We start from the raw sequence: 57,671 nt of genomic DNA, 5'->3' as shown, positions 1-57,671 counted from the left end.
CGTAAGCACGTCTTGTAAATGCGCGCTGGTATACTGTAGTATTGATTCATTTCAGTCAGGTTGTTGTTCGCGTCCACATGGACAATGCAACTTCTAAAATAAAAAGGTTTTGCTAAGCTTGGTAATGGATGAGCGCTTTTTAACGAATCCTTTTTAGCTACAGACAATCAGCTCAATGAAAACCAAGACCGGGATAATATTACCCCAGACAAATATGCTGAATACAGTAACATAAGAGGCTGGCTTAAGTTAGTGTGAAAAAACCAAGGTATAAGCATGCAAGATCTTCTCATTACCAATACACACCTATTTCGTCCTTTTCATCCTGCCAATAATAAACTTTTTCAGGTCAGGATAAATGATGGTCGTATCGTTTCCATTGAAGAAAATGGCTACGATAAAGGAAAAGCGGAGGTTTTTAATGCCAAAGGGCGCTTCCTGGCCGCTAGTTTTAAGGACTCTCACATTCATCTGCTTCGTTTTTCGCTCATGCACAAAGAGCGTGACCTGCGACGGGTGCATACCTGGAAGCATCTTCAGGAATTACTAAAGGACGAAAGCAACCGCGTATCTATGCAAAGTAACGAATGGCTGATCGGGCGTGGTCTGACAGATAATCACTTTAAGGACCGGCAAGACCCGCTTACTGCCCAGGACCTGGACTACCTGAATATTGACCGTCCTATCTTCTTGCTGCATCAGGATGGACATGAGTGCGTGCTGAATTCCCCGGCCATGGCTATTGTGCGGAAGAAAAAGACTTTTGAGAAAACCCATAGTGCGTTTATTGAAAAAGATAGTCAGGGGAATTGGACTGGAAGGTTCAAAGATACGGCAGTACACTTTATTAAGATGAACTTTAGGGCCAAAGAAGTGCCGGAAGCCAAGGCGGCTCTGGCAGAATCGTTTTCATTTCTGGCTGAATACGGCATTACCCATGTGGATAGTGATGACCTCAACTATCTGGGGACCTACGACAAAGTTTGGCAGGCTTATACCGAACTGGACCAGGAAGTAGGCCTGACCTTCGGGGCTTATCTCCATCATTATGTGTACTCCATTGAGGATATGAAAGATTACCTCAAAAAACATAACAAACGTACCGGAGACGGAGAAGGCAATGTGCGGGTAGGTGCCTTTAAGATTTTTGTAGATGGTACTTATCGTTTGCATACCGCTGCCCTCAACCTCCCTTATCATGACCAGGGTACCTATGGGACCCTTATCTACGAGCAGGACGAACTTAATGAAATGCTCAAACTGGCAGAAGATAACCATATGCAGGTAGCAATGCACTGCATAGGAGATCGTGCGGTAGAAACTGCCGCCAAGGCAATTCTCCACGCCAATCCTAATCGTAACCCTATGCGCCATAGGATCATCCACATGCAGAATACCCGCTGGGACTTGCTGCGCATGCTGTACAGACAAAATATTCCTGTAGAGACTCAGCCGGCCTTTATCCAAAAAGAATATGCTGAGTATAGTCAGTGGCTGGGAGAAGACCGGGCCAGACTGGCAATGGTAGGAAGGTGCATGGTGGATAATAATATTATTTTTACCTCCAGTTCTGATGCCCCCATCGGGCCTCTCAACCCTCATGAACATATCTTTACTGCCGTAAACCGGACCAACGACAATGGAGAACCTGAAGGTGGCTGGCAGCCCCAGGAAAAAATTACGGTAGACGAGGCTTACGAAAGCTATTGTACCACACCAGCTTATATCAATCACTCCGATCAGAACACCGGAAGGCTTTTACCCGGATATGAGGCCGATCTGATGCTGTTGGAGGAAAACCCCAGTGAGATAGATAAATCCTCGCTTAACAAACTAAAAGTAGATGCTTTGTGGTACAAGGGAAAGATGGTCTTTGACCGTTATGATTGAGTTGTATGAGATACAATTATTTGAAAGGTGAGGAGCGTTACTTATGTACGCCTTGCAAACCCGCGCAAGAATGTTGACTTGTAAGCCATACACCTATTAGAAAAAGGAGTAAAGGTACTGCTTCGGCATCTTTTGTAAACCCGCGCAAGAATGAGTATCAGTTCAATCACCTCACTTCTAAACCAGAAGCATTTATGAGTCAGGGCTAAGATTGAAGCACTATCTCTTCAGTGATTTAGCCTTCCGATGCCCTACATTGCCAGCCTCCCTGCGCTTTCTGAGCCTCCGCACACCCATTTTACTGCTGACCAAGCCTGATCTGAGCCTCGGGTTGCCACTCGTCACCTGCCTCCGAAGCGTTTCTGAGGCTTAAGAGGGCAATTGTATATAGCTTCCAAACACGTTTTGACCCTCCGATTGCCCTCAGTACCTGCTTCCCGGGTAATATTGAGCCTCAGAAAAGACTTTTTACCAGCCTCCCTACCCCAACCCGAGCCTCAGGTTGGCATTGGGAAGGTGGTTCCCAGGCTTATTTGAGCCTCATTTTCATCATTCTACACATTTTCTGTCCATGTTATATTAGCATTATTCCTACAATTTATTTAAATATTAATATTTATACCTTTGATATTACAATAAACTAAAACGCTTATGAAAATCTCATCTTTCAGTCAAAGTGAATTGACCTATTATGTTAACATCGCCGTGCAGGCCGTCACCACTATCCCTGAGCTGGAAGCAGCTATGGCAGAAGCAGGGCTAAGCCTTGAAAAGGTAAAAGTAGGGAATGTATTAAGCAATGATGTGCTCAACTGGCAGACAAAGCAGGAGGATTCTCAAATCAACGCAGAAAAAGCAAAGCGTCGCCTGAACCAGGTACGCAATACCATTGACAGCATCTATAGCAAACACCGTACTGCCGCCCGCTTTGTATACCGGGAAGATGAAGACATGCTCAAGAAGCTACAAGTACAGGGAAACCGGAAGAAACGCTATCCGGATTGGCTGGATCAGGTGCAGCAGTTTTATAAATATCTGGATGGAGAAGTGTTGAAGCCAGTAGGTATTCTTCCTAAAGAAATTACGGAAGTGAAAAAACTGATAGCTCAGCTTACCGAGCTACAGGTGCTGTACTTTGATAGTCGCCGGCAGGCCCAGCAGGTTACGGAGATGAAGCAAAAAGCAGTACTGAAGCTTCGTCAATGGTTTCGCTACTTCATCAGCACTGCCGAACTCGCCTGCAAAGACAATCCTCAACTGCTGGAAGCCATGGGAATCGTGGTACCTTCTAGGTGAAATATGCAGTAAGCGCTACCTTATCTGGCGCGCGTTTGCAACGCGTGCCCATTCTCTATCTATCTATAATCCCACAACACTAAACACCTAACCCCATGTCAGAAAAGTACAAAATACATGACCCTGATGCACTGTATTTTGTGACAATGACTGTTGTGTATTGGATTGATTTGTTCACCCGCAAGGAGTTTCGCCATATTATGGTGAATGCCTTACAGCATTGCCAGCAACACAAAGGCTTGGTCATTCATGCTTGGGTGCTGATGCCCAGCCATGCTCACCTGATTATTTCTTCAAATGGAGAACCGCTCTCTGATATCCTTCGCGATTTGAAGAAGTACCCCAATAAGCAGATAATAAAGAGTTTGCATGAGATGAATGAGAGTAGAAAAGATTGGTTACTAAGAGCATTTAGAAAACGTGCAGAAGAACTGAAAAGAGTAAAAAGCTACAAAATCTGGCAGGATGGTAATCATCCCATCTTATTGGACCGCAATGAAATGATTGACCAACGCCTAAGCTATATCCACAATAATCCCGTAGAAGCTGAATTAGTAGATGAACCTCAATATTATTGGTACAGCTCCGCCAGGAATTACGCAGGAAAGAAAGGGTTAATAGAAATAAGTTTGCTTTAATTAAGCAGATAAGCACGCGTTACAAACGCGCGCTAGATACTGTCGGACTTAACCGGCGCGCGTTTGCAACATCCAGCTTTTAGCGCGTGCGTCCACTTTCTAAGTTAGATATAGTTCGGAATTATCTTTATTTTCGCAGTTCTAGTTTTACTGCCAACCCACACTACACTTATGAGAGTTATTTCCATTGCCTGCCTGCTTGTATTGCTGTGCCTTCCTGCTGCTTTTGCCCAAAGTCATAATGCTTATGAGATTTCTTTTCCTAATGCGGTACATCATGAAGCTGAGATCAAAGCCACCTTTACCCACCTGGAGAACAAAGTATTAGAGGTCCGCATGAGCCGCACCTCTCCCGGGCGCTATGCCCTGCATGAGTTTGCCAAGAATGTGTATGACGTCAAAGCGGTAGATAGTCAGGGCGAAGCATTGGAAGTCAGCCGTCCTAATCCACATCAGTGGAATATCAGCGGGCATGATGGAACGGTGGTGCTGAGTTACACTCTTTTTGCCAACCGGGGCGATGGGACCTATTCGCAGGTAGATGAAACGCATGCGCACCTCAATATTCCGGCTACTTTTATGTATGCCCCTGCCCTGGCACAACGGCCAGTGCAAGTCAAGTTCAATGTGCGGGAAGACCTCAACTGGAAAGTAGCCACCCAGCTTAAAGATTTGGGTGATAACCTGTACTATGCTCCCAACCAGGATTACTTTATGGATAGCCCAACTGAGATTAGCAATTACCAACTCCGTGAGTTTCAGGAAGAGTCTAATGGAAAGCCCTACAACATCCGCCTAGTGCTGCACCATCAGGGTACGGAAGCGGAACTGGATCAGTATTTTGAGAAAGTAAAGAAAGTAGTACAGCAGGAAAAGGCAGTTTACGGTACTCTGCCAGACTTTGATTATGGAGAATACACTTTTCTGGCCTGTTACATGCCTAATGCTTCCGGCGATGGCATGGAGCATCGTAACTCTACGATCCTTACCAGCACCCGAAGCCTGGCCCAAGGAGGTATGGAGGGAAATATTGGTACAGTTTCCCACGAATTTTTTCATGCCTGGAATGTAGAAAGAATTCGCCCTATTACGCTTAAACCTTTTGATTACGAAGAAGCCAATATGTCGGGCGAGCTATGGTTTGCTGAAGGCTTTACCAGCTATTATACTACATTGATCTTGTGTCGGGCAGGCCTGATCAGTCAGGAACAGTATATTAATGGTCTGGCCGGTAGTCTCAATTATGTGTGGAACTCTCCGGCATTACAGTACTTTACACCTATTGAGATGAGTTACCAGGCTCCCTTTGTGGACGCTGCCCGTTCCGTTGATCCAGTAAACCGGGAAAATACTTTTATCTCCTACTATACTTATGGCAGTGTGCTGGGCCTGGCACTGGATCTATCCCTCAGAAAGCTGGAAGGCGACCTTACGCTGGATGGCTATATGCAAGCGGTCTGGGAAAAGTACGGAGTGTTTGAACAGCCCTACACCGTCAGGGATCTGCAATCTACCTTAGCAGAGTATACCAGTGCTGAGTTTGCTCATACATTTTTCAGTCAATATATCTTTGACAGCCAGATGCCCGACTACAATATCCTCCTTGCCAGTGTAGGAGTAGCTTTTGAGCAGGTCAATCCTGAAGTTCCCTATTTTGGGGCTTATGTACAGATGCAGGGTGGAAGAGGGATCATCGCTACTAACCCTACAGAAGGCAGCCCTGCCTATGAAGCAGGATTAAATCAGGGAGATGCTATTATATCCATTGGAGATACTCTACTCACAGAAGTTGAAGATTTCAACAAGCTGGTCAGCACCTTCTCAGTAGGACAAACAGTAGAGCTAAGCTTTGAAAGATATGGAAAAGCCAGAAAGGCAAGCATGGAACTGAAAGCAGATCCGACCTATGCTACTTTACTGATGGAACAAAAAGATGAAAAGCCTTCAAAAGAAGCAGTACAAATGAGGCAATCGTGGCTGGAGGCTAAGTGAATAAGGTCATCCAGCAGTCATTTTCAGGCGTAAGATCAGTGTTTCTAGTATTATATTGTACAAAAGTGTTACAAATTCTACACAGTCGCATTGACTATTTATTTCAAAAACTATGAGTAACTAACTGAAAATCAGTGCATTAATTTATTTTCATGTATTATGGCGTAGTTTTTTCATAGTATTTAAAGTATTATCATCAATAAAATCCTAAAAATATATAGACTATGAAAAAGTTAGCCATAACATTTACGCTTGCTATCGCTACTTTATTAAGTGTACAAGCACAAGATGAGGAACAGAAGAAAGTGGAAGGAGAAGGTATTGAATATATTGATATCAACGAAATTCCTGAGGATGTTGTCAAAAGGTTTGAAACCGGAGATTATCAGGATGCCAATATTAATGAAGCATATATCCTTAGCGGCGACGCGCTAACCACTGTAGTAGGACAGGAAGCTATGGAATACTATATGAATAAGCTTCCGCCTGAAAAGCTTTATGTTTTGAATCTTACAAAAGACGAGAAACCTTCAGCAATCATATATTATACTGAAGACGGACAGATATATGCTACCAAAGATCTGGAGTTGTAAAAAAGTCAAATAAAGATACTTATCTGAAGCTATGCCTCACCAGGCATAGCTTTTTTATTTTCAATTCTGAAAATAGTTTACTTCCCCCTCTCTTTTCCCAGTTTATGTATAATAACTCTACATATGTGTTGACTTATTTACCCGAATTATTTGATAAAAGCAGATAGCTATTTTATATAAAAAACTGACTTTCAGTATTTTAACTCATATTCAATTAGATTGGCTTTATATTTACACTGTATACATCAAATAGATTGGAAATAAATAAAATACTATAATTATGAAAAAGCTATTATTAACACTTGGAATTGCAGTTGCTTCATTTGCCACTTTACAGGCTCAGGACCAACCTCAAACGCAAGACCAGCAGGAAATGATTGAGGGTGAAGGAGTAGAGAAAATAGATACTACTCAAATTCCTCAGGAAGTACATGAGGGATTGAAAAACAGTGATTTTAAAAATGCTAAAGTAGCGGAAGCTTATATCCTGAGTGGAGTAGCATTAGATAAGTACTTAGAAGATCAATCATTAGAGATGTATATTGGTGATCAGTTTCCTGATAAAGTATATCAGTTACAGATAAGCCATGATGATAATAATCCCGCGGTTGTTTATTTTACAGAAGAGGGAGAACTATATGCATCCAAAGAGCTATAATTGTGAGAGTAAGTTAAGTAGTTAGGAAATCAATATAAAAAGGCTGTGCAATTGTGTACACAGCCTTTTTTTGATTTGCAACAATTACTAGATGGACGCTGCCTGTTGGGCATTCAACTGAGCGTTATGATAATAGAAACTCATTTCTTTAATTTTGTCTCCCTCCCAACGGTATACGATAATCTCTTCCATTTTCATAGGAACAGGTGCACCTTTAAAACTTATTTCCATCCAGCTTTCCGCCATACTAACGCCTTCCTCTTCATTAGCAGTAATGGCATTGGTCCCTCCACCGTGAAATTCCTGCACCATTTCTAACCACTCATGTACTGCCTTTTTTTGTGCTTCAATCCCTTGACGGACTTCTCCATTTGGTTTTTCAATGGCCTTCATATCCGAATGAAAATAGATGTCTAAAGCCTCCAGATCTTTTCCCTGATCCAGCATGGCATGCAATTCTTTGGTTTTCTGTAAATAACTCATAATAGGGAAGGTAATAAGGTTAATAAAATATACTTAAAATAAGTATGTTTTAACGACAAATTCAAGAATTCAGGCAAACAAAAAATCCCCAAAAATGAGGGATTTATGGAAAAAACAGTCTTACTGGAAGTTACAATACCAACTTTTACACTTATTCTAAGAATAAATATAACTTACCATGAAAATCATCAGACCTTACTCGATTTGGGGAAGCTCAATAGCATCAAAAGGGCTTGGTTTGGCCATCATTGCTTCTATTTCTTCTGCCTTACGAGGTGCCAGATCAGAAAGCAATTCGTAGCCATCTTCGGTAATGAGAAAATCATCTTCAATGCGTACCGGTATATTCCACCATTTGGGATCACAAGGACTTCCTTCGGGGATATAAATACCTGGTTCAATCGTCACAACCATCCCTGCCTGCAGTGTATCATATTCACCCAGGTCATGTACATCCAGACCAATATGATGGGTGCATCCGTGAGGGTAATAGCGGTTACGACCAGTGGCAGGATTGATGATATCTTCTTTTTCCAGACTTTCGTAAATGCCTAATTCCACCAAGCCCTCATTAATTACTTTGGCAGTGGCAGCATAAATTTCTTTAAACGTAGTACCCTCTTTACAGATCGCCATTGCCGCTTCCTGCGCTTCATATACCAGGTCATAAATGATTTTCTGCTCTTCTGTAAATTTGCCATTTACAGGAATAGTGCGGGTCACATCAGCAGTATAACCATGATACTCTGCCCCCAGGTCCATCAGAATTAGCTCTCCGTCTTCTATTTCGGGTTTATAATTTTCAATGTAGTGCAACACACATCCATTATGCCCTGCCCCTACAATACTGGGATAGCCTTCGTACTCGGCCTGGTACTTTTTGTAAATGAACTCATGCATGCCTTGTACTTCCAGTTCCGACATGCCGGGATGCATAGCTTTCATCACTTCTACCTGACCAAGTGCAGATATTTTAACGGCTTTTCGCAGGAGATCTATTTCTTCCTGGGTTTTAATTCCTCTAAGTTCACTCATCAGGCTATCCAGGGTTTTGGTATCCAGATTATTCTGACTGGGCTCTGGTTCTATGGTAAGTTCTTTTTTATCCGGATAATTAATTTTCTGCTTAAAAGAAGCTATCAGATCATAGAGGTCGCCTTTCTCTTTGGTATCACGTACATCATCATGGAAGTCGTAGAAGAGCACTTTGTCAAACCTAGAAAAGTCAATGTTGTATTCCTGAAAATCCCCTCCTTCAAACGCTACTTCAAATTCCAGTTCTTCTTTTGCTCCTTCTTTTCCTAAGCGACCACCATCGTACAGTTCTTTTAAAGCGTCATGCCCTCTTACAAAGATGATTTCATTAAATGATTGCTCGTGTATGAGCTGTTTTTCCTTAAATATCATCAGCACCGAATGAGGTTCCCTGTGCCCGGTGAGGTAATAAAAGTTAGGGTCCTGATGATACATATAGTTCACATCATTGGCCCGGTTACGCACCGGATTGGCAAAAAATACTGCTACCGAATTAGAGGGCATTTTAGCACGCAAAGCTTCACGGCGCTCAGCATGAAAATCCATAGGTAAGAAATCATCAGGAAGGTTGGGTTTCTGCGCGAAAAGATCATTTTCCAGGCATATTACCCATAAGAACAAGTAAATCCATATATTTTTCATGAGATAAAGTCAGGTTAGGTGCTAGCAAAAATACGAATATAATCTCAGCAAATTATATCACACCTATTGAAATGCGCTTTTTACAAGAATAGTTGCACTATAAAATCAAGTACTGAGTTACGGAGTCACTAAGCGAAGTACTGCGATTACCGGAAGATGATCAGAAGCGTAGGTTTCAGACACTACTTGATGCTGTAGTACTTCAAACGAAGCCTTAGGGCGAAATGCAATAAAGTCAATGGCTTTGGTAGGTTTAAGTACAGGAATGGTAGGAGCACAGTCTTTACAGGTTCTTTGAAAATGCTGGTCTAAAATTTCAATGACTTCCGATTGTGGCGGGGCGTTGAAATCTCCGGCAATGACTATGGGAAGCTCTTCATCAGACACAAGTTCACCGATCTTCCTGATCTGCAACAGACGGTTGGTATTTTCTTTTTGTGCATCCAGATGAGTGGAGCCAAATCTTAAGCTCTTTCCATCAGGCAGTTGCACTTTAACAGTAGCCAGTACTCTAGGCTCACCACCGGTACCCTCTTGAGTAGGTAAAGGATACGTTTGTTTTTTAGAAATCGGAAAGCGAGATAAGATGGCTACCCCATATTCTCCTCCATCATGGTCAATGGCTTTGCCAAAATAGTAATACATTTCTAAATGATCTGCCAGCATCTTGGCCTGATCATTCTTGCCTGATCTGCCCGTCATCACATCTATCTCCTGCAAAGCGACCAGGTCGGGATTCTGCTCACGGATAGTCTCAGCGATGGCTTCCACATCAATTTTATCAGCTTCAGAGGGAGGATTACAATGATGCACATTATAGACCATGACGCGTAGTTCCGTTACAGCCTCTGAAGTTTCATTTTCCGAACTGCTTTCCGAGGTAACAGGTGTACAGGAAAAAGTAAGCGCCCAGAGTGAAGCCACTACAGATAAAAGTTGAATAAATTTAAGCTGCATTTCAACAAGGTTTTTCTAAAGAGGTTAAAGATAAACCTTAATTATTAAAAAGCTCTTCTATCACTTCAATTGAAACACGCGTGAGATGTTGAAACCAAAATGAATATCTCCGGAAAAAAAGTTGCCGGTAGTTTCAGTGATAAAACCTTCTTCTATCATCGCCTGGGCATTGGTAAAATGTAGCTGAAACACGTGCCCACCAGTTTCAATATCAAAGCCGATTGCGATCGGATTGTAATATATGCTTTCTTCTGCCTCCGCATTGATGCGATAGTAGTATTCCACATTCAATGCAAGCCTGTTTGTGAGTTTGTAACGACCTCCAACTCCAAGAGCAAACAGATTATTGTCCATATCTGCAGTAGCCACCAGGTTACGATGTACCAGTGTAGGCATAAGCTGAAGCGAGAGGTTACTGCTGAATTTCCTGGCCATCAACAACTGATAGGTATAGTCAACCCTAGATTTGAACTGTAGTTCACGCTCTGGATTTTCGTTTCTAAGCGTATTGATAGCCATACTGGTAAAAGCAGTGATCGTAAGTGGTACTTCACGCGCACCACTTTGCTGCTGTAAAAGTTGATATTTGACAAAACCATCAATTACTTTCTCAAAAGAGCTACGCCCGATACCAATACTTAAACGGTCAGTAACACCATACTCCAAACCAAGACGAATGTTAGATTCGTCCAGACCAAAAAACTCGTAAGCTCCCCCATTGATCCTGCCGAAGCGGTGGGAGATCAAAAAAGTAAGTTGCCCCTTCCCATCGGTTTCTACACTATGGCCGTTGATGAGCCTGTTTCCTTTAAAAGTAGCCTCTTCTACCGTTTGAATATTCAGGCTATCCTCTTCTTTTTCAAGCTCGTCCATCAGGCCCTGAGCGCTGAGAGTACCATATACCGAAATCAAAAGGGTGATAAAAAATATGGTTTTATGGATCATTGGTTTGGTATTGGAAATTAACACTTACTTCTACTTCTTCTGCAATGTTGTAAAAGACTATTTTGGGGATCTTTATGTCATAATCTGCTACTTTGATAGGAAAGGAAGCCTGCATACTTATACCTGAGCTATTGTTTTTGACTGTTCCAGGAATTTCAATTTCATGTGTTACACCATGTATGGTCATTTGCCCTTTGGCAGTAACCTGCTGTACAGACTTACCAGCCTCATAGCCTTCCAGTTTACCTTCAAATTTTGCGTTGGGGTATTTATCGGACTCCATGTAGTTTTCATTAAAGTGCTCCTGCATGAGAGACTTCTCAAATTCAAAGCCTTTGATAGGTACTACAAAAGCAATATCTCCAGTGGATGCATCAAAAATACTTCTGCTTTCTGTATTATGGGCTTCTATGTCTTCCATGGGTGCCTCCGAAAAGAAGGATACCTCGCTGGAAGAAAGCCTGTACTTTTGGGCATAAGTGTCCGGGATAGCATGGACGCAAAAAACTACGGTAAGGATTAAAAAATATTTCATAAGAAATTAATTGTTTGGTGCTCCACTATCTACCCAGCAGGCGATGGTCTGTATCTGGGCATCAGTCAGGTCTTTACCCGATGAAGCAGGAGGCATAGCCCCACTCTGAGTCACCGACCTGATGCGCGAAGCGTTATTGATAATATTTTGTGTTGTACTTAGGTTAGGTGATTGTGCTCCACTGTGGCAGCCTGATAGAGCACAGTTGGCACTAACTATTGGCTGAATTTCATCTGCCAGCGATACTTCTTCTTCACCGCAAGGCGCTTCTCCGAACATATCTTCTTCATTGTCGCTGGCACAGGCCATCACCATTATGCATAAAATGCATATCATCATGTTTTTCATACGTTTACTAATTTTTGTTTGTGTTGACAATTAATTATCAGGAGCCCCACTATCTACCCAGCAGGCGATAGCTTCTACCTGTTCATCGGTAAGTGACTGCCCTGAACTTGGAGGAGGCATTGCTCCTGAACTGGTTCGTGTCTTTATGGCTCCTGCCCTATTCAGTATTGTTTGTTTATCGGTAAAATCAGGAAGGCCACTGCCTGCTACATGGCAGCCACTCACGGCACAATTGGTACTGATGATGTCACTGATACGGGCACTGAATGATATCTCTGCTTCCACACTGGTGGTAAGCTCAGTCATACAGCCATTTACATCCTGAACGGTCACTGTGTAGTCTCCTGGTTCCAGATCAGTAAATTCGCTGTCAGCCTGGAAGTTTTCTCCATCCAGGCTGTAGGTATAAGGGGTTGCGCCGCCATTGGCTTCTATCATCAGAGCGCCTTCTGCCTGCCCACATTCTGAGTTGGTACTGCTAGCCTGGGCACTGATCGTCGCCTCCACATTTTCTACAGTCACTGTCAGGCTGGTAGTGCAGCCTTCGGCATCTTCAGCAGTAATCTGGTAAGTACCGGAAGCGAGATCGGAAAAAGTATTTTCAGGTTGGCTATTTCCACCATCTAAACGATAGCCTACCGCCCCCTGCGCACCATTTGCCGATACACTTATTGCGCCATTTTCTGCTTCGCAGCTAGCGTCTGTAACATTTGTAGTGCTCAAAGTGAAATTATCGGGGCAGCTTACGCCTTCTTCATCTTCTTCGCATGAAAGCAAAAAGCCACAAAATAGCAGGACGAAAAAATAGTTGATGTACTTCATAGCATCAGAGGTTAGTTTCACACACAATTGGTTGAGCAGCGTTACTGCTTCTATATAATAGGAATAAGTCCAAATATTGACAGGTGAAGATATTCCGGGGCAAGCGCCCCGGATTATCCGTAGCCTAGATCCACTTATATGTGGTATTTTAAATGACTTTAATTAGCGAGTTCCCCAGCGATAATGGACTGATAAAAATGTGCCCAGGGTAGACAGTTTAAGACTCCCTTCTCCTACACCTGCCAGCGGAAGCTTTACAAAAGGTTCTACCTGCATAGCCCATTGCTTACCCAAAGCTCGCTCGTAACCCAGCGAAAAATTGGCTACTTTAAACAAATGATTGTTCTCATGCTGGTATCCATAATTTCTGCTGTAATACTTACCACTTTCTTTGTATACATACTCATAATCCTCAGTCAACATCATATAGGATGAAAGACCTCCGCTGAAAAAGAATCTGCTTTTAGCTCCGCTCAGTGCATACCACTTTAGATTCAGAAGAATGTCCAGAACCTTACACTGACCATTGATGCCAACGAGAGGGTTTTTGTACTGATACTTTAGCTGGTAATCATCAGGGGAAGCCGAATACACCTTGTTGGCGAAAATAGCTCCACTGCTAACACTTAGATTTGGTAAGACAAAAAATTCTAGTTGAATAGCTGCTTTGGTGCTTACGTTATGAATATCTTGAAAACCAACTCCACTAAGATCAGGGGAAACTGCAAAGCTTATGCCCCAACGATTTGCTAATTTCTGTTTTATAACATCTTCTTTTTCTAGTTCTGCTTGAGGCACTTCTATCAGGCTCATAGTTTGCTTTGGCATTTCCCATTTGTCCTGCGCTAATCCATTGGCATTCAGCAAATGAATGGCTTCGGATTTATCAAAATCTTCCAGGGTAAGGCCTGTAAAATCTGCCTTTGCTTTAGTCTCTTTAGATGACGTTGTACTGGTATTGGGTTCAAAAGTTGATTGTTCCCCTCCAGTTTCAGAACTTTCTATTACCGCTCTCCCCTCATGATTTACACGTTCCTGCATCTCTGCTTTACCTTCAGCCGGTACTGGTGCCGGTGGCACTATACGTAACTCCTTCGCTGAGACGACCTGATGTGCCGCGCTTAATTCTATTTTCCTTGTCAGCTCTGCTTCTGCATTCTTCCCTTCACTTATCCACCAGGCTGTGCCCAAAAGCATAAACAATATTGCTAATCCAGATAGCCCCTTCCTGAAGGTTTTCCAATATCCTCCTCCGGCTTTGTTGAGGCGAGCTTGCATACCTTTCCATCCCATGGGGTTGTAGGGTACCTCCAGATTATCGGCAGCTTTTTTAAACAAAGCATCAAATTCGTTGTCGCTCATACCTTGCATGCTACTTTGCTATTTTCTTTCAACATCACACGCAAATTTGCCCTGGCCCTGAATAGGTTGGACTTGGAAGCTCCTACAGAAATTTGCAATGCTTTAGAAATCTCCTCATGAGTATAACCATCAATAACGTATAAGTTAAAGACAGTACGATAAACCGGTGATAAGTCTTGTATCAGTCTAATCATCTCTTCATATGAAAGCTGACTCAGTATGCTGCGCTCATCTGCAACCTGAGCACCTTTTTCAATGGGTTGATGATGTTTATGCTTTTCATTCTTGTGATAGTGATTAATAGAGGTATTAATCAGTATTCTTCTAAACCAGGACTGAAAAGGCTTCTGTTGGTCAAAAGTTTCCAGTTTGGTAAAGACCTTCATAAAACCATCATTTAACACTTCTATGGCTTCTTCTTCAGTATCAGTGTAGCGCAAACAAACACTCATACCGTAGGCATAAAACCTCTGGTATAATTTTTCCTGGCTTTTTCTTTTACCTTTCAGGCAACCAGTGATTAGCGTCTGTAGCGTACCATCACTCACGTCTAGGCTTTTATTTTTGATCTATACAAGCGAATTGAAGGAGGGGTTGCTTAAGGTAAGCAAAAAAATAAAAATAGCTGGCCCGCCACATGCGAACCAGCTATTTGCTTCAGCAATCTAGCTCTACCTACGAAGTTTAATTAACTATGAGAATTTCATATTTTTATAGTTAGTAGTTACAATAGCCAGGATGTAACCCATTATTTTATTTTTTTTCAAATTTTTTTTTCACGCCTTAATAGATAAAGCAGGTTTGCCCAGAAACTAAGCCTTCTGTACACAGCTACACTATAAAAAGTCCAATATTTCAGTGGGCATTGCTTTAGCTAGCGTATTGCGGAGCAACTCTTCTATTGTATAGCCTATAGCTTTGGGCTAAACCACTTGTACGCCATCGGATAAAATTGTCCACGATCGGGCAGTATGCTAATTTCATAATCTTCACAAACGACTGTTTACCAATTGTTTATAATCGTGGTACACTGCTGGCATTTCTTAGTATCACCTCTGGACTCTTGAGCATAGAGAAAGTGAAAATAATAAACACTCATGAAATGCGAACCCTATTATTGACTTACATAATTTTACTTTTAGCAGTACACACAAGTCTGGCCCAAGCCACGATAATTGTCAAGAATGATCATAAACCTGAGGAAATTATGCTTCAGGCAAAGCACTATGCAGATATTTTTGGCTTTGAAGATGATGTACTAATTGTCATCAGCTTTAGTGACAAAGTTTCTAAAATTAACAGTGGCTATACTCTGTATCAAAATGTGCAGCATTTGGGTGGTGGACATCAGGTTCATATCATTATCAGCAAGAGAGAGGACCGTAATTATCAGTTTTATACCCTTGCTCATGAGATGGTGCATGCCCAGCAGTTTATAAAAGGCAAACTCGTCAAGTGTGGAGACACACTTTTTAGTTGGAATGGGGAAGAATGTCTGAATGCCAAATACATTGCTCATCACCACAGGCCCTGGGAGAAGGAAGCGCATAAACTTGGTACCCAGATCTATCAGGCTTATCAGGAAAGCAGCCAGATGCTGGCATCTCATTAAGTAGTATATCGTTCTTTGAGTAAATCCATCATGTAACGGTTTGCTTCCCACTGATTGGTGAGTGGTTCCTTTACCAATGGCAGTTGCGGCATGTATGGAGCCGGACCAAACTCAGGGGTAATCGTCAAGCGCTCTTGGGCTTGCTCGGTTTTGAGTTTTACAATACTATCCCACCACGACAGATGTTTCTCCAAGGCTTCCTGAAATTCAGGAGCTTTAGGCTCAGAAACCTGAGGAGCCTGTTGAAAGCCAATACGGGCGTGGATATGATCCACTCGGGGAAACACATCACTCAGCATAGCTATCTGTTCAGGAGCTTCCAGAAGTGACTCTGAAACTACACACCAGTGCGAAAAGTCCGCACAAAGTCGTAAGTCAGGCAAGGTTTCCAGATAATAAGGCATCATCCCGATGGCGAAAGAGAATTTTCCACGATGAGTTTCATGAACGATTTTCACTCCTGTTTCCTCAGCAATCTGAGCGGCTAATCGTATTATTTGTATGTTATGCTCCTTAGTAAAATAGTCTTTTCCACTCTGGGAATTAATGAAAAGCGGGTTTGCCGCAGCTAGATTTCGCAGATATTTTTCATAATCCGCTTCATAGGTTTCGGTGGGTGACAAAGTGCATTCCCAGTGCTGACCGATGAATAAAAGCTGATACCGATGCATTAGGTCCACAATCTCGTCTCTTTTATCTTCATCCAAAGGCAAAGACATTTCTACCCCATCGTATCCGGCAGCCTTTACATTTTCAAAAAATGCTTCGTATGGCAAATCTTCACTGCCCCAGCGGGGACAAAAAAACTGGATATTCATTTTGGTTTAAAGTTGAAGGTTAAAAGTTGGTGAAGTACATGAACTTATAATTTAGTGATGTACACATAATAACCACCGTAAGAATTGCCTTGCTGATCCTTATACCAGGAGATTAATTCTGTATTTCCAGCGGGCAAATTAAGCTCAAAAGTAACCAGTGATTGATCATCACCTACAGGAATACTCATTTCCTGCTCAGCTATTTGTATTCCCGCTTCGGTGATGGGCAAGATTTTCCCTTCAGAGTATGCTTCTCCTCCGGGTATTTCGTCACCTTTGGGAACAGAGCCACTTAATTTGGCTCCCACTTCTTTTGGCCATCGGCTTATTTCAATACGGTAGTTACCAGCTTCTGCCACTTCCAGCGCCCAGAATCCCTGATTGTTTTTAGCATTACGAATAAGCTCCTGATTCCAGGCAGGATAACCTTCCTCGGTAGGATGAAAGTCGTGGCAGGTCAAAGTAAGAGGGTCAGCATTTTCATCTCCAATAATGATGCGTGGATATTGCCCGGCATCCTTACTCACTTCTTTCCACCAGGCTTCATAATCTTCTCTTAGTTTGGTGGCTATCTCAGGGTATTGATCAATTACATTCTGAGACTGACCGGGATCATTCTCCATATCAAAGAGAAGCGTATCATAGACCAGCCGCCAGCGATTGGTCATCACGGCAGCGTCTTTTCCTTTTTGCAGCATCTCTTCCCGTTGCGTATCGGTCACTAATGTCCGTTCTTCCCAGGTCGGCTCATCTTCCATGATCAGGCTCATCAGACTCTTTCCATGAAAATTATCAGATGTGACACGCGCAGCCTCCATATCCAGACCACATAATTCTATCAGCGTGGGTAAAACATCCGTATAAGCCGTAATTTCTTCAATATTTTTTCCTTCGGGTACATTGCCCTCCGGCCAGCGAATGAACAAAGGAACTCTATGCCCACCATCAAAGGGCGAACCTTTTTTTCCTCGCATCCCCGCATTATAACCTTCAACCGAAAACCCTTGCTGATCAAGATTAACACCGGCTGAAGTTCCATTATCTGTCATGAAAACCAGTACTGTATTTTCTCGTAATCCTAGCTCTTTTAACTTCTCCTCCAGTAAACCGATATTATCATCAATATTGCTGATCATCCCGTAAAAGTTAGGATTGGGTATGTCAGGATTGTTAGCATACATATCTATGTAAGACCGGGGAACATGGAAAGGGCTATGGGGTGCATTGGTGCTGATGTAACAAAAGAAAGGTTGATCTTTATTTGCTTCTACAAATCGCATGGCCTCTCCGAACCAAACATCTGTACAATAGCCTTCATATTTTTGCGGCCTGCCGTTATGGAAATAAGTATCGTCGAAATAATCATTGTTCCAGTAGTCAGGCGTCTGGCCCACTCCCCCTCCCCCATGCACAAGTACTTCTTCAAACCCATTATCCTGTGGTCGGAAGGGATAGTTATCGCCCAGATGCCATTTGCCAAAAATACCAGTACGATATCCGTTGTCCTGAAAAATCTCCGCCATGGTCGGAAAGCCTTCTTTCAGCAGTGACCTTCCGATGATCGTATGCCACACTCCTACTCTGTTGCAGTGTAAGCCTGTCATGATACCAGAACGGGTAGGCGCGCAAGTAGTACCCACATGAAAATTGGTGAAGCGGGTACTTTGTGCATGCAGTGCATCCATGTTTGGTGTTTTGATCCAGGGATTACCATGCGCCCCTACATCGCCATAACCTTGGTCATCGGTGATGATGAAAATGACGTTGGGTTGTGAATTTGAATCTTCAGATTCCTGTACATTTTCCGAAGACTGACAGTTAATTAGAGAAGTGCTGAGCAATGCAAGGAGTAATATTTCAAATATATTGGTTCTCTTTCGCTTATGATCCATTCTTCCATTAGTCATTACTCATTCTTCATTAGTCATTCCTTACATTAGAAAGCTTTTCCAGTCCCAACATCAGTGCCTGGGTACCCAGTTTGCCATGTCCCTGGGCTTTCACCGCTTCGTACATTTGCTTAACAAGTGCCAGACCAGGAAGCGCCAGTCCCATGCGGTTGGCTTCCATGAGTGCAATACCCATATCTTTAATGAAATGCTCTACATAAAAGCCGGGATCAAAATTACGATCCACGATACGAGGGGCAAGATTGTCTAATGTCCAGCAGGCAGCAGCACCCCCGCTGATAGACTTAAGCATGGTGGGTAAATCAAGACCAGCTTTATAACCGTAGAGCAAACACTCACATACTCCTATCATAGTACCGGAGATAGTGATCTGGTTACACATTTTGGTATGCTGCCCGTTCCCGGCTCCCCCCTGATAAACAATATTTTTACCCATAATCTCAAAAAGCGGCATCACAGTATCTACTGCTTCCTTGTCGCCACCAACCATGATAGACAAAGTACCTTTCTTTGCTCCCACATCTCCCCCTGAAACCGGCGCATCAATGGCTGATACACCTTTTTGCTTGCCTACCGCGTAGATTTCCTCTGCCAGACTTGGTTCTGTAGTTGTCATATCCACCACAATACTGCCTTCCTTTGCGGAGTGCAGTACTCCTTCATCTCCCATATAAACTTCCCGCACATCTTCTGGGAAGCCTACGATGGTAAAAATGATCTGTGATTTTTCGGCTACTGCTTTAGGCGAGTCTGCCCATTCGGCACCCGCCTCTATAAGTGACCGGGCTTTCTCCTTAGTCCTATTATATACTACTGACTTATACCCTTGTTGCTGAATGAGTGAAAGCATAGAAACTCCCATTACGCCTGTTCCTATCCATCCGATGGTGGTGTTCTGATCTAGATTTTTCATAAAAGTTCAAAAAAGTTAAGGTTTGGTTGCTCACTAAGATAGTATTTATAATAGCAAACTCCACAAACATGTGTCAAGTCTACTGGTTAAGCTTTTGACTTTTAACTAGAAAAAATAATTGCCCATGAAGTTCATTAATATCAAAGACAGTAGGATGCCCGCTTTGGGTTTTGGAACCTATACGTTAAAAGGGAAAGATTGTGTGGAAGGTGTAAGTGACGCTATCAGTTTGGGCTACCGCCATATTGATACTGCCGAAATGTATGATAATGAAGCTGAGGTGGGTGAAGGAATCAAAGCTTCAGAAGTCAGTCGTGAAGAGCTTTTTATCACTACTAAGGTTTGGTATACGCATCTCCACAAAGAGGCGCTAATCAATGCCGCTCATCAAAGTTTACAAAAGCTAAAACTTGATTATGTGGACCTTTTGCTGATCCACTGGCCCAATGAAGATGTACCGCTAAAAGAATCATTAGAGGCAATGATGAAACTACAGGAAGATGGCAAAGTCAAACATATAGGTGTGAGTAATTTTACCGTAAGGATGATTGATGAGGCCAGAAAAATAGCTCCGGTAGTCTGTGATCAGGTTGAATATCACCCTTATCTGGATCAGTCTAAATTGTTAGAGGTTGTACGTAAGAATGATATGTTTCTTACTGCCTATAGTCCCATTGGAAAAGGCAAAGTGATGGATGATGAGAACCTCAGATCAATTGGTGAAAAATATGACAAAACCGCTGCACAGGTTAGTTTGAGATGGCATATGCAACAGGATAATGTTGCTGCAATACCTCGCTCCAGCAGTCATGAAAGACGTAAACAAAACCTGGAAATATTTGATTTTAAGCTTACCGCAGAAGAAATGCAGCAAATTTCCGAAAAACGAGGGGCCGAACGTATGATTGACCCAGCCTGGGCGCCTAATTGGGATTGACTTTAGTCTTTCTTTAAGCTTTTATAGGCTTGTCAGTTTTTTCGGTGCTCAGCAAGTCGGCATAATAGGTTCAACTATTCTCATTTTAAAGATTGATTTAGACAATGTCTTGAGCTCCTACAGTGAAAAATTTGCTAAATTATACACTTTTTGTACAAAACAATTCTTTAGTCTACATAAGGTTTTAAGTGAAATAAATTGTACTTTTTTAATAATAAACATAACAATAAAGCTGTGTTTATTGAATGAATTGGTAATCTGAAAAAGCAAAAGCACAAGAATTTATTTTTATTGATGTTTATTATATCTCTCGTTTTCACTCCTACCATTTACAACCTATCTATGCGGGTTTTGTGATAAAAAGAGTGATTTCTGCATTAAATAGAAGTTTTTGATAATTTTTTCTATTGCTATTTGGCATAAAATTTATCAGTTCTGTCTCCCTCTTACCGTTTATATAATCAATCAGAAACTGGTCAACATACATTAATATAACTTTGTTAATACAATATGTAACTTTGACAGATAAAACAACAATTAATTTGTATTAAAACACGATAATTTGGCAAAAGTTTATCCGTATCAGGTAATCTGACAAATCAAACATTCAGGTTGAAGCGTATGAAAAACTTTTCCAAAATATTTATTACACTACTTTTTTTTGGTCTTCTTTCCGAAGCTAATGCACAAAATTGCCCTTCAAGCGGTGGTATTGGAGGAGCGTTTCAGGATGAGAGTAAGCTATGTGCTGACCAAACCATAGACTTTGAAGTAACCTATGCCGGGCTTAATGAAAGCAATGAAAATAAGGTCCATATTGATTGGGGAGATGGGGATATAGACATTTATGACATCACAAAAAATGGTTCTAAGTGGGAATTGGTAACACCCCATACCTACCCTAAGGGCTTAGGAGATTGTATATATCCGGCAACCGCATATCTGTATGTGAATGGAATAAAATGTGATGATTCCAAAATACAAAAAGACATACTTGTTTGGGATACAGATGATGTGCTGGGCAACAAACTACAAACCAATAAAGAAGAATATCTGGTCTGTGCAGGTAATTCAGTCACTGTTGATTTTACAGATGTAACGCAGTTCAGCTGTCTGGCTACCGACCATCCTTATAATGTTGGTAGATGGATACAGTGGGAATATGGTACAGACAACGCTAACCCTATCACTGGTGATGTAAAGATCAATGGACTGAACGAAACCTTCCCTTTCAAAGGAGGGATTACGCATTTACCTGCCGTACAGACCTCTTCCAACGTAAAAACTTTAGATATTTCCGTCCCCAACACCAGTCAGGTAGGAGAATATTTTGAGCTTACTTTGCATAACTGGAATAGCTGTAATCCCTATGAAGATGAGTTTGGTAATCCTACAGGAAATTCTTCAGTATCAAAAACTGTTTACATTCGCATAGTAGATGCACCAGACGCTGACTTTAGCATTGATATGAATCCAGCTTGTGCGGGCAATCCTGTTCAGTTTACCAACAACAGTACTCCCAACTATGCTTATAACTGGAATTTTGGAGATGGAAATACTTCAACTGATACGCATCCTACCCATACTTATGCTGCTCCCGGTACCTACAATGTGACGCTGGATGTTACCAATGACGAGATTACCGGAAATACCGGTACTTGTATCACATCAGTTACCAAGACCATTGAAATTCTGCCGCAGCCTGTGGCTGATTTTAACTTAGACCCTGCTGATCCTCAGTGTGATATGGTAGAAGTTGATCTCAATAACACTTCAGCCAATGTACCTGCCGGAACCAGTTGGAAGTGGGAACTCAGAAAAGCGAGTACCACTGGTCAAACGGTAGATTTAAATGGTAATGATATTGCTACTCAGTTCGTATCTACTGCCCAAAATATCACCACCAAACTTCCCTACTTCGGCAGCAATGCTACGGCAACCTATTATGCCAGACTGATTGCCAACACGCCCAACGCCTGCAGCGATACTTCCGACTGGAAAGCTTTGGTAGTGAAAGCCTATGTGGAAACTCCATCATTCTCTTCTCCTTTAACAACTCGCTGCCAGGCTGCTGAGACTACACAATATTCTGCTTATGCCCAATACGCCGACAGCTACATATGGGAGTTATCACCCGCCTCCGCCGGTAGTATTGATAATACAGGTTTGGTGAGTTGGGATGCAGATTTTTATGGAACTGCTACCGTCAAGGTAACAGCCAAAGGTTGCGAAGTTGATAAATCCAAAAGTGTAAATGTTACCGTAACGCCTGCAGTGAGTGATCCTACCGCTATTTCGGGAGATACTGAAATATGTCAGGGTATTACTAGTAGTAACTATTCTACCTCAGCAACCAACGCCAACAGCTATAAATGGACAGTTAGCGGAGCTGGAAATACAATCTCAGGCACTTCTTCTTCTGCTACTGTGAGCTGGGACCCTAATTTTGTAGGTACTGCAACCATTACTGTTGAAGCTGAAGGCTGTAACGGTTATTCGGCGCCTTACAGTATCACAGTAGATGTCAAGCAATCTCCTCAGTTAGACAACTCAGCTTCCGAATACGAAGTAAATATTTGTTCAGGAGAAACTGCCACTTTTACTCCTTCAGTTACATTGGCAGGTTCTTCCTTTGAATGGACTACCACAGTAAGTGGCTCAATATCAGGGGTAAGTAGTAGTGGGAATCAACTTGTAGGCACCAGTATTTCCGATGTACTGGTCAATTCAGGTACTACTACCGATACAGTTACTTATCACATTACGCCTTACAAAGATGGCTGCGAAGGTGAGACTAAAGATTTTACAGTCACTGTAAGTCCTGGCAAGCCGGATGATGCAGGAAGCATTAGCGGTCCCTCTGCAATCTGTGAAAAAGAAACTGGTATTGATTTCAGCGTAGCTGCCATTAAAAATGCTGAAGATTACATCTGGACTTTGCCGGCAGGAGCAAGTATCTCCTCAGGCGACAATACCAATTCTATTACGGTAGATTTCAGTTCTGTTGCTCCTGGTAACCATTTCATTGAGGTATATGGCGAAAACAGTTGTGGTACAGGCATAAATTCTTTATTCAATATTGAAATCAAGCCTAATCCTGATCTCATTGTTAATGTTACTGATGCTGAAATTTGCCATGAGGAAGAAGTGGTAGCCAACCTGAGCAGCAGTCCTGCTTTTACCGGCACATTATATTCCTGGACCATAGAAAGTATAGGGGCTGATATTACCGGAGCTGGTAGTGCAAACAATCAAACAGAGCTACGCCAACAGCTTTTCAATACGGGTACTGCTCCACAGGACATTACCTACCGTATCACCCCAATTCTTAACGGTTGTGAGGGAGATTATCAGGATTTTACTTTTACCATTAATCCATCTCCTGTAGTTACTATCAGTCCAACTGCTACTACTTTGTGTAACGGTGAAGAAACAGACATCAGCCTGAGTGCTAATGTGAGCGGTACCACTACTTATAGCTGGACTGCCGTAGCCGATGAGCCTGACTCTCTATCCGGTTTTAGCGATGGAACCGGAGATGAAATCAAGCATACGCTGGTCAATATTAGTAGTAAGCCTCAAAAAGTAACCTATACTGTTTCGCCCACTGCTTATGGCTGTGAGGGAGGTAGCAAAACAGTAGAAATCATAGTCCAACCTACACCTGTACTTAGCACTGCCGTAACGGCTAACACCATTTGCTCCGAGGAAGAGGCTGAAATCAATTTATCAAGCAATGTTAGTAGTACTACATTTGAATGGACAGTATCCAGCGATGCGGGCATTACAGGAGCTGTGCCTGGAAACGGAAGCACTATTCAGCAGACTTTGGAAAATACCACTTCTGCACCTAAAACAGTGACCTACACCATTACACCTGAATTCAACGGTTGCGAAGGCATAAGCAAAGAGATTGAGATTACCGTTAATCCTAAACCTGATTTGCAGATCGTCAATTCCACCCCTGAGATTTGTGACGGTGGTCAGACCAGTATCAGCCTTTCCTCTTTGGTAAGCGGAACTGTCATTGACTGGACCGTAAGTTATGATGCTACTTATATCAACGGAGCTTCTGATGGAAGTGGGACTAAAATTGAACATACATTAACCAACAACAGCAATGTGGTTCAGACAGTAACGTATCATGTTACCACTGAGGCCAACGGCTGTGCCGGAGAGAGTCAGGACATAGAAATCAAAGTTAAGCCTACTCCCGTATTGACGCTTAACTACACTGACACTGACATTTGTAGCGGAGATAAAGCCGAAGTAAGTTTTAGCAGTTCAGTAGCAAACGGTATGTCTTATTCCTGGTCGGTAGACATCAGTGACCCATCCAAAATAAGTGGAGCACTTCCCGGCACTGGAAGTAGCTTCAGTCAAACGCTAACCAACAGCGGCACTTTGCCAGTAGACGTAACTTACAAAGTGACTCCAATAGCTGACGGATGTACGGGAGACATAAAAGAGGTAACATTCACAGTTAACCCATCCATCAGTGCAGCTGAGGCCGGACTTGATAATGAAGTCTGTGAGCTGAGTTACACTTTGAATACCACAGCTCCAGTAGTAGGAACCGGAGCATGGGCTCTGGAAAACGGTCCGGGTACAGCTAATTTTGACAATCCAAATAAGCCAGACGCAGAAGTTTCAGTGTCCAATCCGGGAAATTATACTTTTCGCTGGACAGTAAGCGGAGCTTGCGGTGGCAGCAATATTGACTATGTTACCATCAATTTCAAAACTCCGCCTGTTACTTCAAATATCAGCGGTCCTACAGATGTTTGTGTAAACTTAAGTAGCGTCTTGTATCAGGTAGATTGGCATTCAGGCTCTACTTATGATTGGGAAATCGTTCCTGCTAATGCTGATGCCCCGGTAAAAACACTGGGTGGCGGTACTTCTGACCAGTATATCGTCTTAAATTTTGGAAGCAATCCCTGGTCAGGAGAACTGATCGTTACGGAAACCAATAATGGCTGTACTGCTGAGCCTAAGAAGATTGCTATCAATGTATACCCTCTTCCGGTAGCCCATGCCGGAGATGACCAGACCATCTGCGCAGGCAGTACGATTACTTTAGGAGCTACGCCTAGTGCCAGCGGAGGTTCAGGAAGCTATACTTACCAATGGACACCTACTACCGGTCTGGATGACGCCAGTGCGGCAAATCCTACGGTTACCTTATCGAGCAGCCGCACCTATACGCTCAAGGTAACAGATACTAATACCGGCTGTATCTCTGCGGTGGATGAAATAAACATTACCGTAGAACCTCAGCTTGTGGCAGGTTCTATCAATGGCAAACAAAGCATCTGTTCAGGAACTATTCCCGCTGTTTTCACCCAAAATCCTGCCAGTGGGGGTGATGGTAGCTTGACATATCAGTGGCAGATATCTACCGATGGAGGCGCTACCTATACTGATATTGCAGGAGCTGATGATGAATTGTATGAAGAAACCTCAGCACTGAACTCCACTACCTACTACAGAAGAAAAGTGACTGACGGAACCTGTGGTGAACAGATCACCAGTCCCATTAAAGTAAGCGTGGAACCTCCGCTGACTGCCGGTGCTATAGGTACAGATGATGTTATTGTAGCAGGCAGTACGCCTGATAAGCTTGCAAGTATTACCGATGCTCAGGGAGGTAGTGGCTTACAATACCAGTGGCAGAAATCCACCGATGGAGGCAGCACTTTTACTAATATCCTGGGTGCCAACAGTGCTGAATACCAGCCGGGAGCACTGCATATGACTACCCTGTTCAGAAGAGTAGCAGCGGATGGCGTGTGTACTGATGGAGTGTCTAACGTAGTGACGATTGAAGTGGAAAATGCTGCGGAAGCGGGTACGATTGAGGACCATCAGTTGATTTGTATAAATTCTGTGCCAGCTCCGATTACTGAAAAAGATCCAGCCGAAGGAGGTGTTGGAAGCTTTGATTATCGCTGGCTGTATTCTGAAGATGGCACTAATTTTACAGTAATTTCCGGTGAAAATAACATTGATTACACTCCAGTTAATCCTTTGGACACTACTACCTATTACAAAAGAGAAGTGAAATCCGGTACAGCTGGCTCGTGGGTAAGTTCTAATATCATTACCGTAACGGTAGAGCCTGAACTTGATGCCGGAGAGATTGGTGGTGTACAGACGATTTGTGAAGGAAGTAACCCATCGGCTTTCACAGAACTTAAAGTCGTGACAGGTGGCTCAGGATTGTATGATTATCAGTGGAAATTTTCTACTGATCCCAGTCCAAGCCGTACCTACACTGACATTCCTTATGCCACCAATAGGCTGTATGATGAGATGGCTCCTTTGTCCGATACCACTTATTATATCAGAGAAGTACGTTCCAGAAATGGGGTCTGCGATCCGGCACTCTCCAATGTGATTGTTGTCTACGTAAACCCTGCTTTGGATGCTGGTACAATTACCGGAGAGCAAACCATCTGCGAAAATACAGTACCTTCTGTCTTCACCCAGACAGAAGCCTCAGGAGGAAATAATACCTTAGTGTATCAATGGGAAAGAAAAATCAATAACGGAGCTTTCGTAGATATTCCGGGAGTTGAGGCAAAAAAAGCTGACTATACTGAGCAAGATGCATTACTGTCCGTGTCTGACCAGATCACGAAATATACTTATCGCAGAAAAGTAACAGGAGGAGTTTGTGGATATGATTATTCCAATGAGATAATAGTGACAGTGGAACCTACGCTCCATCCCGGTAACATCACTGGTGATCAGGTGATTTGTGAAGGAAGTAAGCCAACTGTTCCCTTTACGCAAAATCCTGCCAGCGGCGGAAGTGGTTTTTATACTTACCAGTGGCAGAAAGCTACTGGAAGTGGCGCTTTTACAGACATCAGCGGTGCACAATCTGCGCTATTCATAGAAACTCAAAACCTGTCCGATACCACTTATTACCGGAGAAAAGTGATTTCCGGTGAATGTGGAGAGCAGATTTCCGATACCATTCGGGTAGTCGTACATCCTGCTGTTGATCCGGGTAGCATTGAAAAAGATCAGGCTATTGTACTGAATGGAACGCCTGATAAGTTCACCGAAGTTGACCCGGTTACTGGTGGAGACCCTGCTGACAGGGAATATATTTGGGAATATTCATACGCTGAAAATGGCGTATATACTACCATATCCGGTTCAGATTCAAATGAATATCAGGTAACTGGCAGCTTGACACAGACCACCTACTATCGCAGAGGTGTGAGATCAGGAGCTTGTAACACATTTGTTTACACCGAGCCAGTAGAAGTGAAGGTGGAATCCAGCCTGACAGCCGGAGCCATTGCAGGAAACCAGACAATTTGTGAAGGCAGTGTACCAAATCATCTCACCGAGTCAATTCAGCCTACCGGAGGCGATGAAAATTCATACATTTACCGCTGGAAATACGCTACTGATCCTAATGGCCCTTATCTAGATGTAGATGCTAGCTGGGTGGTTGATCCTGTGGCTAAGGAACTACAATTTGTTCTGGGACTGACAGATACGACCTACTTCAAACGAGAAGTAAAGTCTGGAGCATATGATTGGGTAATTACTGAAGACCCGGTGGTTGTCAATGTACAGGCTACTTTGCAGGCCGGTTCTGTGAAAATTGTTGGCGCGGATGAAGTATGTTTCGGAGATCAGTTGGGTACATTTGAAGCAGAAAATGCCACCCAGGGTGGAAGCGGTAGCTACGATTATCAATGGCTGTACGCTACGCAAAGCGGAGGGCCTTACCAGAGCATTAATGGTGCTACAAACGCTAATTTCCAGACATCTACCACCCTTGCTCCTGATACCTACTATTTTGTGAGAAAAGTCATTTCCGGTGAATGTGATGATGTACTTTCTGATGAATTGAAAGTTACTGTCCACGAGTTGCCTGATATGTCGCTAAGTAGTTCTGTTCCGGATAATATCATCTGTCAGGGTACTGAAGTGACCTTTACAGCAGGAGGTTCAGATACCTATGAGTTTTTCCTGAACGATATTTCCGTACAAGGACCATCTGCCAATAATATCTATGTCACTGATAGTCTTGTAAACATGGATGAAGTGTATGTAGTAGGAATGAATGGTGAAGCTTGTCAGGCGACAAGTAGCAGTATTATAACGATTGTCAACGACCTGCCTACCGCCAGCATTGAGGGTTCAGTAGACCTCTGCAAAGGTGGTCAAACAAGTCTTATACTGAATATGACCGGTAAAATGCCTTTTGAAGTGGTATATACTGATGGTAGCCAAAATTATACTTTGAAAAACCTGGCTTATGAAACTATCCTGAATGTTAAACCTTCGGTAAGCACTTCTTACACGCTGGTATCTGTCAAAGATGGCAATGGTTGTGGGCAACAAATCTCTGATCAAAAAGCAATAGTGAATGTAGGGGATGCAGTGGCTCAGTTCAGTATTATTGGAGACAATCCTGCCTGTAGTCCTCAGACACTAACATTTGTGAATGAACAGATTCAGGAAGGTGTGACTTACACTTGGGTATGGGGAGATGGAACAGAAGATAATGTTACTACCGCTGCTGATCCGGCTGAAATTGAACACACTTTCATCAACTATACCAGCAGTCGTGACATGACTTATCAGGTTACTTTAATTGCTACACATGATAGCATAGGTTGTACCGACAGAGCGGTTTCCAGCGTGCATATTTACCCTTCTCCTGAAGTAAGAGTGGAAGCCGATCAACAAGAGGGTTGCGGACCTCTGCTGGTCAATTTCATCAACAAATCCTTCGGAGTGGATGTACATCGCTGGTATTACAGGGTGAAAGGAACCGATCAGACATTGGAAGAAACCACCAGTAAGAATGCTTCTTATATTTTGCCTAACACAACTTCCGAAACCATTACTTATGAAGTCGTGTATGAAGCCAGTACAGATAAGTGTACGGCCAATCCGGAAATCTTTGAAGTAATTGTTCATCCTGAGTTGGAGCCATTTTTCACAGTGACTCCCGCTCATCAGAACCTTCCCAATTCTACCGTGAGTATTACCAATCAAACCAATGAAGGTGCTTGGGATTACCATTGGGACTTTGGAGATGGCAATACCAGTACCGAAAAAAATCCGGGCAGTCATAAATACGAAGGTTACGGACAGTATTATATCACGCTCACCGTGTCTAATGGAGCCTGTGAAAAGCAGTATGAAGAAAGAGTGGTAATTGACATTGACCCTACTCTGCCCTTCGTAGAGTTTGAAGCTGATACGCACCAAGGTTGTGGGCCGTTGACTGTTACTTTTACCAATGAGTCTAATTATGTAGACCCGGCTACCTTCCAGTGGGATTTTGGTGACGGAACAGGTGCTTCAGGAGTGGAGCATCCTATCCATACCTACGACAAACCCGGAAAATATTCAATCAAATTGGAGGCTACTAACATTTTTGGTGAGCATAAGCTGCTGATGAAAGAATTTTTGGTGGAGGTATATGATCAGCCCCGAGCTATTTTCAGTGCAGGACCGCCCACTGTATATTTACCTGACAGACCTATTGGAACAATTAACCAAAGTGTCGGGGCTACTGCCTACGAATGGCACTTCGGAGATGGCACTGTGTCCTATGAATTTGAGCCTACTCATACGTACACTGAAGAGGGAGTGTATGATGTCATGCTTATCGCTGTCAATGACAGTGGTTGTTCTGACACCTTACTCATAGAAAGAGTAGTGGACGTAAGACAACCAGAGGCGGGTAAAACCAGAATTCCTAACTCTTTTACGCCTAACCCCGATGGTTCTAATGGAGGAGGCTTTCAGTATGGCGACGTCAGCAACGATATCTTTATACCTGTCATTGATGGCGTTACCGAAATGTCCATGACTATTTATAATCGTTGGGGTAAGGTGATGTTTACCAGCAAAAACAAAACTATAGGCTGGGATGGCTACTATGAAGGCCAACTTTGCCCGGCTGATGTTTATTACTATAAAATTGAGATGAAGTTTTCTAACGGTGAAAGAAAAACAAAGTATGGAGATGTTACTTTAATTCGCTAGAATTCAAAAGTCTGTATAAACAATTTGTGTGTGTAGCTAGCCTGGAATCAGGCTAGCTTTTTTATCTCTTTGAGGGAAAGTTTTTTCGTAGCTGCTAATTCTGATTTACCATCACAGCTTCATTGCACGTAAGTTATATAAAGTAAGAAAATTGAATTTGGGCTTCTTCTGATGATGCCTTACATCCATTGTGCAACTCCATTACCTGCATTGGAATATTTCTCAAATACTACTTGCACAGACTGAGATATTCTATGAAGAAACAAGAGGAAGTATTAGGCTATTCTTATAGTATTTTTCATTTTTCAGACAACTCATTTTTTATCACTTTTCAATTATTACTCATCAATAATACAAGTGTAATATTTTTATATTTTAACTATTTTTATATATATTTGTATTATATCAATAAATAATCCATTTTTTATCTGACTGTTACAGTTATGAAAGCTTGCTACCAAAGAATAAGCACCCAGTCAAATACTACTATACAACCTGAAAAGAATAAGCTCAAAAACTTTGTGCTAAGAGTTTGCTTCTTATGCCTGATCTGTAAAACCATTGTTAATTATGCTTATGCACAAGATCCTCAGTTTAGTCAATTCTTCGCTGCTCCCTTATATCTCAATCCTGCTTTCACTGGTACTACCAAAGAACATCGTTTTGTAGCCAATTACCGAAACCAATGGAGAAATGTAGCTAACGGTTATGTCACCTATGCCTTTTCTTATGATTATAATATGCGAGACGCAAGAAGTGGTTTTGGCCTGATGGCTACAGCCGATAAAGCCGGAGCAGTGGGAATGGGTACGAAAACAGTAGGTTTTTTATATTCCTATAAAGTCAAACTGGCAAATAACTGGATTCTTACTCCTGGTCTCCACTTTGCTTACGGTACCAGAGGCATTGACAAAGATAAAGTAGTATTATTAGATCAATTGTCTTACGGAGATGCGTCTATTCCTTCTAACGACCCGCTGGTTTTTTCGCTGAAAGATACTGATTACTTTGACTTCGGATCAGGTTTGTTATTATACAGCAAAACCTTTTGGATAGGCGCTTCTGCTTTCCATATGAATCAGCCTAACATAAGCATGATTGGCGATAATAGCGAGTTACCCATGAAAACATCAATACATGGGGGAGCAAGGATAAGACTTTATAATGGTCCATTTCGCAGAAACATTGTACCTAGTATTGCTCCTTCTTTTATTTTGAAGAAACAAGGTAGCATTGAACAATTAGATTTGGGCGTTAATTTTCACTATGATCCGGTGATGGTAGGTATGTGGTACCGTGGGATGCCAGTACAGGAATCACCAGAAGAAAATCAGGTAAGCCAGGATGCCCTTATCTTTTTAGTGGGTATGAAGTATGCTCAGTTTGAGTTTGGCTATAGTTACGACATCACCCTTTCTTCTTTAGGACCCACTTCAGGAGGGGCGCATGAGGTTTCATTGACATATCATTTGCATAATCCTAACCGTAGTCGTCCTAAAGTAAAATACAAAGACATCCCTTGCCCCACTTTCTTGCTGGATAATTAAAAAAAAGTAAAATTTCTTAATCGCTAAAATGCATTTTATTCCAGGATTTTAGTATTACTCTTTCATAGCCATGATTCTGAGTCGCTTGTAATCAGCATACCATTTGCTTTCTTCGTAACAGTAGGGTCTGATCTTTTCCTGCACTTCAGCTTTGATGATTTCCTGCTCATTTTCAGAAATACCCAAAAAAAAAGCACCGGCAAACATGGAAAGCCAGTCTACAATACCACTTTCATTACTGGGCATTTCCGTAGGACGATCATAGTGCTGGGCAAGTAGCACGCTAAAACCTTGCTTTTCCAGCAATGGTGTATACTCTCCAATGGAAGGAAAATACCAAAGCGCTAACTCAGCCTGCTCTGTAAATCCTCGTAGTTTTAGAGAAACTCTAAGCTGATTGATAATGGTTTGAATATTGCCTTTACCGTCCATCTCCAATACTAACCTTCCTCCGGGTTTCAGGCTGTGATATATAGAGCGTATAGCTCCCTCATAATCCATTACCCAATGAAGTGCTGCATTGGAAAACACCGCATCAAAAGTCTGGTCAACGCTAAAATCAGAAGCATCTGCAACACTGAATTCTATGTCTGGGTATTTAGATTTTGCATCATCAATCATTTCTTCCGAGCTATCTATACCTACTGCTTGTCCACATATCTCCTGGATTTTGGCAGTCAGTTGCCCACTTCCGCAGCCAACATCCAATATCCTCTCCCCTGCCTCAGGGGCCAGCAAATCAATCAGGCTTTCACCATAGTGATATACATAAGCATGTTTGCTACTATAAATAGCCGGATTCCAGTCAGTCACTGATGATGGTGTTATGGAAGTAAACTACAATATTCAGCACCATAAAGCTATTAAACTACTCGGCTTCCTTTAGTAATTTGATAGACTCGGAATTGATACAAAAGCGAAGACCGCTGGGAGCAGGCCCGTCAGGAAATACGTGCCCAAGATGGCAGTCACATACGTTGCACATTACTTCTACCCTCACCATTCCAAAAGAAGTATCTTTCTCGTATTTGATCACATTGTCTTTAACCGGCTCGGTAAAACTGGGCCAACCTGATCCTGATTCAAACTTTTCGGTAGAATCAAATAAAACGGTATCACAACAAACGCAAGCGTATTGTCCAGGTTCGTGTGCATGACAAAGTGCTCCTGAAAAAGCAGCTTCAGTACCTTTCAGCCGAGCTATTTTGTATTGTTCAGGGGTAAGTTGTGTTTTCCACTCTTCGTCAGTTTTTTCTACTCTTCTGTCAGGTTCAGGACTACCCTGATTGGCATACCTGATTACATCGTTCCAGTTCATTCTTTTCTTTGTTTATTCTTTAAAAGGCCTTTGGGTTGTGGGGCTAATGTTTATTACCTGTATTGCCAAGATATGTTCAGACAAAGAGAGATTTTTTTTTGCTTTTGTCGTATGAAATGAAAAAACCTGCTCCTTAAACGGAACAGGTTTCTCATTCTTGTCAGCGACATGACAAGTTATTGGATTATTAAATATAGAAAAAGAGGATTCTTGTTATCCGATCATATTACCATCTTCATCATAGGCAATAGTACCACTTTGTGTACCATCAGATATGGTAATTTCATATCGTGTATTATCTACTTCTTTTACTTCATGCACTTTGGAAACTTCCCAATTGCTAAACTGAGAATCTTCAAAAGAAGTCCTTACCTCTTCAGGTAGCTCTTCGTATTTTATTTCTTTACGATCATCCTTTAACACTACTGCTGTAGAAGTTTCCTGCTTATCGGGGGTAGCCTGAGCACCTATTGAGGCAAAAGAAAAAGTAGCCAATGCTGCGATTGCAATTACTGAACGTTTCATATCTAAAAAGTTATTCGTTTAAAAAATCAAATTAAAAAATACAGTAATTCTTAAGGAAATAAGCATGCCAATCGCACAAAGCTATACCCAACACCCTTTTTATCAGCGACTTATAAAAGATGTTTTTCTTAGAAGCAAAAAATTATCATTGTGTATAAACTTTAGAACACCTACCCAAACTGAGGTTTTGTTCTACAAAACCTCAAATCTCTTCTAATGAGCGAATAGCTCTTCTGATACCTTCACTTCCTGGATTACACTTCAGCGCTTCTTTGTAAGCCTGCAAAGCCAAATCATTTTCTGCATTGGCATGATAAGCTTCAGCAAGGCTCTGGAAGGTGATGAAAGATTCGGGATAATACTGGGTATTCAATTCAAAAATGGCAATTGCCTCAGTAAGCTTTTCCTCCTGTTGCAATAAAAAATGTCCTACCTGATTGAGCAGCTTTCCCGGAGGAAGAATAGCGGCATCCATTCTTTCAGCAAACTGTTCATAATGATATTGAATGTCAGCAACACTGCTTTCAGCGATGGTGTGCAATGGAAATTGGTAATCTTCAAAAATAAATTCCAGGCCATGAATCATGCTAATCATAGATACTGAAAAATGATCTTCATCTTCATAAAAACGGTAAGCGTCTCTGAGTCTGGGAGAAGCATTGCTCTCTAGCGACCGCACAAAGGATTGTAAAGCTTCACCACGGGTTCCAGTGGATTTGCCCGGATTAAAGGGATTATTTGCCTGTGCCAGGAAGAACGAAGTATGAAAAGAAGTGTCCTTCTGCAGGAGGCTTTGTCCTTTTGCCATTTCATCTTCATAGCGATGTAGGCTGGGATCAATGGCCAGATAAGCGTCAAAACTGCTATGCTTAAAAAAAGCCTCCACGGTAAACAGTCCTGCCAGCGAATGACCTACCAGTACCCAATAAGGTAATGTGCGATATTCATGATCTATTCTGGGGAGCAGTTCTTCTTCCAAAAAGCGAAGGAAGTCTGTACTTCCTCCTTCAGAAGCATTTTCCTCTGCCGAAGAAGATGAAGGCGTCATATCACGGTTACGGTCTGTATTCCTGACCGCTACAACAATCATTTCGGGAATCTTTTCGGTAGTTCCGGCACTCATAGAACCGACGATTCCAGTAGTAATATGAATGTGCGCATCTCCATCCAGTAGCACCAAGACCGGATATTGTTTATTGACATAAAAGTCATCTCCCACATAAGAATTTGGCAGCTTCAAGTAGAAACTTCTTTCCTCACCCAGCACTTCCGAATACAACTGATACTCCTCTCCAATCACAAACTCAGAGGGCTGAGCATATCCTATGAGCGGAAAGCAACTAAGTAAAATAATAAGACTCCTCATAGCATGGGGGTTAGGACTGAGGCTTGTTTAGGTGGTAAGTGTTTAATCATCTTCTAAACAAGTTAAGCTATTTTTGCTTTTCAAACCATCCTAATCCTTCCCATGAGAAGCCTTCATCGGCAAATCATATTCTTGATGTATCTTTTACAGCACAAAAAACTTTACGACCAAACCTCCTAAAAGCCATACATAAGAAACAAAAGCAAGGTATTTAAGCACAGTTTCTACCGCTCCTTTATCAGCCATTTCGTGATGGTGATGATGTCCGTTTTTATCTTTTTTACCAAAAGCCAGCCAGGCGAAAATTCCTGAAATAATCAGGAAAGCGAGATTAAGAAAGAAAGTATAGTCAATCTTAAAATGTGACTGGTCCGCCATGTTTTTACCACCAGACTCTGGCAGTAAGTCAAAAGCACTGAAGCCGTAATGCAGGAGCAGAGAAGTAGCGATAAGAGCAGTAAAAAGCAGAAAGAGAATATAAAACGACATCTTCCAGCCATAATATTTGGCATTGATCCTCAGAACCGGAAACACCACCAGATCGCTGAAGATAAAGGCCATGATACCGGCAAAGCTAACGCCATTGCTGTAAAGTAAAGAGGCCAAGGGAATGTTGCCCATAGAACCGATAAAGGTACAGAAGGCAGCTACCGGACCCACTACAGCATGTTCCAGCAGGGTAAAAAAGCTGTAAGATGCATTTTCTTGTCCGGTTCCGATAAACAGGGTTTCAAAAAAACTTGAAGGAACAAATGCTGCGATAATTCCCGCCAGTGTAAAACCTACCGTTACATCTTTCCACACCATATTCCATTCCATGAAATATTGCATACTTACTCTTTTCCAACCAGTCACTGAGGTGGCTTGCTTTTTCCAGTCAGTCTTCTCAGCATGTGATTCACCATCATCTCCCAGGCGCTCTCGTGCATTTTTGATAAGCTTTTTAGGATTGGTAATCCTTACCAACATCCAGGAAATAAGAATTAACAATATGCCCCCGATGTACTCACCCACTACAAACTGCCAGGCCAGAAAGATGGAGATGATGATTCCCAGTTCAATCACCAAATTGGTGGAAGCTAATAAGAAAGCAATAGAAGGCACAAAACCTGCTCCCTTCTTGAACAATGATTTGGTAGTTGCCAGAGCGGCGAAACTGCATGAGCTGCTGATAAAGCCAAAAAATGTCCCTAAAAAGACTGCTTTACTGTCAGCCTGTCCCATGCTTTTTTTCATACGCTCCTGGGTGACAAACACCTGTATCATGCTGCTTACCGCATAGCCCAGTACAAATGCCCAGAATGCCATCCAGAAGAAGCCCAGGGAAGTCATAGCAGCCTTGGCATACTGCTCAAAAAATGAATCCATCAATGCAAAATTAAAGAATGCAAAAAAATAAATACGCTATTCTTTCGCTCTAACACTGCTTCACACAATTTGTTCGGCTCTTCTATACTAAAATCAAGCCATTAAGTGAGTGTTTTAGCAGGCATACTTTGCCAGAAGCAAAGGCATCATAGGTTGCTTTTTTTCATTTCATCCATCGCATAATTCGCTGCCCGGGCCGTAAGAGCCATAAAGGTAAGCGAAGGGTTTTGATTACCTACTGAAGTCATACAGGCACCATCGGTTACAAACACATTCTGGCAGGTGTGCAATTGGTTCCATTGATTAAGTAGTGATGTTTTAGGATCTCTGCCCATTCTTACTCCACCCATTTCATGAATATCCAGGCCGGGAGCCTGCTTACTATCCATGGTTCTAATATTCTTGCAGCCCGACTTATCTAACATCTCTGCCCCCTGTTCCAGAAAGTCCTGCAATACTTTCTCATCATTATCATCATAGCCGATAGAAGTAACTAATTGCGGCATATCGTAAGGATCTTTTTGATCTTCGCTGAGACGTACGTGATTTTCTTCTTTGGGTACGGTTTCGCCCTGCATCATCATGTATACCTGCCAGTCGCCGGGCTGACTGAGTGCATCTTTCCATTCTCCGCCAAAACGGGTTTCTTCTGCCATACCCCGCTGCCACCCCTGGCGTGAGGCACTGAAAGCTACCATATAACCCCGCAGGAAGTCAGTATCCTGCTGGAAGACGTTACGGAAAGATGGCATAAAAGCAGTGGTAGGTCTACGGCCGTAATAATATTGATCCTCAAAACCTTCGTAACTGGCCAGCATGCTACCCCTATAATTATGAAAAGCTACATACTTACCCATCAATCCATTATCATTACCTAAGCCATTAGGGAAACGCTTGGAAGTAGAGTTAAGCAGCAGTAGATTGGAATTGAGTGCCGCGGCATTCACAAAAATGATTCTGGCGTAATACTCCACCATCTCTTTGGTTTGTGCATCAATTACTCTCACACCCACTGCTTTCCCTTTGTCCTCATCGTAAATAATGGAATGTACTACAGAATCAGGCCTTAAGGTCAGATTACCGGTTTTGGCAGCCCAGGGAATGGTAGATGAATTAGAACTAAAATATGCGCCAAACGGACAACCACGATAACAAAGGTGACGGGCCTGGCACTTGCCTCTGCCCTGCTGGATATGAATTTCCTGCGGCTCAGTAAGGTGCGCACAGCGCCCGATAATCACATGACGGTCAGCATATTGTTCCTTTACTCGCTGCTGAATATGTTTCTCTACACAGTTCAGGTCAAAAGGAGGAAGTACCTCACTATCGGGAAGGTTAGGGATGTTATCACGATTACCGCTGATGCCTACAAATTTTTCTACATGGGAGTACCAGGGGTCCAGATCGTTGTAGCGAATTGGCCAGTCTACTGCAAAGCCATCCCGGGCAGGAGCTTCAAACTCATAGTTGCTCCATCGTTGAGTTTGTCTTGCCCAGATTAGGGACTTCCCTCCTACCTGATAGCCTCTGATCCAGTCAAAAGGCTTTTCCTGCACATAAGGATGCTCCTTGTCTTTGACAAAAAAGTGCTCAGTAGCTTCTTCAAAAGCATAGCAACGGTCTACGATAGGGTTTTCTTTGGCAAACTCAGGCGTAAATCTACCTCGGTGAGGAATCTCCCAGGGAAACTTATTCGTGGTTGGATAATCCTTTACATGCTCTACCTGCCGGCCTCTCTCCAGGACCAAAGTTTTCACTCCTTTTTCACAAAGTTCCTTAGCAGCCCAGCCTCCACTGACTCCCGAACCGATGACGATAGCATCATAGGTCATATCCTTTTTAGCGTCTCCCTGTATATACATAGATCAATTTTTTTAGCGGATAAATCTAATAAGCATTCTTCAGCAATACCAACAATATATTCTGAGAATATATCCCTAAGGGATGAACAATTCACCCTGCATGACAGCTACTGCTTTTCCTTTGAGTTTTACACGTTCCCCTAAATACTCTAGTTCCAGATCTCCACCCCGTGTAGACGCCTGATAGGCTTTCAAAGTTTTTTTGCCCAACTGCTCTGCCCAGTATGGGGCCAATGTACAGTGAGCAGAGCCTGTAACTGGGTCCTCATTGATGCCACAGGCTGGAGCAAAAAAGCGAGAAATAATGTCATAATCAGGATTGGTAGACTTTGCACTTACGATGATGCCTCGGCAGTCTATCTCTAACATGTGGTTAAAATCCGGCTTCAGCTTCAATACATCTTCATCATTTTCCAGGATCACCAGGTAATCATAAGCGTTTTTGCCCAGAAATCTAATTCCAGCATCAAATAATGACTTAATCTCTTCATGATCTACAAGTTGTGCGGGAGTAGCCGGAAAGTCAAGTACAATCTTATCACCCTCTTTACTGGCTCTGAGCTCCCCACTCAAAGTTTCAAACACAGCTACTTCATCGGGTGCCAGTAAGCCATGATCCCAAAGCATAAAAGCGCTCGCCAGCGTAGCATGTCCGCATAGTTCTACCTCACTGGCAGGTGTAAACCACCGAAGATGAAACCCATGCCCTTTCTTAACAAGAAATGCAGTTTCGGATAAATTCATTTCAGCGGCAATTTGCTGCATCAGGCTATCTTCCAAAGGCTCGGAAGTGATACAAACGGCAGCCGGATTCCCACCAAAAAGCTTGTCCGTAAATGCATCAATCTGGGTAATTATGATTGGCTCCTTCATGCTTTAGTAAGTTATAATTCTTCTATAATAGACGTACCTTTTGCCTGGTCGCCACTAGTCCACTGCCACTGTTCGTGCAACCACAACTTACCATCAACTAGTTCGGGAGTAGAGAGACATTTTCCTGTTTTAAACGCATTGTCTGTACTCAGGTGCTGATAACGTATCTCTAACTTTCCACTATCCTGCCATCGTCCGATGATATTTCCCTGCCTTATCGTTCCTCCGCTGTAGGTTGCCCATACCAAATCACCCTCCTGATAGTAATGGAAAAGTGTTTCGTTACCAACATCTCCGTGGGCATCATTAGATAAGGAGCGAAAACGTTTGTTATTAAGATCGTATTGCATAAACTTAGCATGTGTTGAAACAATAATAACATATTTTACCTAAGCCTAATAACTTTGTTCAACAAAAGCTGAGACTAGTTACACATAGTTAATTTTCAATGCTAAGATTTTTAGAAGCTTTACTACCCATCTTTGGGGTGGTAGTACTTGGACAAATTTTTTACAGAAACAACTTTCCCGGGAAAGCTTTCTGGCCGTTGGCCGATCGGCTTACCTACTATGTTTTACTTCCCGCCTTACTGGTTAGTAAGATTGCTGAAGCCAAGCTTAACGATACTGGCATTTTACCTATGGCAGGATTGCTCGTACTGGCTACCAGTCTACTTGCACTTCTACTGGTGCTGATACAGTTTATTTTTAAAATCTCTCCTGCACGTTTTACCTCTGTCTTTCAGGGGAGCATCAGACCTAATACTTACGTGGGGCTGGCAGCTGCCAGTGCACTCTATCATGAACAAGGGCTGGCACTTACCGCGATCGCTATTGCAGGAGTCGTACCATTAGTCAATGTGCTCAGCGTAGGGGCCTTTGTCATTTATATCCCTCAGGCAAATCGGAACTGGCAGCAGCTCACGAAAACTTTCATAACCAACCCTCTCATCCTTGCCTGCCTCCTGGGTATAGTACTTAACCTGACCGGTCTGCCGGAAACTGGGATTGAGCTCCTGAAAATCTTCAGCCGTGCCGCATTACCCCTGGGTCTGCTTTCAGTTGGTGCGGGGCTTAACTTTAAAGCCTTGCGGGCCTCTATGTTTGCCATTAGTCTGACCGCAACTCTCAAGTTAATAGCATTACCTTCTTTAGTCATGTTGCTTTTCTATCTGAGCGGAATTAGTGGAGTAAGCAGAGAGGTAGCACTTATTTATGCTGCGGTGCCTGGGGCGATTTCGTCTTATATTCTTTCCCGGCAGCTAGGAGGAGATAGTGAACTCATGGCTGGAATTATCACCATGGAAACTTTTCTGGCTATGTTCAGCATACCTTCTATGTTGTGGCTCTTCACCTAAAATATTAACTATATAAAGGGCATTCATAATTATTTCCTGTTTTTTGATAAATCTTGCTTTTAAAGAGAATTATTAAACCGAATACATTATCTTGACGTTTAAATAGTTATTTCAGCACTGTAATTTTTAGATTAATCAACCAAAAAAGGGTAAGTGTTTTAATCCCCCTCCGAGGAATATAATTTTATATTTACATTCAAGTTTTAATGCGATGCACCTTAGCGAATCTGATGTGGCTAATTATCTGATCAATAATGACTACTTCTACAAAATAGAAGAGCTGGCTGAGGTGCGCAATGTTAACGCACAAATCATCATAGAAGACATTTACGATCAGCTGAACCATAATATTGGTTCTTATTACCAATTGTCTAAGCAGTATATGACGCATCACTGCTCCAGCACTTATTTTCTATCGCTGGCCAGCAGAATTTTGGATATGTTTTATGCCAAAGAAATAGAGGGCACCGCACGGGGCTTTCCTATGCCAGGCAATTAATTTTTTGTGTATGGCGAAGGAGATTGAGAGAAAATTTTTAGTCAAGAAACTTCCTGATTATATTACTACTCAATATCACGGTACTGATATTTTGCAGGGTTATATTACTGATAGTGCTTCCGGCCGTCAGGTAAGGGTTAGAAGCAAAGGGGATAAATATTATCTGACTGTAAAAGATCAGGGATTTCTGGAAAGAGAAGAGGTAGAAGTAGAATTATCAGAAGTACAGTTTCAGGCACTTTGGCCGCTCACCCAGGCCCGTAATCTTCGGAAAAAGCGTTTTGAAGTACCGCATGGCGAACTTACCATAGAGGTAGATGTATTCAAAGGTAAGCTTAGTGGATTAGTAATGGCTGAAGTAGAGTTTGAATCCGTTCAGCAAAGCAAGCAGTTGGAAATCCCTGCCTGGTTTAGCAAAGAAGTTACGCAGGATATACATTATACCAACAGTCATCTGGCCAGCAGCCAGCAAATTCCTGATGCTCGCCTTTAGATTTTTTGAGAAGATACGCTCTTAATATCTACCCGTTCGTACCAGTGTGAAAGCTTGGATACACTTTCATAAGACCTTATTTCTTTGACTCGGTCTCCCTGCATACCGTCGAAACTCACTTCAATAAAGATGACCCCATCGTAATATAGGCATATACCGTAGGTCTTGTACCGCTCACGCACTACCTGAAAATCAATCAACTTACAGTTTTCATAAATGTAGTTGATCTGTTCTTTGGGCTCCAACAAATTAAAATAATAACATTTCATAGACACAAATAAGCTAAACTCTCTTCTGAAGCACCATACAAATCCTTAGCATTCCTTACAATGTAGTAGTAGCGCCCATATGAATCTAAAAATCCTGCTGGTCAGCAGTAAGCTGCGATTCATCCTAAAAAACTGCCGTTTCAGCTTGTTAAATTACTATTCTCCAGACTTGCACATCACCTTTGTTATATACTCTAACCAAGGTTTATGAAAACGGTTATCATATTTTTAGTTTCTCAGGCATTTTTATACGCTAGTCAGGCACAAACAATTCTACAGGGCAATATTCAGAATCAACAGGGTGAAGTCCTCATGGGCGCAAATATCTATTTGCTGAACACTTATGATGGTACTTCCAGTGATTCGTTGGGATATTTTACTTTTAGCACAAATTCAAAGGGGGAACAAACCCTGGTCGTGAGTGCCATAGGATATAATTCTTATCAGCAACAGATTCAAATAGCTGATACCAACCTTACTTTTGATATCCAGCTTCATGAAAGTACCAGAGCCATGGAGGCGGTTACCATTACGGCAGGAGCCTTTGAGGCGGGAGAGCGAAACAAATCAGTAGTTCTGACTCCTCTGGATATTGTAACTACTGCCGGAGCACTGGGTGACATCAATGGTGCCTTGCAAACGCTACCCGGCACCCAAACCGTTGGCGAAGACGGCAGGCTGTTTATCAGGGGGGGAGAGGGGTATGAAACCCAGGTATTTATTGATGGCATGCAGGCGCAAACTCCTTATAATGCCAGCGTACCCAACTTACCTACCCGGGGCCGCTTCTCCCCTTTTCTATTCAAGGGCACTACTTTCAGTACCGGAGGCTACTCAGCGGAATATGGACAGGCATTATCTTCAGCGCTAATTCTAGATACACATGACAAGCCCGAACAAACCCAGACAGATATTTCACTGATGACAGTGGGCGCAGACTTAACCCATCAGCATGCCTGGGAAAAAACTTCTATTGCAGCTAAGGCAGAGTATGTAAATCTCGCTCCTTATCAGCTCTTTATTCCACAGGGTATGGACATGTACAAAGCACCGGAGACTTTTGGTGCTTCGCTGGTTGGGGGTAAAAAAACTTCAGACACAGGCTTGCTCAAAGGCTATGTTAATTACAACGGTTCGGAACTAGGTATTCATCAGCATAATATTAATCACCTAAATCAACAGGATAGTATTTATCTGACCAATGATAACTTATATGCAAATCTCAATTACCGTGAGCTTATTGGAAAAAAATGGTCTGTACGTTCCGGATTCTCTTACACTTATGATCAACAGTACAGAAGTCTAAACACAGATAATATAAACGATGAAAATCAGTACTGGCATGCCAAAACAGTATTTACCTACGATTGGTCGGACCAGTTGGCAATCCGCATGGGTTCAGAACATATGTTTCAACAAACAAAACAGCACTTAAGCCAGGAAGTCTCTGCTGAGTCCCGACTTATGACACTCAGACAAAACTTAAGCGCAACCTTCGTGGAGAGTGATATATACCTGAGTTCTCGTTTTGTGATTCGCCCAGGCCTTAGATACACCTATTCAGCTCTTCAAAATAAACACATTGTTTCTCCACGATACTCCATGGCGTATAAAACAGGAAAAGAAAGTCAGGTTTCCTGGGCTTATGGCCAGTATTATCAGCAACCTACCACTCAATGGCTTTTGCTGAACTCACAGCTTGGCTCCGCAAGGGCAGACCATTATATACTCAATTATCAGTTTGTTCGTCAGCGTAAAACTTTCAGAATTGAAGGATATCATAAGCAATATGACCAATTGATTAAATACGAAATAAATTCAAACGGAAAGCCTGTCAACCTGGATAATAAGGGAGAAGGTTATGCCCGGGGTATTGATATTTTCTGGCGAGATCGTAAGTCTATACCTAATGGAGATTACTGGATTTCCTACTCTTTGCTGGACACCGAGCGTGACTATCTGAATTATCCCCAAGCGGCGATGCCCGGTTTTGCCTCACGGCATAATTTCTCCGCGGTATACAAGCATTTTATTTCTGACATAAGGACACAAGTGGGAGGAAGTTATCAGTGGGCGAGCAATCGTCCTTACCACGACCCTAATCAGGATGATTTTCAGGCAGGAAGGACACCAGCCTACCACAACCTAAGCTTGAATGCCGCATTTCTGTACAGGCAAAATATCATCTTCTATACCTCAGTAAGTAATGTGCTGGGTACTAATAATATTTTTGGTTATGAATACGCCGACCAGGCAGGTACAGATGGCAGATTTGCGCGGCAGGCAATCATTCCGCCAGCACCCAGATTTTTCTTTGTAGGCGTATTCATTACGCTTACCAAAGAGCAAAAAGCCAATCAATTAGATCAACTATAAACCACTATAAAAATGATGATTTCCCTTATTTTATCCGTTTTGTTTAGTCTTTTTTCAGAAGAGCCAGTTCATCTCAGTGCTGAATATACCCTGAGCGTTACTGTCGACGACATTAGCTTAGCCGAAGGTACTCTACTGGTAGATATATTTGATAAAGCTGATCACTTTCTTGAAACCCCGTTTCGCTCCACAACAGTCAAAGTGGATACTACCGGAAGCATAGAAGTAAGCTTTGAGAAGCTTCCACAGGGAACTTATGCCGTATCTGTAATCCATGACCATAACGATAATGGAGAACTTGATATGAATGCGGTAGGCATCCCTACAGAAGGCTATGGTTTTTCTAAAGATGCAATGGGCATGTTTGGTCCTCCGTCTTTTGAAAAAGCTCAAATCAACATAGAGCAATCACAAAATATACATATTCACTTACGCTAAAATTAATACTTATGAAACTGTTCACTCTCATTATCGGTACAATGCTTGCTTTTTCTCTTTGTCTCAAAGCAGAAAATGGCTATCAAGAAGCTATGAAAAAAGGTATTGCTGAACTTGAAAACGCCGACAGTCCGGAAGCTATGAATCGCTCAGCCAATTTTTTTGAACGGATTGCTGCTACTGAAAGTAATCAATGGTTACCTGCCTACTATGCTGCTTACGCAAGAATTAACCTGGGAGCCATGGAAGGTTCTGATGAACAACTGGATCTCGCACAGGCTCATTTGGATAAGATCGCGGCTCAGGAGCATGAAAAATCTGAAGTAGTGGCTTTACAGGGGTACCTTTACACGATAAGAGTTGCGCTTGATCCGGCTAATCGCGGTCCGCAACTGGCACCTCAGGCGATACAAACATTATCAGAAGCAGTACAGATGAACCCCAAAAATCCACGGGCGCTTATGCTGCTGGCTCAGATGCAGTACGGCACTGCTCAGTTTTTTAAAAGTGATACTCAGGAAGCTTGCCAGATGGTTGATCAGGCGGTCCTCTTGTTTGAGAAAACTCAACCTTCTGATGCTTTGTGGCCAAACTGGGGAAAAAACACAGCGGAAAATATACAACAGCAATGTGCCAACACAGATGCACATAAGAAATAAAAGAATAAAAATGTTTGCAAAATTTTATTCTGTTTCTTAAAAAATTGCGAATAAAGCGCCGAATACAATGCTGAGGATTTAGTTTAAAATATAATTATTTAAAAAATACATATTAACATTAAATTGATAAATGATTATTATATAACTATTCCGCAACAGACGCGTAATTCTGATTACCAAATATTATTTGGTGAAGATAACATTAACCAAAAATCAGATTATGTCAGTCAGTATTGTAAGACCAATTAGAACGCTTAGTATCTTGGCATTGGTAGCCATTGTAACTATGACTAGTTCAGCATTTACCAACCCTTTTGATGAAGCGCAGATTCAACTTCAGGCTATTGAATCAGGTAAAAAAGCCATTGTAAAAGTATGGAACCTGCCCGAGACACATTCAGCAAGCCTTAAAGTGCTGAACGCAGCAGGTAAGCTTGTCTATAAAGAAAATTTCAATGGTGCAGCCTATGCCAAGAAGTTTGACTTCTCTCAATTGCCTGCCGGGAACTATAAAGTACTACTCCAGAGCGGAACATACACCCAGAGCGAAACATTTGAGGTAAATGAAAATGGTAGTATCAAACTCATGGAAGACAAGTATGCCAGTAAAGGCTTTAAACCTTTTGTGAAAGTTCGTGAAGGCAGCAAAGTTGATTTGTTGATAGAAAACCGTTTTGCCAAGGCGATGGATATCACGCTAAAAAATCAGAAGGGAGAAGTTGCCTATCAGAAACAAATTGCTCCTGAAGGTAAATATGCTCACCGATTAAACCTCAACCGATTACCGAAAGATAACTATGTGCTAAGCGTAGCAGGTGATGGTTTTGAATATACTCAGGAGATCAGCTTATTTTAGTAGCAAGTAGTTTTTGTAAGATTGAAAAGCCTGGTAATTGCCGGGCTTTTTGCTTTTCAAGCCCTCTATTTACGACTCATCCTGGCTTTTCAACGATTCGGCAATTTTTCTTAGCTTACCTGTGACAAAGGCCTCATCTTTGGAAACCTTGAAATATATGTACAGCATAAATTTTCCACAGCTCCGTTTTCGTAAGCTTGCAAGAGAACTTGGAATTAACCTGGCCATAGCCATTCTCATTGTATTTTTCTTGGCTCCTGAAAAGTTTTTTTCTTTAGAAACACTCATTGATAGCTGGGATGATATTCTATACTCCTTTATTCTTACATTAGGTCTAGGTTTAGGTAATGAGCGCCTAAATAATGTTTTGGACAAACACTTTAGTTGGATACACTTTCCGGTAAAGAGACTGATAATCAATGTGATAGTATTATTATTCTATTCATTTTTGTTTTCTCTAATCACCATCTATCTGTTCGTCAATATACGCTTCAGGGAAAGTGCTTCCAGCGTCACCTGGGCTGAGTATGTATCATACACTTACATTCCATTAGGCATAGCGGTAGTCATCACAATATTCCTTACCAGCCGCGGATTCCTGATGGGATGGCGTCAGAGCGTAATAGAATCAGAACAACTTAAAAGAGCACATATCGCTTCTCAATATGAATCTTTAAAAAATCAGATCAACCCTCATTTTCTTTTTAATAGTCTGAATGCTTTAAGCAACCTGGTTTATGAAGACCAGGATCAGGCAGCACGCTTTATTCATAAGCTTTCAGAGATCTACCGATACGTATTGGATACCCAGGACAAAGAGGTAGTCCCTTTGAGTGAAGAAGTAGCCTTTGTTCGCTCCTGCATTTTTTTGCACCAAATCCGTTTTGAAGACAACCTCAGGATTGATATGCAACTAGCTGAAGATAAAAACCTTATGATCCCTCCCCTTTCCTTGCAGATGTTATTTGAAAACGCCATCAAACATAATGAAATATCCAGGGAGTATCCTTTGCACATCTGTATTAAAAGCACATCTGATTATGTCATAGTAAAAAATAATTTACAGAGGAAGCAGCAGCATGAATACTCTTTAGGATTGGGCTTGCAAAATATCAAGTCGCGTTACGAACATCTAAGCGGACGTCCTATTGAAGTGCTGGAAGAAGAGCTATATTTTACAGTAAAACTACCTCTCCTCAAATTTTCAGAGATATGAAAATACTGATCATTGAAGACGAGAAAGCAGCTGCCAAACGGTTAATTTCGCTAATACAACAACTTGATGCCAGGGCTGAAATTCTGGATGTATTAGACACCGTAAAATTATCAGTTCATTGGTTGAAAGAACAGCCAAATCCAGACCTGGTCTTTATGGACATCCAGTTAGCAGACGGACTGAGTTTTGATATTTTTGAGCAGTATGCCCTCAGTGTTCCTGTCGTATTCACCACTGCCTACGATCAGTATGCAATCAAAGCATTTAAGGTAAACAGTGTAGATTATCTGCTTAAACCGATAGCTTTAGAAGAGTTAAAAGATGCTCTAGCAAAGTTTAAGCATCATTATTCTCCTCAGCCATCTGCCCAGATTGACTTTCGCCAGATTCAACAAACCATGAAAGCGCTGACACAGGAATACAAAAGTCGTTTCGTGGTAAAGGTAGGGGAACATATCAAAGCAATTGATGTAAAAGACGTTCATTATTTCTGTAGTCGGGAAAAGATGACTTATACGTACACCATTGACGGAAGGCATTACATTATTGATTACTCCTTGGATCAGTTGGAAAACAGCCTTAATCCCAAAGTATTCTTTAGAATTAGTCGAAAATATATTGTCAGTGTACAAGCCATAGCAGATATTGTCACTTACTCCAGTAGTCGCTTAAGGTTGATACTTAAGCAATCAGATGACAAAGACATACTGGTAAGCAGGGAAAGGGTGGCAGGATTCAAGGCATGGCTTGACCAATAAGTTTTACCCTAACAGAGCCAGCAGGTTTTCCACACTGGGTAATAATTACCCAGCCGATGTAGAATAAAGTTCATACACTTTGTGCAGATTAGCCCTTTTAGAGGGTTTTGGCACGCTGGCAACAAGTTTGACTATATAAGGGTGAAGTAAAGGTTAATAGTTGAGCTTAATTTTTTAAACTAGGTAATTGATATTTTTTCACATCTAAGCTCTTCTAATGAGGTTTACATGAGGCTAGCGAAAGCGGTACGGAGTTTTCTGTACCGCTTTTTTTTATTTTTTAGTATTCAATAGTATTTAACAGACTTTATTTCAGAACTGAAAAATACCTTAATATGAGCTGTAAATTTATATGATAAAATAAGACAGCCCACTAGTTCTAGTCTAAAAAAAGCTTGGATTTAAGCGAAAATAGTACACATTAATATAAAGAGCAAAAAATTTTCTTGCAAAAAAACCATAAATGTAAACAAATCTATAATTATTTAAAACATACCGCAACAGCTTTGTTAATATTACATATATTTTTCCTTTTATTAAAAAAATCATATCCTACATTCATACCTAAAAATTACTTCAAAAATATTAAATAGAAGGCAACAGCATAAAAATACTCACTAGTGGGTATTGACTTTTTGACAATAAGAAATTTAAGCAGGAATAAGTCTATCTAATCAATATTAATTTTAAATTTCCTATGAATAAAATTTCCTTTTTAGTTAATTATATGGCTTAACCTTACACAAAAGCATACCTTCTATGACATGCTAATTAAACTCAGGAAATTGTGCAAATTTATTTTAACCGTACAATTCATCTCTTCTTTGACTTTTGGTCAGACTAACCATGATATTGTCTATACAAAAGAGGGGACAAAAATAGAAGGTGCTATTAAGAGTATCAATGATTCCTACCTTACATTAGATAATGAAAATATCAACCTGGCAGATTTAGCCCTTGGCATCAAAGCAAATGGTGATGTGTTAACCATTAATTCAACTGATGACCAATACCGATGGATAAAAAATAGCGGCCAGAATTATCATAAAATCATTACCCTGAAAAAAGAAATATTTGCTGCCGAGAAAGTAGAGATTATCAACAATAAGATTGGGTTTCAGGATTATTTTAATGGTAGGTATTTTTTACTGGAAGCTTCTGAGGTAGCATTAATCATTTACAAAAACGGACTTCACAAGATGATCTCCGACCCCATTATCGCCAACCGCTGTTTAGCAGAAATAAAAGACCTGAACTCCTTCTCCAGTAGAGAGCCTTCTACTACCATTGAGCTTACGGCCGAAGAACAAGACTACTTTGCCAGACGAGCCCTCACCAAAACTCGTGCTTTTGGTGAATACCTGCGCATTTTATCAGATGCCAGTATGGATGAACTGGATCAATTTGATGCTGTAACTGAAGCTTTAAAGCTTTTTTATGATGAGGAACGTTTGGTTGAAGTCTCAAGTCTTAATCGTGAGGAACTAAAATTTTATAAGATTGGCGAGTATCTGAATCACATCAGAGCACTTTCTTATGCACGGGTAGAGCTGCTCTGGAATCAGGTAGCCTATGTGAATCAAATTAAAAAAGGGGATGATGGCGAATATCATGGGATTATTACTGTTGAACAGATTTTTAAAGGTTATAACAGCGACAATATTTTGGTATATCAGGATGTCACTCAAAAAAATATTGATATAGTCGTTAAGCCTCTTAAACAAATCATAGATGGTAAAGAGATCAGTAAATGGGATGTTTTCCTTTCAGACATAGGAGTAAAAAGCACATCCAATGATTAGAACGATGCTTATATTGATTGTTTTTGCCAATGTAGCGCTGGGGCAGGGAATGATACAGCAGTACGACCGGGAAAATTTTGCAATGCAGGTAAAGCAGATTGATGAGTTTATTGAAAGATTCAATAATACGGACTCAACCCTGGTGAAAAAATACCTGAAGGAGCAGTACGACCTTGAAGTCTCCCGAAAAGATCTGGTACTTAGTTTATTTGATCTACAGAGTAAAAATTGGGATCAACAACAGATCAAGCAGTTTCTGGAAGATGTAGTATATAGCAGTAAGCCTCCTTACCTCAGTTTCTATGATAGAAACTGGTATGCAAACGTGGAGTGTTCGGCTGATTACCAGGGACAAGCGATCTCGTTTGAATTAGTAATGTCTACCGTTACAAATCCTAAAAAAGGTACAGTAAACTGGGTAATCAGAAGTTTGAACGCTTCAGATATTGACTTTTGCGGAAGTTTTGATTTTAACACCTTATTACCCCCTAATGGACATGGAACAAACTTCCTGGAGCTGAGAAGGATGTTTACCAACCCAAAAAATTATTATGACCATACACAGCCTGAAGAAAATTTAATGAATCAGATGTTACAAATGGCTGCTCAGGGTGACTTAGAGTTTTTAGGGGTGAAGAACATTGCTTACCATTTCCTACAGTTGGATCGTTGGATTATCCGAGTGGAAGAAATAGAACAAAGTAATACTGATACCATCAGTGGATGGCTGATTCGTGCATTAATTCAGGCAAATGAAGAAGAAAAAGAAAAATACTTATACAACCATCTATACATAAAGTAATGATGCGGAGAAAAACATATATCATTTTATGCTTATGCATTTTTGCTATCAATGCTGGCCTTTCAGCACAAGCCCTCACCGAATTTGATAAAAACCAGATCGTAAGGAGAGCGAGATTGAGAATCCAGGAATTTGAAGAGTTGTTACAGCTGATCTCTGACCCCACACGAAGCAGGGGAGCAATTGACCGTTATATAGTCAGCAGTTATTCAAGAAAAGACAGCCTTTTCAATCAGGTATTTTACGATGATCAGGTAATTATTGAGGATGACCTCACTCCTATTGACCTGACCCAGGATAATATAGAGGTATCTGCGCTGCCCGTAACTACTTATCTGAATAATTTTAAGCTTCAATATCAAAAATATTACGAAAAAACCATTTTTTTCACAGAGCTGGAATTCTCAGAGGTGCAAGAGGAAGACTTTATTTACGTTATAGCTAGTTACAATAGTGAGTTTAAGGGTAAACATGCCAGTTATAAAAATTACCAGTACAAACCTATCAGAAGGAAAGCCACACTACGAGCTGAGTATGACCTTACTGAAGATAGATGGAAGGTATGGATAGCCGGAGTAAATTACGATCGCACTCAGCCTCAGCTTCAGGCAACAGAAAACAATGCCGCCTCAGATAGACAGGATTCTTTAGCTATTACTGAAGAAGAAGTACTCATTCCCACCGATACAGTTCAAGAAAAGCAGGAACCAGTGCTTTCTCAGGTGCAGGAAGAAGAAGCCTCTTCAGAAGAAAAAATACCACAATTAGCTTTTACCTCTCGGCCACCTGCTGGCATAAAGAAAGGTGAAAATATAGCTTTCAACTGGAATACTCCGCTGAATGATGCCACGCTTACCCTCTACCAGGGAAATGATAAAATTGCGGATATCCGTCGTGGGCTGGATGGGCAGAAATGGAACTGGAAGGTTCAACAAAAGCCTGGAAAGAACTACAGTGTAACTTTATATGATCCGGCCACCGATAGAAAAGCTGAGAGCGGTCTATTCCGGATCAAGTCTCGCTTTCCTCTGGCATTGAAGATAGGAATACCCCTTGCAGCTGTAGGAATCATTGCAGTTATATCCAGTCAAGATAATGGCGGTGGTGGTGGAAATGGAGGAGGTGGAGAAACAGACTCTTCTAAAATTGACATTACACCCACAGTGCCTTCTGGTGGGAACTAAGCTTTTAAAAACTAATAAACACTATACCTCATAATACTTTAACCATGATAAGGATAGATTCAAATAGAAACGTTAATCATTGGAAAAGATTAACTTACTTATTTCTCACTTTCACTTTCTTTCCTTTGATACTGAGTGCGCAGAGTGTGGTCATCAGCGAAGAAAGCAATGCTAACCCAGCTGCTTCTGCGATTTTGGATGTACAGTCTACCGATCAGGGAGTGCTTGTCCCCCGCATGACACTTGCACAAAGAAATAACATTCCAAGCCCTTCCAATGGCTTGTTAATTTACCAAACTAACAGTACACCTGGATTTTATTTCTACAATGGGTCCGCATGGGAAGCGCTAAAAGGAGGAGGAGAATTCACAGAAACTGATCCACAGGTAGGGACGATTGCCAACAATTTTGTTCCCCGATGGAATGGAAGTGCATTAGTTTCCAGTAGTATACAGCAGGAAGATAATATCACTTTATTTGATAACGCTTTAATTACAAGTCAAGGAAGTGGACGTTTTAGTAGTTATATAAGAATCTATGATGAAACCGGAAGTATATCTGAGCCTGACTCAGACAAAGGAAGGTTTAATATCGCTCAAGATGGTTACGCATATATTTTCCTTGATGGTGCTGATAACCATCCTATCGTTAGGCTAGGATCAACTTATGATGTGTTTGACCCGGATAATCGCCAATACGGAGTAAATAGAGGCGGAGTATATGTTTTTAACGGTACTAGTAATGATGTTCCACCTCGTGCTGGAATGGAAGTAAACTCGTTGGGTCAAGGACGCATATTTGCTGATGTAAAATCATTCGTAGAAGACCATCCGCTGGACCCTTCTAAAGAAATTGTCTACGCCTGTGTAGAAGGCCCTGAAGCTGCAATGTACATGCGTGGCACCACAAAACTAGTAAATGGTAAAGCTACCATTAACCTTCCTGAACATTATAGGGTGCTGGCGGTAGAAAGCAGTATGACTGTACTGCTTACACCATTATCTGCCAGCTCAAATGGGCTGGCAGTTACCACCAAGGATTTGAAGGGTATCATAGTACAGGAGTTGATGAATGGTAGCGGTTCTTACGAATTTGACTGGGAGGTCAAGTGTGTTCGTAAAAACTTTGAAGACTATCAGGTCGTTCGCGAGAAAGGTAATACAAATGCTGCCTCGGGAAGTATTTATAAAAGTACTACGCCAGGTGGTGACCTTCAGGCAACGCCGGAATAATGATTCTACTATTTTGCTCCTATTTTTAGGCAAAGCTAACATAGTTCCTGGCCTAGACATTCATGAGTAGCGACTCTTACAACAAACATAAAAATGAAGCCTAAACATATAACTGTTCTGTGGATTTGCTGGTGTCTTACCTGTGCGACTGTAGTCTGTGGCCAAGGGATAACAGTAACAGGAGGGGCTAAACTACAACTAAAAGGAGCAGTACATTTAAAAGTAACAGGGGGAGAAGGAAATGTAGCTACGAATAATAATGGTGATATCAATTTAGAAGCACAGAGTATCTTATCGCTAAGTGGCAATTTAAATTTTAACGGAACCAACACTCAACTGCTGGGTAGCCTGCTGATTGTAGGTAATCAGTCACAGTCAATTTCGGCAAACGAGGAAATTACGGTTAATAATCTCAATATGAATAATAGTGCCGGACTAATCCTGCAAACCCCTGTATTGGTCATGGGTAGCCTGACACTTTCCAATGGAATAATCACTACTAACACTGATAATATTCTGACACTTAGTGAAAGAGGTAGTTTTGGAGGGGGGGGGGAGAGCAGCTATGTAAATGGAGCGTTAGCAATCAATTCAGCAGCATCCTCTAGCGAGCACAGTTTTAGCTTTCCGATAGGGAACGGCACTACTTATAAACCCATTACCCTCTCTTTCTCTCAAACGAATGCCAGCAGTACAACATATACTGCACAAATGAATACTACTGGTATCCCTAACCTTGATTTTCCTGTAGGACTGGAAGGCGTATCTCCTAGCAGGTACTGGCAGATATCTAATGGAGGGGTAAGCAACTTTACAGATGCAGTCATTACACTTCCAGTCTCTCCGGATGATGGCGTTGATGTAGCTACTAACGTAAGAATCGCTAAGTCCAATGGGTCAGTATGGCAAAACCTGGGAGGAACAGCCACAGCTATTCCGGGTACTATAAGTTCTACAGAGGCTTTTGCTACTCTGGGAAATTTTATCATTGCAAGTTTAGAAATAGTCATTCCTCCTCCTACAATTGCTACAAATGATGGAATTATTGTCAATCAGGGTGAATCCGCAATCGTCAGCCAAACTGTATTAGAACTCACCGACCAAAACAGTGGGCCTGAGGGGATTATTTTTACTTTAATCACCCCACCTGTCAATGGTACTTTACAAAAAGATGCACAAGCATTAGCAGCCAACGAAACTTTTACACAAGCCGATATCAATGCTGACATCATCACTTATGTGCATGCAGGAGGAGATAACAGCAGTGATTCCTTTACCTTCTCAGCATACAATGAAGCAGGAGGGACAATCTCAGAAACTCCCGTAGCTATTACTATTTCACTACCCAATATTCCCATTGCCGACGCCGGACCTGATCAAACAGTAACCGATGATGATGATAATGGTAATGAGGATATAACTTTGGATGGATCTGCTTCCTTAAATGCAACCAACTATACCTGGGAGTGGGATGGCGGCAGCACTACAGGAGTAAACCCGACAATAACGCTCCCTTTGGGAAGGACTACGATTACCTTAACGGTGAGCAATGAGCAAGGAAATGATGATAGTGATGAGGTAATCGTTACCGTAAATGCATTTGTAGATCCAGGTGAAGACTTAGCTCCACCCCAGATTGTAAGTGCAAGCTTTAATAATCCTGCATCTCATGACCAATCCGGCAGTTTACAACTAGAAATTGACGCAACAGATGACATAGGGATTACCAGCTACACTTTTATATATGCCGGACTCACAAAGACTACTGCAGATACACAGGAAGCAGAACTTTCTCTTTCTGGAGACACCTACTCTGCCTCTCTCACTCCTGCCCAGCTTTCTACACTAAATGATTCTCTTGGCATCTGGTACAATTTTACTTTCACAGATGCTGCAGGTAAAACTTCAGACACTACAGGAGTAACTTACTGGAGTTACAATCAAAATGCATTTAATAGCTCAAACAATGCAGTTGACTGGCATCAGATAGGAGAACAGTCTTCTGAACAACTTACTATTTCAGATTTTAACATCATAGCTTTTCCCTTTGAAGCACAAAGGGTAAACACAGTCATTGAAGAACTCAGCCAACCTAACGATAGTGTATGGCGACTCTTTAGGCACATCGCTGGCAATAATAATGAAGGTTTCAAAGAATTTGGCTCCAGTGACTTTTCTACAGCTAGCAATTTCTCACCGGGCCAAGCCTATTTCATGATCTTAAGAAACAGAAGCGGTATTAACTTCGGAGGGCAGGTAGCCGAAATGACAATTCAAGATGAAGCCACACTTTTTCCCATTGCACATGAGCTCAATCTTAAAGAAGGGTGGAACCTGATTGGCAACCCTTTCCTCTTTGACATAAGTTGGGAAAGTGTAGCGAATGACCCGCTGAACAGTAGCATCAAAGATCAGCTCATGCAGCTTAACCGCCTGACGAATACCGAGGACGATTACATATTATCCAGTGAGCTCAACAGTTTTGAAGGCGCCTTTCTGAACTGGCCGGGTGCCGACGACCAGAAAATATATATTTCTCCTTCTGCCAGAAAAAATAACGCTACAAACCGAACAGAAGCAATAGAGAGTAAAGGTTGGGAACTGCCAATTGTCCTAGAACAAAGACATTTAAAAAGTACTCGTGCTGGCGTGGGCATGCACCCTGAAGCCAAAGAGGGTATGGATTGGTATGATGCTCTACAGGTTCCCAAGCTACAGGGACAAGCTGAATTTATTATAGAAGACTTAACCTATAATTATAATCGTTCAGTAGTACCCCAACTACCAACTTACTTATGGAATGCACGAGTAGCAGGAGCAAATACGGGCGAAGAAATCAAACTGAGCTGGGAAAGTCAGCTTTTAAGTGATTTACCTAAGGGGCTATATCTCTGGGATGAAACCAATATTCGCCTGATTGATATGCAGGAGCAAAGCTTCTATTCCTTCCTTGTCCCTGAGTATGGTAAACTTCCTCTACAAATCTATTACGGCAGTAAAAACGAGCTTTTTGAAAATTTAAATATACAGCGACTCATTGTAGGTCAGCCTTTCCCTAATCCTGCAATGGATAGGATAAAACTACCCTTGACCATTCCCGAAGGAAAGCCGGATATCCAAAATGTATATGTCACTATCTACAACAGTCAGGGGCAAGAGATTAGCAATTCTGCTTTTAACCCACTGGCAACAGGGTATTACGAAATGGAAATATATTTACCTGAACATGCCAGCAGTGGACTATATCATTATATGCTGAAAGTAGACGGTAAAGAGAGTAATACTTTTCACGGAAGAATTATTAAACGATAATTCAAACGACTAAAACTTTTTTATTGAGAGCGAAGTAATCTTTCTGCCTCTTAATTTTGTTTGTAGTGTGTCTATTTCCCATTCACGTGCTTCTATACCTGAGGTATTTACTACAAACCTCATGAATTCTTCAACATTTTTTTCATCTATACTGTCATTCATGCTGACCAAAACAGTTGCCTCTTTATCCGTAAAGTATTCAGTGATATAATTATTGATTCGGCTTAACCTGAGATTTGTATTGATAAATTCATTATCCAGAGATTTAATTTCTCTTAACACGTCATCATAGAGCTCACTTTTATTAGCATTGGAAAAGCCCTGTTTTACAGGTGCTGATTCCAGCAAATTTTCTGACACTGAATCAATCTTTATTGAAGTATCAGCTTTTACTACTTTCTGTCCGGATTCTTCATTTGGCAATCTGTTTTCTCCCACAAGTTGCAGAGAGTCATCATTTATTGTGTTCAGTTCCTTGGCCTTAATAGGAGCATTGTCAGTACCATTTTCCTGTAGCACTGAAGCCTCAACTTCTCCCTTATCTCTTTCTTCAGGCATTAGAAAAAACCATGCTCCAAAAGCCAGTAATACCAACATTACTATCGCCGCAGCAACCCAGATATTATTGTTTTTTCTCTCCTCAGATATCGGAGTCTGCAATATATCAAGGAGCTCCAGACTACTTTGCACCCTTTTTTTGGCATCTTTTATAAGACACTTAAGAATCATTTTTCTGTAGGGCTCAGGTACCTCCTTAATTTCAGAGGGTAGAGGGTTATGTAAAACATTATGCATAATCTCCATAGGGCTTTGGGAGGTATTTCTGTCACCAAAAGGAGATTTATCGGTAAATACCTCAGTAAGAATTACTCCAAATGACCACAGGTCTACATTGGTAGTTATCTGCTGATTGATACCGTATTTTTTAGGATCAAACTGTTCGGGTGCCATATACTCCATCTTCCCCACAAGCTCTGAAGATACCTTTTTTTGTCCCATGTTGAGGGTTTTCATATCTATTTCCTTTGATATGCCAAAATCTGCAATCTTGGGTATCCAGGTATCGCGCTCCTTTACCATAAGGATATTATCAGGCGAAAGATCACGGTGAATCACCCTTTTTTCGGTGTGTAAGTAATGT

General features: G+C 41.7%; 47 protein-coding genes (2 of these 47 cut by a window edge). 24 read left to right on the top strand and 23 right to left on the bottom strand.

Annotated features, from left to right (window positions below):
* Positions 1-50, bottom strand: partial view of an outer membrane protein assembly factor BamB family protein gene (locus WJR50_RS12815; protein WP_341293681.1) — the 5' portion only. It extends 2,224 nt beyond the left edge of the window; 50 of the gene's 2,274 nt are visible here — the first part of the coding sequence; it begins with the start codon at positions 48-50; its stop codon lies off the left edge, out of view.
* Positions 51-276: 226 nt separating this feature from the next.
* Between WJR50_RS12815 and WJR50_RS12810 the strand changes: the two genes are divergently transcribed.
* The 6 genes from WJR50_RS12810 to WJR50_RS12785 all read left to right on the top strand — a co-directional run bounded on the left by WJR50_RS12810 (position 277) and on the right by WJR50_RS12785 (position 7,067).
* Entirely contained in the window at positions 277-1,890 is a 1,614-nt protein-coding gene (locus WJR50_RS12810) for an amidohydrolase (protein ID WP_341293680.1), read from the top strand.
* A gap of 651 nt (positions 1,891-2,541) precedes the next feature.
* Entirely contained in the window at positions 2,542-3,186 is a 645-nt protein-coding gene (locus WJR50_RS12805) for a PQLLE family protein (RefSeq protein WP_341293679.1), read from the top strand.
* Between the two features lie 95 nt (positions 3,187-3,281).
* Positions 3,282-3,824: an REP-associated tyrosine transposase gene (locus WJR50_RS12800; protein WP_341293678.1), complete on the top strand. Its 543-nt coding sequence runs from the start codon at positions 3,282-3,284 to the stop codon at positions 3,822-3,824.
* Positions 3,825-3,995: 171 nt separating this feature from the next.
* Complete coding sequence (locus WJR50_RS12795) at positions 3,996-5,816, top strand: M61 family metallopeptidase (RefSeq protein ID WP_341293677.1); 1,821 nt, start codon at positions 3,996-3,998, stop codon at positions 5,814-5,816.
* Positions 5,817-6,040: 224 nt separating this feature from the next.
* A complete protein-coding gene (locus tag WJR50_RS12790; protein WP_341293676.1) occupies positions 6,041-6,409 on the top strand; it encodes a hypothetical protein in 369 nt (122 codons plus the stop codon).
* 280 nt (positions 6,410-6,689) lie between these two features.
* Positions 6,690-7,067: a hypothetical protein gene (locus WJR50_RS12785; protein WP_341293675.1), complete on the top strand. Its 378-nt coding sequence runs from the start codon at positions 6,690-6,692 to the stop codon at positions 7,065-7,067.
* Positions 7,068-7,154: 87 nt separating this feature from the next.
* Here WJR50_RS12785 and WJR50_RS12780 read toward each other — a convergent pair whose 3' ends face one another.
* The 9 genes from WJR50_RS12780 to WJR50_RS12740 all read right to left on the bottom strand — a co-directional run bounded on the left by WJR50_RS12780 (position 7,155) and on the right by WJR50_RS12740 (position 14,744).
* Positions 7,155-7,550 carry a SnoaL-like domain-containing protein gene (locus WJR50_RS12780; protein WP_341293674.1) on the bottom strand — a complete coding sequence of 132 codons (396 nt, stop codon included), beginning with the start codon at positions 7,548-7,550 and terminating at the stop codon, positions 7,155-7,157.
* Positions 7,551-7,745: 195 nt separating this feature from the next.
* Positions 7,746-9,227: an aminopeptidase P N-terminal domain-containing protein gene (locus WJR50_RS12775; protein WP_341293673.1), complete on the bottom strand. Its 1,482-nt coding sequence runs from the start codon at positions 9,225-9,227 to the stop codon at positions 7,746-7,748.
* A gap of 117 nt (positions 9,228-9,344) precedes the next feature.
* Positions 9,345-10,184 carry an endonuclease/exonuclease/phosphatase family protein gene (locus WJR50_RS12770; protein ID WP_341293672.1) on the bottom strand — a complete coding sequence of 280 codons (840 nt, stop codon included), beginning with the start codon at positions 10,182-10,184 and terminating at the stop codon, positions 9,345-9,347.
* A gap of 60 nt (positions 10,185-10,244) precedes the next feature.
* Positions 10,245-11,129, bottom strand: a complete 885-nt coding sequence (locus WJR50_RS12765) for a DUF5777 family beta-barrel protein (RefSeq protein ID WP_341293671.1) — start codon at positions 11,127-11,129, stop codon at positions 10,245-10,247.
* On the bottom strand, positions 11,119-11,664 hold the full coding sequence (locus tag WJR50_RS12760) for a YceI family protein (protein ID WP_341293670.1): 546 nt from the start codon (positions 11,662-11,664) through the stop codon (positions 11,119-11,121). Before WJR50_RS12760 ends, WJR50_RS12765 begins: the two co-directional genes overlap by 11 nt.
* 6 nt (positions 11,665-11,670) lie before the next feature.
* A complete protein-coding gene (locus WJR50_RS12755) occupies positions 11,671-12,003 on the bottom strand; it encodes a c-type cytochrome (protein ID WP_341293669.1) in 333 nt (110 codons plus the stop codon).
* 39 nt (positions 12,004-12,042) lie between these two features.
* Positions 12,043-12,834: a c-type cytochrome gene (locus WJR50_RS12750; RefSeq protein WP_341293668.1), complete on the bottom strand. Its 792-nt coding sequence runs from the start codon at positions 12,832-12,834 to the stop codon at positions 12,043-12,045.
* A gap of 162 nt (positions 12,835-12,996) precedes the next feature.
* Positions 12,997-14,196, bottom strand: coding sequence for a hypothetical protein (locus WJR50_RS12745; protein ID WP_341293667.1), 1,200 nt, complete (start codon positions 14,194-14,196; stop codon positions 12,997-12,999).
* Complete coding sequence (locus WJR50_RS12740) at positions 14,193-14,744, bottom strand: RNA polymerase sigma factor (RefSeq protein ID WP_341293666.1); 552 nt, start codon at positions 14,742-14,744, stop codon at positions 14,193-14,195. The genes WJR50_RS12745 and WJR50_RS12740 overlap by 4 nt, the downstream gene beginning before the upstream one ends.
* Before the next feature lie 554 nt (positions 14,745-15,298).
* Between WJR50_RS12740 and WJR50_RS12735 the strand changes: the two genes are divergently transcribed.
* The gene (locus tag WJR50_RS12735) at positions 15,299-15,808 is read left to right on the top strand and encodes a hypothetical protein (protein WP_341293665.1); all 510 of its coding nucleotides are present in this window, start codon (positions 15,299-15,301) and stop codon (positions 15,806-15,808) included.
* Here the strand turns inward: WJR50_RS12735 and WJR50_RS12730 are convergent.
* From WJR50_RS12730 to WJR50_RS12720, 3 genes are read right to left on the bottom strand one after another with little or no spacing between them, the layout of a single operon-like run.
* A complete protein-coding gene (locus WJR50_RS12730; RefSeq protein ID WP_341293664.1) occupies positions 15,805-16,626 on the bottom strand; it encodes a sugar phosphate isomerase/epimerase family protein in 822 nt (273 codons plus the stop codon). The two genes, WJR50_RS12735 and WJR50_RS12730, sit on opposite strands and share 4 nt — an antisense overlap.
* A gap of 44 nt (positions 16,627-16,670) precedes the next feature.
* Positions 16,671-18,518: an arylsulfatase gene (locus WJR50_RS12725; protein WP_341293663.1), complete on the bottom strand. Its 1,848-nt coding sequence runs from the start codon at positions 18,516-18,518 to the stop codon at positions 16,671-16,673.
* A 28-nt stretch (positions 18,519-18,546) separates the two neighbouring features.
* Entirely contained in the window at positions 18,547-19,449 is a 903-nt protein-coding gene (locus WJR50_RS12720) for an NAD(P)-dependent oxidoreductase (RefSeq protein ID WP_341293662.1), read from the bottom strand.
* A 124-nt stretch (positions 19,450-19,573) separates the two neighbouring features.
* Here WJR50_RS12720 and WJR50_RS12715 point away from each other — a divergent pair, with 124 nt between their 5' ends.
* From WJR50_RS12715 to WJR50_RS12705, 3 genes are all read left to right on the top strand, one after another.
* Entirely contained in the window at positions 19,574-20,386 is an 813-nt protein-coding gene (locus WJR50_RS12715; protein WP_341293661.1) for an aldo/keto reductase, read from the top strand.
* A 621-nt stretch (positions 20,387-21,007) separates the two neighbouring features.
* Positions 21,008-30,418: a DUF8696 domain-containing protein gene (locus WJR50_RS12710; protein ID WP_341293660.1), complete on the top strand. Its 9,411-nt coding sequence runs from the start codon at positions 21,008-21,010 to the stop codon at positions 30,416-30,418.
* Positions 30,419-30,861: 443 nt separating this feature from the next.
* Entirely contained in the window at positions 30,862-31,965 is a 1,104-nt protein-coding gene (locus WJR50_RS12705; RefSeq protein ID WP_341293659.1) for a PorP/SprF family type IX secretion system membrane protein, read from the top strand.
* Positions 31,966-32,019: 54 nt separating this feature from the next.
* Here WJR50_RS12705 and WJR50_RS12700 read toward each other — a convergent pair whose 3' ends face one another.
* The 8 genes from WJR50_RS12700 to WJR50_RS12665 form a co-directional block, all read right to left on the bottom strand.
* The gene (locus WJR50_RS12700) at positions 32,020-32,778 is read right to left on the bottom strand and encodes a class I SAM-dependent methyltransferase (protein ID WP_341293658.1); all 759 of its coding nucleotides are present in this window, start codon (positions 32,776-32,778) and stop codon (positions 32,020-32,022) included.
* 55 nt (positions 32,779-32,833) lie between these two features.
* A complete protein-coding gene (msrB, locus tag WJR50_RS12695; protein WP_341293657.1) occupies positions 32,834-33,283 on the bottom strand; it encodes a peptide-methionine (R)-S-oxide reductase MsrB in 450 nt (149 codons plus the stop codon).
* A gap of 213 nt (positions 33,284-33,496) precedes the next feature.
* Positions 33,497-33,808: a PepSY-like domain-containing protein gene (locus tag WJR50_RS12690; RefSeq protein ID WP_341293656.1), complete on the bottom strand. Its 312-nt coding sequence runs from the start codon at positions 33,806-33,808 to the stop codon at positions 33,497-33,499.
* A 202-nt stretch (positions 33,809-34,010) separates the two neighbouring features.
* On the bottom strand, positions 34,011-35,174 hold the full coding sequence (locus WJR50_RS12685) for an alpha/beta hydrolase-fold protein (protein ID WP_341293655.1): 1,164 nt from the start codon (positions 35,172-35,174) through the stop codon (positions 34,011-34,013).
* 144 nt (positions 35,175-35,318) lie between these two features.
* Positions 35,319-36,542 carry a permease gene (locus tag WJR50_RS12680; RefSeq protein ID WP_341293654.1) on the bottom strand — a complete coding sequence of 408 codons (1,224 nt, stop codon included), beginning with the start codon at positions 36,540-36,542 and terminating at the stop codon, positions 35,319-35,321.
* A gap of 146 nt (positions 36,543-36,688) precedes the next feature.
* Positions 36,689-38,404: a GMC oxidoreductase gene (locus WJR50_RS12675; protein WP_341293653.1), complete on the bottom strand. Its 1,716-nt coding sequence runs from the start codon at positions 38,402-38,404 to the stop codon at positions 36,689-36,691.
* A gap of 75 nt (positions 38,405-38,479) precedes the next feature.
* Positions 38,480-39,277 (bottom strand): PhzF family protein, encoded by a 798-nt coding sequence (locus WJR50_RS12670; RefSeq protein ID WP_341293652.1) that lies wholly within the window; start codon positions 39,275-39,277, stop codon positions 38,480-38,482.
* A gap of 11 nt (positions 39,278-39,288) precedes the next feature.
* The gene (locus WJR50_RS12665) at positions 39,289-39,627 is read right to left on the bottom strand and encodes an avidin-fold protein (RefSeq protein WP_341293651.1); all 339 of its coding nucleotides are present in this window, start codon (positions 39,625-39,627) and stop codon (positions 39,289-39,291) included.
* Positions 39,628-39,725: 98 nt separating this feature from the next.
* On the opposite strand from WJR50_RS12665, the gene WJR50_RS12660 reads away from it, so the two are divergent.
* The 3 genes from WJR50_RS12660 (at position 39,726) to WJR50_RS12650 (ending at position 41,626) form a co-directional block, all read left to right on the top strand.
* Positions 39,726-40,634, top strand: coding sequence for an AEC family transporter (locus tag WJR50_RS12660; protein WP_341293650.1), 909 nt, complete (start codon positions 39,726-39,728; stop codon positions 40,632-40,634).
* Positions 40,635-40,845: 211 nt separating this feature from the next.
* A complete protein-coding gene (locus WJR50_RS12655) occupies positions 40,846-41,133 on the top strand; it encodes a hypothetical protein (RefSeq protein WP_341293649.1) in 288 nt (95 codons plus the stop codon).
* A gap of 10 nt (positions 41,134-41,143) precedes the next feature.
* The gene (locus tag WJR50_RS12650; protein WP_341293648.1) at positions 41,144-41,626 is read left to right on the top strand and encodes a CYTH domain-containing protein; all 483 of its coding nucleotides are present in this window, start codon (positions 41,144-41,146) and stop codon (positions 41,624-41,626) included.
* Here WJR50_RS12650 and WJR50_RS12645 read toward each other — a convergent pair.
* Positions 41,623-41,895, bottom strand: a complete 273-nt coding sequence (locus WJR50_RS12645; protein ID WP_341293647.1) for a hypothetical protein — start codon at positions 41,893-41,895, stop codon at positions 41,623-41,625. The genes WJR50_RS12650 and WJR50_RS12645 overlap by 4 nt on opposite strands.
* Before the next feature lie 207 nt (positions 41,896-42,102).
* Between WJR50_RS12645 and WJR50_RS12640 the strand changes: the two genes are divergently transcribed.
* From WJR50_RS12640 to WJR50_RS12590, 11 genes are all read left to right on the top strand, one after another.
* Positions 42,103-44,271 (top strand): TonB-dependent receptor, encoded by a 2,169-nt coding sequence (locus tag WJR50_RS12640; protein ID WP_341293646.1) that lies wholly within the window; start codon positions 42,103-42,105, stop codon positions 44,269-44,271.
* A gap of 12 nt (positions 44,272-44,283) precedes the next feature.
* Positions 44,284-44,709 (top strand): DUF2141 domain-containing protein, encoded by a 426-nt coding sequence (locus WJR50_RS12635; protein WP_341293645.1) that lies wholly within the window; start codon positions 44,284-44,286, stop codon positions 44,707-44,709.
* Between the two features lie 11 nt (positions 44,710-44,720).
* Positions 44,721-45,368, top strand: coding sequence for a hypothetical protein (locus tag WJR50_RS12630; protein ID WP_341293644.1), 648 nt, complete (start codon positions 44,721-44,723; stop codon positions 45,366-45,368).
* A gap of 220 nt (positions 45,369-45,588) precedes the next feature.
* Positions 45,589-46,224: a T9SS type A sorting domain-containing protein gene (locus tag WJR50_RS12625; RefSeq protein WP_341293643.1), complete on the top strand. Its 636-nt coding sequence runs from the start codon at positions 45,589-45,591 to the stop codon at positions 46,222-46,224.
* Between the two features lie 157 nt (positions 46,225-46,381).
* The gene (locus WJR50_RS12620) at positions 46,382-47,440 is read left to right on the top strand and encodes a sensor histidine kinase (RefSeq protein WP_341293642.1); all 1,059 of its coding nucleotides are present in this window, start codon (positions 46,382-46,384) and stop codon (positions 47,438-47,440) included.
* Positions 47,437-48,198: a LytR/AlgR family response regulator transcription factor gene (locus WJR50_RS12615; protein ID WP_341293641.1), complete on the top strand. Its 762-nt coding sequence runs from the start codon at positions 47,437-47,439 to the stop codon at positions 48,196-48,198. The genes WJR50_RS12620 and WJR50_RS12615 overlap by 4 nt, the downstream gene beginning before the upstream one ends.
* A gap of 785 nt (positions 48,199-48,983) precedes the next feature.
* The gene (locus tag WJR50_RS12610; protein ID WP_341293640.1) at positions 48,984-50,000 is read left to right on the top strand and encodes a hypothetical protein; all 1,017 of its coding nucleotides are present in this window, start codon (positions 48,984-48,986) and stop codon (positions 49,998-50,000) included.
* On the top strand, positions 49,993-50,802 hold the full coding sequence (locus WJR50_RS12605; protein WP_341293639.1) for a hypothetical protein: 810 nt from the start codon (positions 49,993-49,995) through the stop codon (positions 50,800-50,802). The genes WJR50_RS12610 and WJR50_RS12605 overlap by 8 nt, the downstream gene beginning before the upstream one ends.
* Positions 50,802-51,986 (top strand): hypothetical protein, encoded by a 1,185-nt coding sequence (locus tag WJR50_RS12600; protein ID WP_341293638.1) that lies wholly within the window; start codon positions 50,802-50,804, stop codon positions 51,984-51,986. Before WJR50_RS12605 ends, WJR50_RS12600 begins: the two co-directional genes overlap by 1 nt.
* Positions 51,987-52,030: 44 nt before the next feature.
* Positions 52,031-53,218: a phage tail-like protein gene (locus WJR50_RS12595; protein WP_341293637.1), complete on the top strand. Its 1,188-nt coding sequence runs from the start codon at positions 52,031-52,033 to the stop codon at positions 53,216-53,218.
* 93 nt (positions 53,219-53,311) lie between these two features.
* Positions 53,312-56,530, top strand: coding sequence for a cadherin-like domain-containing protein (locus WJR50_RS12590; protein WP_341293636.1), 3,219 nt, complete (start codon positions 53,312-53,314; stop codon positions 56,528-56,530).
* A gap of 9 nt (positions 56,531-56,539) precedes the next feature.
* Here the strand turns inward: WJR50_RS12590 and WJR50_RS12585 are convergent, their stop codons facing one another.
* Positions 56,540-57,671, bottom strand: partial view of a serine/threonine-protein kinase gene (locus tag WJR50_RS12585; RefSeq protein ID WP_341293635.1) — the 3' portion only. Its footprint extends 401 nt past the window's final position; 1,132 of the gene's 1,533 nt are visible here — the last part of the coding sequence; its start codon lies off the right edge, out of view — the gene reads right to left on this strand; the stop codon is at positions 56,540-56,542.

It is taken from the genome of Catalinimonas locisalis (assembly GCF_038039535.1).
Taxonomy (GTDB): Bacteria; Bacteroidota; Bacteroidia; order Cytophagales; family Cyclobacteriaceae; genus Catalinimonas.
This window is presented reverse-complemented; position numbering and strand designations above follow the sequence as displayed.

What these genes read in the sequence shown, in the direction of transcription:
- WJR50_RS12810 (WP_341293680.1), top strand. Translation starts at nt 277, where the DNA reads ATGCAAGATCTTCTCATTACCAATACACACCTATTTCGTCCTTTTCAT.
- WJR50_RS12805 (WP_341293679.1), top strand. Translation starts at nt 2,542, where the DNA reads ATGAAAATCTCATCTTTCAGTCAAAGTGAATTGACCTATTATGTTAAC.
- WJR50_RS12800 (WP_341293678.1), top strand. Translation starts at nt 3,282, where the DNA reads ATGTCAGAAAAGTACAAAATACATGACCCTGATGCACTGTATTTTGTG.
- WJR50_RS12795 (WP_341293677.1), top strand. Translation starts at nt 3,996, where the DNA reads ATGAGAGTTATTTCCATTGCCTGCCTGCTTGTATTGCTGTGCCTTCCT.
- WJR50_RS12790 (WP_341293676.1), top strand. Translation starts at nt 6,041, where the DNA reads ATGAAAAAGTTAGCCATAACATTTACGCTTGCTATCGCTACTTTATTA.
- WJR50_RS12785 (WP_341293675.1), top strand. Translation starts at nt 6,690, where the DNA reads ATGAAAAAGCTATTATTAACACTTGGAATTGCAGTTGCTTCATTTGCC.
- WJR50_RS12780 (WP_341293674.1), bottom strand. Translation starts at nt 7,550, where the DNA reads ATGAGTTATTTACAGAAAACCAAAGAATTGCATGCCATGCTGGATCAG.
- WJR50_RS12775 (WP_341293673.1), bottom strand. Translation starts at nt 9,227, where the DNA reads ATGAAAAATATATGGATTTACTTGTTCTTATGGGTAATATGCCTGGAA.
- WJR50_RS12770 (WP_341293672.1), bottom strand. Translation starts at nt 10,184, where the DNA reads ATGCAGCTTAAATTTATTCAACTTTTATCTGTAGTGGCTTCACTCTGG.
- WJR50_RS12765 (WP_341293671.1), bottom strand. Translation starts at nt 11,129, where the DNA reads ATGATCCATAAAACCATATTTTTTATCACCCTTTTGATTTCGGTATAT.
- WJR50_RS12760 (WP_341293670.1), bottom strand. Translation starts at nt 11,664, where the DNA reads ATGAAATATTTTTTAATCCTTACCGTAGTTTTTTGCGTCCATGCTATC.
- WJR50_RS12755 (WP_341293669.1), bottom strand. Translation starts at nt 12,003, where the DNA reads ATGATGATATGCATTTTATGCATAATGGTGATGGCCTGTGCCAGCGAC.
- WJR50_RS12750 (WP_341293668.1), bottom strand. Translation starts at nt 12,834, where the DNA reads ATGAAGTACATCAACTATTTTTTCGTCCTGCTATTTTGTGGCTTTTTG.
- WJR50_RS12745 (WP_341293667.1), bottom strand. Translation starts at nt 14,196, where the DNA reads ATGAGCGACAACGAATTTGATGCTTTGTTTAAAAAAGCTGCCGATAAT.
- WJR50_RS12735 (WP_341293665.1), top strand. Translation starts at nt 15,299, where the DNA reads ATGCGAACCCTATTATTGACTTACATAATTTTACTTTTAGCAGTACAC.
- WJR50_RS12730 (WP_341293664.1), bottom strand. Translation starts at nt 16,626, where the DNA reads ATGAATATCCAGTTTTTTTGTCCCCGCTGGGGCAGTGAAGATTTGCCA.
- WJR50_RS12725 (WP_341293663.1), bottom strand. Translation starts at nt 18,518, where the DNA reads ATGGATCATAAGCGAAAGAGAACCAATATATTTGAAATATTACTCCTT.
- WJR50_RS12720 (WP_341293662.1), bottom strand. Translation starts at nt 19,449, where the DNA reads ATGAAAAATCTAGATCAGAACACCACCATCGGATGGATAGGAACAGGC.
- WJR50_RS12715 (WP_341293661.1), top strand. Translation starts at nt 19,574, where the DNA reads ATGAAGTTCATTAATATCAAAGACAGTAGGATGCCCGCTTTGGGTTTT.
- WJR50_RS12710 (WP_341293660.1), top strand. Translation starts at nt 21,008, where the DNA reads ATGAAAAACTTTTCCAAAATATTTATTACACTACTTTTTTTTGGTCTT.
- WJR50_RS12705 (WP_341293659.1), top strand. Translation starts at nt 30,862, where the DNA reads ATGAAAGCTTGCTACCAAAGAATAAGCACCCAGTCAAATACTACTATA.
- msrB (WP_341293657.1), bottom strand. Translation starts at nt 33,283, where the DNA reads ATGAACTGGAACGATGTAATCAGGTATGCCAATCAGGGTAGTCCTGAA.
- WJR50_RS12690 (WP_341293656.1), bottom strand. Translation starts at nt 33,808, where the DNA reads ATGAAACGTTCAGTAATTGCAATCGCAGCATTGGCTACTTTTTCTTTT.
- WJR50_RS12685 (WP_341293655.1), bottom strand. Translation starts at nt 35,174, where the DNA reads ATGAGGAGTCTTATTATTTTACTTAGTTGCTTTCCGCTCATAGGATAT.
- WJR50_RS12680 (WP_341293654.1), bottom strand. Translation starts at nt 36,542, where the DNA reads ATGGATTCATTTTTTGAGCAGTATGCCAAGGCTGCTATGACTTCCCTG.
- WJR50_RS12675 (WP_341293653.1), bottom strand. Translation starts at nt 38,404, where the DNA reads ATGTATATACAGGGAGACGCTAAAAAGGATATGACCTATGATGCTATC.
- WJR50_RS12670 (WP_341293652.1), bottom strand. Translation starts at nt 39,277, where the DNA reads ATGAAGGAGCCAATCATAATTACCCAGATTGATGCATTTACGGACAAG.
- WJR50_RS12665 (WP_341293651.1), bottom strand. Translation starts at nt 39,627, where the DNA reads ATGCAATACGATCTTAATAACAAACGTTTTCGCTCCTTATCTAATGAT.
- WJR50_RS12660 (WP_341293650.1), top strand. Translation starts at nt 39,726, where the DNA reads ATGCTAAGATTTTTAGAAGCTTTACTACCCATCTTTGGGGTGGTAGTA.
- WJR50_RS12655 (WP_341293649.1), top strand. Translation starts at nt 40,846, where the DNA reads ATGCACCTTAGCGAATCTGATGTGGCTAATTATCTGATCAATAATGAC.
- WJR50_RS12650 (WP_341293648.1), top strand. Translation starts at nt 41,144, where the DNA reads ATGGCGAAGGAGATTGAGAGAAAATTTTTAGTCAAGAAACTTCCTGAT.
- WJR50_RS12645 (WP_341293647.1), bottom strand. Translation starts at nt 41,895, where the DNA reads ATGAAATGTTATTATTTTAATTTGTTGGAGCCCAAAGAACAGATCAAC.
- WJR50_RS12640 (WP_341293646.1), top strand. Translation starts at nt 42,103, where the DNA reads ATGAAAACGGTTATCATATTTTTAGTTTCTCAGGCATTTTTATACGCT.
- WJR50_RS12635 (WP_341293645.1), top strand. Translation starts at nt 44,284, where the DNA reads ATGATGATTTCCCTTATTTTATCCGTTTTGTTTAGTCTTTTTTCAGAA.
- WJR50_RS12630 (WP_341293644.1), top strand. Translation starts at nt 44,721, where the DNA reads ATGAAACTGTTCACTCTCATTATCGGTACAATGCTTGCTTTTTCTCTT.
- WJR50_RS12625 (WP_341293643.1), top strand. Translation starts at nt 45,589, where the DNA reads ATGTCAGTCAGTATTGTAAGACCAATTAGAACGCTTAGTATCTTGGCA.
- WJR50_RS12620 (WP_341293642.1), top strand. Translation starts at nt 46,382, where the DNA reads ATGTACAGCATAAATTTTCCACAGCTCCGTTTTCGTAAGCTTGCAAGA.
- WJR50_RS12615 (WP_341293641.1), top strand. Translation starts at nt 47,437, where the DNA reads ATGAAAATACTGATCATTGAAGACGAGAAAGCAGCTGCCAAACGGTTA.
- WJR50_RS12605 (WP_341293639.1), top strand. Translation starts at nt 49,993, where the DNA reads ATGATTAGAACGATGCTTATATTGATTGTTTTTGCCAATGTAGCGCTG.
- WJR50_RS12600 (WP_341293638.1), top strand. Translation starts at nt 50,802, where the DNA reads ATGATGCGGAGAAAAACATATATCATTTTATGCTTATGCATTTTTGCT.
- WJR50_RS12595 (WP_341293637.1), top strand. Translation starts at nt 52,031, where the DNA reads ATGATAAGGATAGATTCAAATAGAAACGTTAATCATTGGAAAAGATTA.
- WJR50_RS12590 (WP_341293636.1), top strand. Translation starts at nt 53,312, where the DNA reads ATGAAGCCTAAACATATAACTGTTCTGTGGATTTGCTGGTGTCTTACC.